This window comes from Stenotrophomonas sp. TWI1149, from assembly GCF_039673155.1.
Classification (GTDB): domain Bacteria; phylum Pseudomonadota; class Gammaproteobacteria; order Xanthomonadales; family Xanthomonadaceae; genus Stenotrophomonas; species Stenotrophomonas maltophilia_AA.
The window spans coordinates 114,159-171,054 of record NZ_JBDJLB010000007.1 but is presented as its reverse complement, the minus strand read 5'-3'; the positions used below and the strand labels follow the sequence as shown (position 1 = coordinate 171,054).

The 56,896-nt window shown below is 63.2% G+C and carries 52 protein-coding genes and 1 pseudogene (2 of these 53 only partly in view); 24 read left to right on the top strand and 29 right to left on the bottom strand.

The window, feature by feature from the left end; translation table 11 throughout:
- The 3 genes from ABE424_RS10160 to rpoH all read left to right on the top strand — a co-directional run.
- Positions 1-4,971 carry the end of an Ig-like domain-containing protein gene (locus ABE424_RS10160; protein WP_346490655.1) on the top strand. 7,347 nt of this gene lie to the left of the window's left edge, so the window shows 4,971 of its 12,318 coding nt (coding positions 7,348-12,318); its start codon lies beyond the left edge, outside the window; it ends in the stop codon at positions 4,969-4,971.
- A gap of 1 nt (position 4,972) precedes the next feature.
- Positions 4,973-8,653: a TonB-dependent receptor gene (locus ABE424_RS10155; RefSeq protein WP_346490656.1), complete on the top strand. Its 3,681-nt coding sequence runs from the start codon at positions 4,973-4,975 to the stop codon at positions 8,651-8,653.
- 444 nt (positions 8,654-9,097) lie between these two features.
- The gene (gene rpoH / locus ABE424_RS10150) at positions 9,098-9,973 is read left to right on the top strand and encodes an RNA polymerase sigma factor RpoH (RefSeq protein WP_019183519.1); all 876 of its coding nucleotides are present in this window, start codon (positions 9,098-9,100) and stop codon (positions 9,971-9,973) included.
- 85 nt (positions 9,974-10,058) lie between these two features.
- Here the strand turns inward: rpoH and purD are convergent, their stop codons facing one another.
- The 7 genes from purD to prmA all read right to left on the bottom strand — a co-directional run bounded on the left by purD (position 10,059) and on the right by prmA (position 17,158).
- Positions 10,059-11,345 (bottom strand): phosphoribosylamine--glycine ligase, encoded by a 1,287-nt coding sequence (gene purD / locus ABE424_RS10145; RefSeq protein ID WP_346490657.1) that lies wholly within the window; start codon positions 11,343-11,345, stop codon positions 10,059-10,061.
- Positions 11,346-11,438: 93 nt separating this feature from the next.
- The gene (locus tag ABE424_RS10140; RefSeq protein ID WP_346490658.1) at positions 11,439-12,254 is read right to left on the bottom strand and encodes a hypothetical protein; all 816 of its coding nucleotides are present in this window, start codon (positions 12,252-12,254) and stop codon (positions 11,439-11,441) included.
- A 92-nt stretch (positions 12,255-12,346) separates the two neighbouring features.
- On the bottom strand, positions 12,347-13,207 hold the full coding sequence (locus ABE424_RS10135) for a hypothetical protein (RefSeq protein ID WP_346490659.1): 861 nt from the start codon (positions 13,205-13,207) through the stop codon (positions 12,347-12,349).
- A gap of 17 nt (positions 13,208-13,224) precedes the next feature.
- Positions 13,225-14,808 carry a bifunctional phosphoribosylaminoimidazolecarboxamide formyltransferase/IMP cyclohydrolase gene (gene purH, locus ABE424_RS10130; protein ID WP_346490660.1) on the bottom strand — a complete coding sequence of 528 codons (1,584 nt, stop codon included), beginning with the start codon at positions 14,806-14,808 and terminating at the stop codon, positions 13,225-13,227.
- Positions 14,809-14,980: 172 nt separating this feature from the next.
- Positions 14,981-15,256 carry a DNA-binding transcriptional regulator Fis gene (gene fis, locus ABE424_RS10125; protein ID WP_123730002.1) on the bottom strand — a complete coding sequence of 92 codons (276 nt, stop codon included), beginning with the start codon at positions 15,254-15,256 and terminating at the stop codon, positions 14,981-14,983.
- Between the two features lie 114 nt (positions 15,257-15,370).
- A complete protein-coding gene (locus ABE424_RS10120; protein WP_346490661.1) occupies positions 15,371-16,207 on the bottom strand; it encodes a DUF3426 domain-containing protein in 837 nt (278 codons plus the stop codon).
- Between the two features lie 30 nt (positions 16,208-16,237).
- Positions 16,238-17,158, bottom strand: coding sequence for a 50S ribosomal protein L11 methyltransferase (prmA, locus tag ABE424_RS10115; protein WP_346490662.1), 921 nt, complete (start codon positions 17,156-17,158; stop codon positions 16,238-16,240).
- A gap of 186 nt (positions 17,159-17,344) precedes the next feature.
- Here prmA and ABE424_RS10110 point away from each other — a divergent pair, with 186 nt between their 5' ends.
- Together ABE424_RS10110 and ABE424_RS10105 are read left to right on the top strand one after the other, a co-directional pair.
- Complete coding sequence (locus tag ABE424_RS10110) at positions 17,345-18,307, top strand: hypothetical protein (protein WP_346490663.1); 963 nt, start codon at positions 17,345-17,347, stop codon at positions 18,305-18,307.
- Positions 18,304-18,678, top strand: a complete 375-nt coding sequence (locus ABE424_RS10105; protein ID WP_346490664.1) for a hypothetical protein — start codon at positions 18,304-18,306, stop codon at positions 18,676-18,678. Before ABE424_RS10110 ends, ABE424_RS10105 begins: the two co-directional genes overlap by 4 nt.
- A 178-nt stretch (positions 18,679-18,856) precedes the next feature.
- Here ABE424_RS10105 and accC read toward each other — a convergent pair whose 3' ends face one another.
- Genes accC through aroQ form a run of 4 tightly spaced genes read right to left on the bottom strand, consistent with a single transcriptional unit; the run spans position 18,857 to position 21,649 of the window.
- Entirely contained in the window at positions 18,857-20,224 is a 1,368-nt protein-coding gene (gene accC, locus ABE424_RS10100) for an acetyl-CoA carboxylase biotin carboxylase subunit (protein WP_176988012.1), read from the bottom strand.
- A 10-nt stretch (positions 20,225-20,234) separates the two neighbouring features.
- Positions 20,235-20,723, bottom strand: a complete 489-nt coding sequence (gene accB / locus ABE424_RS10095; RefSeq protein ID WP_176988013.1) for an acetyl-CoA carboxylase biotin carboxyl carrier protein — start codon at positions 20,721-20,723, stop codon at positions 20,235-20,237.
- A 54-nt stretch (positions 20,724-20,777) separates the two neighbouring features.
- The gene (locus tag ABE424_RS10090; protein WP_346490665.1) at positions 20,778-21,200 is read right to left on the bottom strand and encodes a lysozyme inhibitor LprI family protein; all 423 of its coding nucleotides are present in this window, start codon (positions 21,198-21,200) and stop codon (positions 20,778-20,780) included.
- Positions 21,200-21,649 carry a type II 3-dehydroquinate dehydratase gene (gene aroQ / locus ABE424_RS10085; RefSeq protein ID WP_346490666.1) on the bottom strand — a complete coding sequence of 150 codons (450 nt, stop codon included), beginning with the start codon at positions 21,647-21,649 and terminating at the stop codon, positions 21,200-21,202. Before aroQ ends, ABE424_RS10090 begins: the two co-directional genes overlap by 1 nt.
- A gap of 518 nt (positions 21,650-22,167) precedes the next feature.
- Here aroQ and ABE424_RS10080 point away from each other — a divergent pair.
- The 10 genes from ABE424_RS10080 to ABE424_RS10035 all read left to right on the top strand — a co-directional run bounded on the left by ABE424_RS10080 (position 22,168) and on the right by ABE424_RS10035 (position 30,370).
- A complete protein-coding gene (locus tag ABE424_RS10080; protein ID WP_346490667.1) occupies positions 22,168-23,361 on the top strand; it encodes a heparan-alpha-glucosaminide N-acetyltransferase domain-containing protein in 1,194 nt (397 codons plus the stop codon).
- A 173-nt stretch (positions 23,362-23,534) separates the two neighbouring features.
- Complete coding sequence (locus tag ABE424_RS10075) at positions 23,535-24,329, top strand: SDR family oxidoreductase (protein WP_346490668.1); 795 nt, start codon at positions 23,535-23,537, stop codon at positions 24,327-24,329.
- 23 nt (positions 24,330-24,352) lie between these two features.
- Positions 24,353-24,694, top strand: coding sequence for a carboxymuconolactone decarboxylase family protein (locus ABE424_RS10070; protein WP_346490757.1), 342 nt, complete (start codon positions 24,353-24,355; stop codon positions 24,692-24,694).
- Positions 24,695-24,789: 95 nt separating this feature from the next.
- On the top strand, positions 24,790-25,353 hold the full coding sequence (locus ABE424_RS10065) for a TetR/AcrR family transcriptional regulator (protein WP_057496159.1): 564 nt from the start codon (positions 24,790-24,792) through the stop codon (positions 25,351-25,353).
- A gap of 113 nt (positions 25,354-25,466) precedes the next feature.
- Positions 25,467-26,150 carry a DsbA family oxidoreductase gene (locus tag ABE424_RS10060; protein ID WP_346490669.1) on the top strand — a complete coding sequence of 228 codons (684 nt, stop codon included), beginning with the start codon at positions 25,467-25,469 and terminating at the stop codon, positions 26,148-26,150.
- A 117-nt stretch (positions 26,151-26,267) separates the two neighbouring features.
- Positions 26,268-26,822: an OsmC family protein gene (locus tag ABE424_RS10055; RefSeq protein WP_346490670.1), complete on the top strand. Its 555-nt coding sequence runs from the start codon at positions 26,268-26,270 to the stop codon at positions 26,820-26,822.
- 75 nt (positions 26,823-26,897) lie between these two features.
- Positions 26,898-28,019: an alkene reductase gene (locus ABE424_RS10050; RefSeq protein WP_346490671.1), complete on the top strand. Its 1,122-nt coding sequence runs from the start codon at positions 26,898-26,900 to the stop codon at positions 28,017-28,019.
- A gap of 40 nt (positions 28,020-28,059) precedes the next feature.
- Entirely contained in the window at positions 28,060-28,389 is a 330-nt protein-coding gene (trxA, locus tag ABE424_RS10045; protein ID WP_019338236.1) for a thioredoxin, read from the top strand.
- A gap of 24 nt (positions 28,390-28,413) precedes the next feature.
- Positions 28,414-28,812, top strand: coding sequence for a thioredoxin family protein (locus ABE424_RS10040; protein ID WP_346501891.1), 399 nt, complete (start codon positions 28,414-28,416; stop codon positions 28,810-28,812).
- Between the two features lie 115 nt (positions 28,813-28,927).
- The gene (locus tag ABE424_RS10035; protein ID WP_346490673.1) at positions 28,928-30,370 is read left to right on the top strand and encodes a dihydrolipoyl dehydrogenase; all 1,443 of its coding nucleotides are present in this window, start codon (positions 28,928-28,930) and stop codon (positions 30,368-30,370) included.
- Positions 30,371-30,462: 92 nt separating this feature from the next.
- Here the strand turns inward: ABE424_RS10035 and ABE424_RS10030 are convergent, their stop codons facing one another.
- The gene (locus ABE424_RS10030) at positions 30,463-31,005 is read right to left on the bottom strand and encodes a HEPN domain-containing protein (RefSeq protein WP_346490674.1); all 543 of its coding nucleotides are present in this window, start codon (positions 31,003-31,005) and stop codon (positions 30,463-30,465) included.
- 107 nt (positions 31,006-31,112) lie between these two features.
- Positions 31,113-32,273, bottom strand: a complete 1,161-nt coding sequence (locus ABE424_RS10025) for an IS30 family transposase (RefSeq protein ID WP_346490758.1) — start codon at positions 32,271-32,273, stop codon at positions 31,113-31,115.
- Positions 32,274-32,525: 252 nt separating this feature from the next.
- On the opposite strand from ABE424_RS10025, the gene ABE424_RS10020 reads away from it, so the two are divergent.
- Positions 32,526-33,386: a hypothetical protein gene (locus ABE424_RS10020; RefSeq protein ID WP_346490675.1), complete on the top strand. Its 861-nt coding sequence runs from the start codon at positions 32,526-32,528 to the stop codon at positions 33,384-33,386.
- Between the two features lie 40 nt (positions 33,387-33,426).
- The gene (locus ABE424_RS10015; protein WP_346490676.1) at positions 33,427-34,401 is read left to right on the top strand and encodes a hypothetical protein; all 975 of its coding nucleotides are present in this window, start codon (positions 33,427-33,429) and stop codon (positions 34,399-34,401) included.
- Between the two features lie 451 nt (positions 34,402-34,852).
- On the opposite strand, the gene ABE424_RS10010 is transcribed toward ABE424_RS10015, so the two are convergent.
- The 5 genes from ABE424_RS10010 to ABE424_RS09990 all read right to left on the bottom strand — a co-directional run bounded on the left by ABE424_RS10010 (position 34,853) and on the right by ABE424_RS09990 (position 37,939).
- Entirely contained in the window at positions 34,853-35,215 is a 363-nt protein-coding gene (locus tag ABE424_RS10010) for a hypothetical protein (protein WP_346490677.1), read from the bottom strand.
- Between the two features lie 48 nt (positions 35,216-35,263).
- Positions 35,264-35,821: an isochorismatase family cysteine hydrolase gene (locus ABE424_RS10005; protein WP_346490678.1), complete on the bottom strand. Its 558-nt coding sequence runs from the start codon at positions 35,819-35,821 to the stop codon at positions 35,264-35,266.
- Positions 35,822-35,836: 15 nt separating this feature from the next.
- Positions 35,837-36,475, bottom strand: a complete 639-nt coding sequence (locus ABE424_RS10000; RefSeq protein ID WP_282261714.1) for a DUF6766 family protein — start codon at positions 36,473-36,475, stop codon at positions 35,837-35,839.
- A gap of 459 nt (positions 36,476-36,934) precedes the next feature.
- Positions 36,935-37,432, bottom strand: coding sequence for a ferritin-like domain-containing protein (locus ABE424_RS09995; RefSeq protein WP_346490679.1), 498 nt, complete (start codon positions 37,430-37,432; stop codon positions 36,935-36,937).
- A gap of 84 nt (positions 37,433-37,516) precedes the next feature.
- Entirely contained in the window at positions 37,517-37,939 is a 423-nt protein-coding gene (locus tag ABE424_RS09990; protein ID WP_282261711.1) for a low affinity iron permease family protein, read from the bottom strand.
- A gap of 1,177 nt (positions 37,940-39,116) precedes the next feature.
- On the opposite strand from ABE424_RS09990, the gene ABE424_RS09985 reads away from it, so the two are divergent.
- Genes ABE424_RS09985 through ABE424_RS09975 form a run of 3 tightly spaced genes read left to right on the top strand, consistent with a single transcriptional unit; the run spans position 39,117 to position 42,754 of the window.
- Positions 39,117-39,293 carry a DUF3606 domain-containing protein gene (locus ABE424_RS09985; RefSeq protein WP_346490680.1) on the top strand — a complete coding sequence of 59 codons (177 nt, stop codon included), beginning with the start codon at positions 39,117-39,119 and terminating at the stop codon, positions 39,291-39,293.
- 12 nt (positions 39,294-39,305) lie between these two features.
- Entirely contained in the window at positions 39,306-41,903 is a 2,598-nt protein-coding gene (ligD, locus tag ABE424_RS09980; protein ID WP_346490681.1) for a DNA ligase D, read from the top strand.
- Between the two features lie 41 nt (positions 41,904-41,944).
- Positions 41,945-42,754 carry an OBAP family protein gene (locus tag ABE424_RS09975; protein ID WP_346490682.1) on the top strand — a complete coding sequence of 270 codons (810 nt, stop codon included), beginning with the start codon at positions 41,945-41,947 and terminating at the stop codon, positions 42,752-42,754.
- A gap of 537 nt (positions 42,755-43,291) precedes the next feature.
- Here the strand turns inward: ABE424_RS09975 and ABE424_RS09970 are convergent.
- From ABE424_RS09970 to ABE424_RS09945, 6 genes and pseudogenes are all read right to left on the bottom strand, one after another.
- Positions 43,292-45,084: pseudogene (locus ABE424_RS09970) on the bottom strand (glycoside hydrolase family 15 protein).
- A gap of 26 nt (positions 45,085-45,110) precedes the next feature.
- Positions 45,111-46,010, bottom strand: a complete 900-nt coding sequence (locus tag ABE424_RS09965) for an SDR family oxidoreductase (protein ID WP_346490683.1) — start codon at positions 46,008-46,010, stop codon at positions 45,111-45,113.
- A 33-nt stretch (positions 46,011-46,043) separates the two neighbouring features.
- Positions 46,044-46,910: an SDR family oxidoreductase gene (locus ABE424_RS09960; protein WP_282261701.1), complete on the bottom strand. Its 867-nt coding sequence runs from the start codon at positions 46,908-46,910 to the stop codon at positions 46,044-46,046.
- Positions 46,911-47,017: 107 nt separating this feature from the next.
- Complete coding sequence (locus ABE424_RS09955; protein ID WP_282261700.1) at positions 47,018-47,404, bottom strand: sensory rhodopsin transducer; 387 nt, start codon at positions 47,402-47,404, stop codon at positions 47,018-47,020.
- Positions 47,401-47,886 (bottom strand): DUF4126 domain-containing protein, encoded by a 486-nt coding sequence (locus ABE424_RS09950; protein ID WP_282261699.1) that lies wholly within the window; start codon positions 47,884-47,886, stop codon positions 47,401-47,403. Before ABE424_RS09950 ends, ABE424_RS09955 begins: the two co-directional genes overlap by 4 nt.
- A gap of 40 nt (positions 47,887-47,926) precedes the next feature.
- A complete protein-coding gene (locus tag ABE424_RS09945) occupies positions 47,927-48,091 on the bottom strand; it encodes a hypothetical protein (RefSeq protein WP_282261698.1) in 165 nt (54 codons plus the stop codon).
- A gap of 180 nt (positions 48,092-48,271) precedes the next feature.
- On the opposite strand from ABE424_RS09945, the gene ABE424_RS09940 reads away from it, so the two are divergent.
- Positions 48,272-48,973, top strand: a complete 702-nt coding sequence (locus tag ABE424_RS09940) for a glycosyltransferase (RefSeq protein WP_282261697.1) — start codon at positions 48,272-48,274, stop codon at positions 48,971-48,973.
- A 257-nt stretch (positions 48,974-49,230) separates the two neighbouring features.
- On the opposite strand, the gene ABE424_RS09935 is transcribed toward ABE424_RS09940, so the two are convergent.
- From ABE424_RS09935 to ABE424_RS09925, 3 genes are all read right to left on the bottom strand, one after another.
- On the bottom strand, positions 49,231-49,599 hold the full coding sequence (locus tag ABE424_RS09935; protein WP_282261695.1) for a response regulator: 369 nt from the start codon (positions 49,597-49,599) through the stop codon (positions 49,231-49,233).
- Positions 49,600-49,714: 115 nt separating this feature from the next.
- Complete coding sequence (locus ABE424_RS09930) at positions 49,715-50,071, bottom strand: response regulator (protein ID WP_282261692.1); 357 nt, start codon at positions 50,069-50,071, stop codon at positions 49,715-49,717.
- Between the two features lies 1 nt (position 50,072).
- On the bottom strand, positions 50,073-51,215 hold the full coding sequence (locus ABE424_RS09925) for an ATP-binding protein (RefSeq protein ID WP_346490684.1): 1,143 nt from the start codon (positions 51,213-51,215) through the stop codon (positions 50,073-50,075).
- Between the two features lie 183 nt (positions 51,216-51,398).
- On the opposite strand from ABE424_RS09925, the gene ABE424_RS09920 reads away from it, so the two are divergent.
- From ABE424_RS09920 to ABE424_RS09910, 3 genes are all read left to right on the top strand, one after another.
- Positions 51,399-51,752 carry a response regulator gene (locus ABE424_RS09920; protein WP_019184262.1) on the top strand — a complete coding sequence of 118 codons (354 nt, stop codon included), beginning with the start codon at positions 51,399-51,401 and terminating at the stop codon, positions 51,750-51,752.
- 100 nt (positions 51,753-51,852) lie between these two features.
- Complete coding sequence (locus ABE424_RS09915) at positions 51,853-52,362, top strand: ferritin-like domain-containing protein (RefSeq protein WP_346490685.1); 510 nt, start codon at positions 51,853-51,855, stop codon at positions 52,360-52,362.
- Between the two features lie 831 nt (positions 52,363-53,193).
- Positions 53,194-53,538: a hypothetical protein gene (locus ABE424_RS09910; RefSeq protein WP_346490686.1), complete on the top strand. Its 345-nt coding sequence runs from the start codon at positions 53,194-53,196 to the stop codon at positions 53,536-53,538.
- A 1,740-nt stretch (positions 53,539-55,278) separates the two neighbouring features.
- Here the strand turns inward: ABE424_RS09910 and ABE424_RS09905 are convergent.
- Both ABE424_RS09905 and ABE424_RS09900 read right to left on the bottom strand, forming a co-directional pair.
- Entirely contained in the window at positions 55,279-56,319 is a 1,041-nt protein-coding gene (locus ABE424_RS09905; protein ID WP_346490687.1) for an ATP-binding protein, read from the bottom strand.
- A protein-coding gene (locus ABE424_RS09900; RefSeq protein WP_346490688.1) for a DDE-type integrase/transposase/recombinase crosses the window boundary here: on the bottom strand, positions 56,319-56,896 show its final stretch. Its footprint extends 1,540 nt past the window's final position; only the last 578 of its 2,118 coding nucleotides appear in the window; its start codon lies off the right edge, out of view; it ends in the stop codon at positions 56,319-56,321. The genes ABE424_RS09905 and ABE424_RS09900 overlap by 1 nt, the downstream gene beginning before the upstream one ends.

Sequence of the window (56,896 nt, the reverse complement as noted above, 5' to 3'; positions counted from 1 at the left end):
ACGGCCGGCAGCGTGCTGGCCAACGACAGCCTCAACGGCACCTCGCCGCCGGCCGCGACGGATGTGCTGCTGAGCCTGGTCGGTGCACCGGCCGGCTTCACGATCAATCCGGACGGCACGATCAGCGTCGGTGGCGGGGTGACCGCCGGCCCGACCACGCTCACCTATCAGATCTGCGAAGCCGCTGCATCGAACAACTGCGATACCGCCAGCGTCACCGTGGTGGTGACGCCGCTGCCGCAGAACGATGCCTTCAGCGTGCAGTTGGGGCAGACGCTGGGCAACAGCGTGGCCAGCAACGACAACCTGCCGCCCGGCGCCAGCTGGACGCTGCAGGGCACGCCGCCGGCCGGCCTGACCTTCAATGCCGATGGCTCGTTCACCTATACCCCGCCGGGTGGCACCACCGGGCCGGTGAACTTTACCTACCAGGCCTGCCTGCCGGCGCCGAACACGACCCTGTGCGGCACCGCCACGGTCACCCTCAACATCACCACCGGTGCGCTGCTGGCCGGCAATGACACCTTCAGTGGCATCGCCCCCGGCACCACGTCGGCCGCCAGCGTGCTGGCCAATGACAGCCTCAACGGCGTCTCGCCGCCGGCCGCGGCCAGCGTCGTGCTGAGCCTGGTGGGCGCGCCCGCCGGCTTCGCGATCACGCCCAGCGGCACCATCAGCGTCGCCACCGGCACGATGGCAGGCGCGACCACGCTCACCTACCAGATCTGCGAAGCCGCCGCGCCAGGCAACTGCGCCACGGCCACGGTGACGGTGATCGTCAGTCCCACGCCGCAGAACGATGCCTTCTCGGTGCAGGCCGGGCAGAGTCTGGGCAACAGTGTGGCGACCAATGACAGCCTGCCGCCGGGGTCCACCTGGGCGATCCAGGGCACGCCGCCCGCCGGGCTTGCGTTCAACGCCGATGGCAGCTTCACCTATACGCCGCCGATCGGCACGCCCAGCCCGGTGACCTTCGTTTACAGCGCGTGCCTGCCAGCACCGGACAGCAGCCTGTGCGGCACGGCCACGGTCACCCTCAACGTCAACAACGGCACGCTCACCGCCGGCGATGACACGCTCACCGGCGTGCTGCCCGGTGCGACCACGGGCGGCAGCGTGCTCGCCAACGACAGCCTCAACGGTGTCTCGCCGCCGGCGCCCGCCGATGTGGTGCTGAGCCTGGTCGGCGCGCCGGGTGGCTTCACTCTCTCGCCGGACGGCACGATCAGCGTGGGCACCGGTGTGGTGTCCGGTCCGACCACGATCACCTACCAGATCTGCGAAGCGGCGGCGCCGGCCAACTGCGATACCGCCAGCGTCACCGTGGTCGTCACCCCGGCACCGCAGAACGATGGCTTCGCGGTGCAGGCCGGACAGACGTTGGGCAACACGGTCGCCGCCAACGACAACACGCCGCCGGGTGCGGTGTTCACCCTGCAGGACACTGCGCCGGCGGGCCTGGCCTTCAACCCCGACGGCACGTTCACCTATACCCCGGCCGCGGGCGTGACCGGCCCGGTCAGCGTCGCCTACCAGGTGTGCCTGCCGGCGCCGAACGGCAGCCTGTGCGGCCGCGCGATCCTTACCATCAACATCAACAACGGCCTGCTGGTGGCCGGTGATGACACGCTCACCGGCGTCGCACCGGGAACCACGTCCAGTGGCAGCGTGCTGGCCAACGACAGCCTCAATGGCGTCTCGCCGCCGGCCGCGGCGGATGTACTGCTGAGCCTGGTCGGCGCACCGGCCGGTTTCAGCATCACGCCGAGCGGCACGATCACGGTGGCCAGTGGCACGACCTCCGGTGCCACGACGATCACCTACCAGATCTGCGAAGCCGCCGCGCCGGGCAACTGCGATACCGCCAGCGTCACCGTGGTGGTCAGCCCCGCCCCGCAGAACGACGCGTTCTCGGTGCAGGTCGGGCAGACCCTGAGCAACAGCGTGGCCAGTAACGACGCCATGCCCGCCGGTGCGCTCTACACCGTGCAGGGCACGCCGCCCCCGGGCCTGACCCTGGCCAGCAATGGTGGCTTCACCTATACGCCGCCGGCAGGCACGCCGAGTCCGGTCAGCTTCACCTATCAGACCTGCCTGCCTGCGCCGTACGCCGCGACCTGCGGCACCGCTGCGGTGACGATCAACATCAACACCGGCACGCTGGTGGCCGGTGACGACGTGCTTACCGGCCTCGCACCGGGCACCACGTCCTCGCTCAGCGTACTGGCCAACGATCAGCTCAACGGCGTCAGCCCGCCGGCGGCGGCAGCGGTGCAGCTCAGCCTGATCGGCGCACCGGCCGGTGTCAGCATCAACCCGGACGGCACGATCAGCATCGGCAGCGGCGTCACCGCCGGCGCGACCGCGGTGACCTACCAGATCTGCGAAGCCGCCGCGCTGGCCAACTGCACCACTGCCACGGTCACCGTGGTGGTCACCCCGGTCCCGCAGAACGACAGCTTCACCGTGCCTGCCGGGCTTCCGCTCACGGCCAACGTCGGCGCCAATGACAATGTCGCCGCCGGTGCGCTCTACACCCTCACCAGCGGCGCGTTGCCGGGCCTGGTGTTCAATGCCGATGGCAGCTTCAGCTACACCCCGCCGTCGGGCACGCCGGGGCCGGTGAGCTTCAGCTACCGGGTCTGCCTGCCTGCGCCGTACACCGCGCAATGTGGCGACGCCACCGTGACGCTCACCCTGTCCGGCTCGGCCAACGTGGTGCTCGCGGTCAACGACGACTTCACCGGCACCCCGGTCGATCCGGCCGTGGGCGGCACCATCGCCCGCTCGGTCGTGGAGAACGACAGCTTCAACAACGTTTCGCCGCCGCCGGTGGGCAGCGTCGTGGCCAGCCTGACCGGCAGCACGCCGGGCTACACGATGAACAACCAGGGCCAGATCATGGTCGCGGCCGGTGTGCAGCCCGGCCAGGTACAGCTGGCCTACCAGCTGTGCGAGAACGGCGTGCCGACCAACTGCACCACCGCGATCGCCACGGTGCGGGTGCAGGGCCCGGTCGGTGCGCTGCTGGCGGTGGACGACAGCGGCGGCCCGATCGGTCCGTCCGGCCGCCCGCGCCTGTTCAATGTGTTCACCAACGATACGTTCAACACCGCGCCGCTGGATCCGTCCCAGGTGAGCTTCGCACCGGTCGCCACCAACGCCCTGGCCTTCAGCGCCGATGGCTGGGTGGATGTGGCTGCCGGGCTGGCGCCGGGCAGCTATGGCACCACGTACACGATCTGCCTGCTCAACCAGCCGACCGTCTGCGATACCGCAAACGTCACCGTCACCGTCATCGCCGGCGATCCAGGCGTGGATGCTGAAGACGACCGGGTGGAAATCCCGCAGGACGGCGTGATCGAGATCGACGTGCTCGGCAACGACCGCGTCAACGGCACGCCGATCGATCCGGACACCGTCACCGTGACCATCACCGCGCCGCCGCCGTATGGCACGGCCACGGTGCTGCCGCGTGCCCGCATCCGCTTCGCCGCGCTGGCCAACTTCTCCGGCGAACAGACCTTCGACTACCAGGTCTGCGAGGTGGCGAATCCGGCGATGTGTGCCGGTGCCACGGTCACGGTCATGGTCGAGCCGAACGTGCTCACCCTGGCTGACGATGCCGTCACCGCGGAGAGCAGCGCGCCGCTGGCGATCAACGTGCTGGCCAACGACAGTGCCCGTACCGCGCCACTGGATCCGGCGTCGCTGCAGGTCGCGGTGGCGCCCACGCACGGCAGCGTGCAGTGCGCCAACGGCGTCTGCACCTATACGCCGGCGGCCAACTTCGCCGGCACCGACAGCTTCCGTTACCGGGTCTGCGATGTGTCCATCCCCACACCGCTGTGCGCCGAAGCGAACGTCGCGGTCACCGTGGCCGGCCAGCAGGCCGTACTGCGCCTGACCAAGGTGGCCGGCAAGCGCAGCGCGCAGATCGGCGACCTGGTGCGCTACACCGTCACCATCGACAACGTCGGCGAGGTGGATGCCAACGGTGCCACCCTGCTCGATACGCTGCCGCCGGGCTTCACCTTCGTGCGCGGCGGATTCGCGGTGCTCGATGCCGACAACGACGCACGCACCAGCGGCGTGCAGCCGCTGCGCATCGACGGCATCGACGTGGCCGCGGGCGAGCGCGCCACGGTGGTGTACTACCTGCGCGTCGGCGCCGGGACCGGCACGGGGGTGCATACCAACCGCATCACCGCCATCGACGGCGAGAACCGCACGATCGGCAACGTGGCCTCGGCCGAGGTGGAGATCACCACCGATCCGCTGCTCGATGAGAGCCTGATCGTGGGCAGCGTATTCGACGACCGCAACGGCAACGGCATCCAGGATGACGGTGAGCGCGGCATTCCCGGCGTGCGCATCGCAGCGGTGGAAGGCCTGCTGATGGAAACCGATGCCTTCGGCCGCTATCACCTGGTCGGCATCCCGGGCGGCGAGGCGCGTGGGCGCAACTTCATCCTGAAGGTGGATCCGTCCACGTTGCCGGCCGGTGCGCGCTTCACCACGCCCAACCCGCTGGTCCGCCGCATCACCCCCGGGCTGCCGGTGCGCTTCGACTTCGGTGTGCGCATGCCCGAGGGGGCGCTGAGTACCGCACCGCCGACAGCGCCCACCGCATCGCGACCCGCGCGCATCGAGCTGGGTGAGGCCCTGTTCCCCACGGGCAGCGCGCAGCTGGGGGCCGACCGCGCACCGGTGATCGCAACGGCCGCGCAGGCCCTGGTGGCGCGTGGCGGCGGACGGCTGCAGCTCACCGCGCATACCGACCAGGCCGACCTTGCACGGCAACGTGCACAGGCGCTGCGGGTGGCCCTGCGGCCGCAGCTGCCGGCGCCGGTCGCCGCGGCGACGACGATCGAGGTGCTGGACGCCGATGGGCGCGTGCTGCAGCGCCTGCGTCTGGACGATCCCCCCGAGCCTGCCAGTCCCGGTCGCGCGACCGGGGAGGGGCGCTGACATGGACATGACCCTGATTCCGAGCCCGATCTCCCGCCGCCTCATCGTCGGCCTGGCCAGCGCCTTGCTGCTGGCAACGCCTGCGGCCGCCCAGCAGACTGCACCGGCGGCGTCCCCCGCGCCGATCCGCTGCGAAGCCGACAGCTGCCGCAGCGATGACGGGCTGCTGCTGCGCATCGGCGATGACGACGCGCCCGCGCTGCCGCTGCCGGGCCGCACCGATCTCCCCGTGGCCGGCACGGTACCGGCGTTACCGGCAGTCACCCCGGACGTGGCGGCGCGCGGCGGCCAGTTCATGGCCGAGCTGCCCAACGGCGGCGTGGTGTGGGCGACCGAAGATCCGACCATGGTGCCGCCCAGCCTGAGCGTGCAGGCCGCCGCCACCGTGCCGTTCGAGAACGGCCGGGTGATCCGTCCGCTGCGCTTCCACAGCTACAACAACTACGCCTCCTTCATCCAGAAACTGGAGGTGACGCTGTATCGCGGTACCGATACCGATCTGGTCACGCCGCTGGCCCGCATCGAGTTGCCGGCCGACTACGTTGGCGATGCCGAGTGGAGCGGTGAGCTGCCGCCGCAGATCAAGCTGCGCACCGGTGACGATCTCATCTACGTCGCACGTGCGTACGGCGCCGGTGGGGCGTTCGATGAAACCCGTCTCCAGCGCATCCAGCTGGTGACCCCGGCCGATTTCGACCGGGGCCTGCAGATCACCCGTGAGAACGTGCAGAAAACGCTGGGCCAGGCCCTGGATGGCGACAGCGCGCAGGACCTGCAGCTCAGCAACAGCATCTACGGGCAGAGCATGCTCCGCCTGCAGAACATTCCCATCCACGGCTCGCGCGTGCGTCTGTATGGCCGCAACCTGGAACCCAACAGCCGCGTGCGCATCAACGGCCAGGACTTCCCGGTCGACCTGGAGCAGAAGTTCGCCGCCGAGTTCCTCGAGCCGGTGGGCGAGCATCGCTACGACGTCAGTGTCGAATCCCGCGATGCGCCCTCCGCGCAGCGGCAGCTGGATGTGGATGTCACCGGCCGCTACCTGTTCCTGGTCGCCATCGCCGATGTCACCGTGTCCAAGAACAGCGCCAGTGGCAACCTGCAGCCCTTGGCGGCCGATGATCGCGACGACGACAGCTTCCTCAGCGAGGGCCGGCTGGCGTTTTACCTGAAGGGCAAATTGCGCGGCAAATACCTGGTCACTGCACAGGCCGACACCCAGGACCGCGAGCTGAAGTACCTGTTCCGCGATTTCACCCAGGCCGACGCGCAGGACGTGTTCCGCCGCCTGGATCCAGACCTGTATTACCCGGTGTATGGCGATGACTCCACCACCTACCGCGACGTGGATACGCAGGGCCGGCTGTATCTGCGCGTGGACTGGGATCAGAGCCAGGCCGTGTGGGGCAACTACGCCACCGGCATCACCGGCACCGAATATGGCCAGTACGTGCGCTCGCTGTATGGTGGTGCATTGAACTGGCGTTCGCTGGAGGCCACGCCGCTGGGCGAGGCGCGTTCGCAGGTCAAGGTGTTCGGTTCGGAAGCGCAGTCCGCGCCGGGCCATAGTGAATTCCTCGGCACCGGCGGCAGCCTGTACTACCTGCGCCACACCGATGTGCTGCCGGGCTCGGAGCAGGTGGTGCTGGAAGTACGTGACCGCACCACCGGCCGCACCGAAACGCGCGCCACCCTGCAGGAGGGCGTGGACTACGAGATCGACAACCTGCAGGGCCGCCTGATCCTGACCCGTCCGCTGGCGCAGCTGACCCGCGAGAACGTGCGCAGCATCACCCGCGACATGCCGCTCGACGGCTACGACCAGTTGCTGCTGGTGGATTACGAGTACGTGCCGCTCGGCTTCAGCAGCGATGACGTGACCTACGGTGCGCGCGGCCGGCAATGGATCGGCGACCACGTGGCGATCGGCGGCACCTGGATCGACGAGAACCGCAGCGGCGAGAACTACAGCCTCAAGGGCGCCGACCTCACCCTGCAGGCCGGACGTGGCACGTATCTGAAGATGGAGCAGACCCGCACCGAAGCGACCGCCGCCCCGGTGTTCTATTCGGACAACGGCGGCCTGAGCTTCATCCGTCGCAATCCCTACGAAGGTCGGCGCTCGGGCACCGCCAGCGCGGTGGAAGCGCGTGCCAACCTGCGTGAGCTGGGCTGGACCACCCAGGACTGGAGCCTGGGAGCGTGGTGGCGCGATGTCGATGCCGGTTTCTCGGTCGCGCGCCAGGACACCGGTCTGTCGATCCAGGAATACGGTGCCGAATTCCTCGGCTACCTCACCGACGACGTCAGCCTGTATGGCCGGCACACCCGCACCGAGCAGGGCGAACTGGCGCTGGAGCAGAGCCAGCTGACCGCGGAGTGGCGACTGGGCAACGACGGCCAGCTGACCGGTGAGCTGCGCCGCGTGCGCGAGGAACAGGAGCTGCAGAGCGTGGACGCCCTGCTGGCCGCGATCGGTTACCGCCAGCGCTTCGGCGCGTCGTGGGAGCTGTACGGCACCGGCCAGGTCACGCTGGATGATGACGGTGGCGCGTACGAGAAGAACGACCTGCTCACGCTGGGCGCGCGGTATCTGTTCGGCGACCGCAGCAGTGTCGGCGCGGAAGTCAGTGGCGGCAGCCGCGGGCACGGGGCCAAGGTCGATGGCGAGTACCGCATGGCGCCGGACCACAGCCTGTACGGCAGTTACAGCTACAGTACCGACCGCACCGGCACCGATCCGCTGTTCGATACCGGGCTGCAGAGTGGCTGGACGCTGGGCCAGCGCTGGCGGCTGAGCAACCAGGTCAACGTCTACAACGAGAGCCAGTATCTGAAGGATCGTCGCCAGGACAGCGCGGGCATCGTGCATACCTTCGGCATGGACTTCTATCCCGCGCAGGGCTGGAACCTGGGCTTCACGATCATGGACGGTGAGCTGGATTCCACCCTGGGCCGTGTCGATCGCCGCGCCTACAGCGTGAGCGGCGGACGTACCGATGCCGTAGCGCAGTGGAACAGCAAGCTGGAGTATCGGCGCGACAGTGGGGCCGAGCAGCGCGAGCAGTGGGTGACCACCAACCGCCTGCTCTACAAGCTCAACGAAGACTGGCGCTTCGCCCTGCGCGCGAACTATGCCGATACCGAAGACCGCATCGACCGCCTGGCCGACGCCAAGCTGGTGGAGACCAACATGGGCTTCGCCTGGCGCCCGCACGACAACACGCGCTGGGCCGGCTTCGGCAAGTTCACCTATCTCTACGATGTGGCATCGCTGGGGCAGGAGGGCGGCAACCTGTACGACCAGCGCTCGCAGATCCTCTCGCTCGAAGGGATCCGTCAGCTGGGCGCGCGCTGGGAAGTGGCCGGCAAGCTGGCCTCGCGCTGGGGCGACTACCGCACCGGCCGTGGCGAGGGTGCCTGGCTGGACAGCCGCGCCGACTTCGCCGCGCTGCAGCTGCGCTATCGCCTGTTCGCGCAATGGGAAGGGTTGGCCGAGCACCGCTGGTTGAAGGTGCGCGACGGTGGCGTGCGCAAGGGCTGGTTGGTGGGCGTGGACCGCCGGGTCGGGGAGAACTTCAAGGTCGGGGTGGGCTACAACTTCACCGAGTTCAGCGATGACATGACCGAGCTGAAGTACGACCAGAAGGGCTTCTTCCTGAACATGGCGGGGTATTACTAGGCTTCGGCGGGTTCGGGCCTGCCACGCATGGCGTCGTTTGCGGCTTCGGTGGGTTTGGGCCTGCCACGCATGGCGTGGCACTACCGGGCATCGCGGTGTTGGGGGGCGGGTTTGGGGACGATTCGGTTCGGCGCCATGGCGTGAGTGGTCCGATGGGTGATTGGGGGTAGAGCCAAGCCATGCCTGGCTGAACTGCCGACAACCTTTCCGGCATGAATGGGCGCTTCCCGGCAGCCCGTTCAGCCAGAAAACACGCCCTGGTGCCCAATTCATCACTCTATATCATTGATTTAATTAGACTTGATGCCTGATCTCCAGCCCCTCGCCACTGTCATCATTTCGCGGTACGTTAGTCGGGTGATCGGTGCCAGCATCCCATGAACAGAACGCTGGAACTTCTTTCCCCTTTAGCAGTCCAATTCCGGGACTGCTAAGATGAGTGCTATGAGCCAGAACACCTCTACTGCCCTTGTGGCAAACAATCTCCCGATTCCCAGTGCGCTCGGTTCGCTGGACGCCTACATCGGTGCCGTGCACCAGATCCCGGTGCTGTCGGTCGATGACGAGCAGGACCTGGCCCGCCGCTTCCGCGACGAGCTGGATCTGGACGCCGCGCGCGAGCTGGTCCATTCCCACCTGCGCTTCGTGGTGCACGTCGCCCGTGGTTACAACGGCTACGGCCTGGCGCTGGGCGACCTGATCCAGGAAGGCAACATCGGCCTGATGAAGGCGGTGAAGCGCTTCGACCCGGACATGGGCGTTCGCCTGGTGTCGTTCGCGGTGCACTGGATCCGTGCGGAAATGCACGAATTCATCCTCAAGAACTGGCGCATCGTCAAGGTCGCCACGACCAAGGCGCAGCGCAAGCTGTTCTTCAACCTGCGCAAGTCCAAGACCCGTCTGGGCTGGATGAATGCGGCGGAAGTCAGTGCGGTGGCCAAGGACCTGAACGTGTCCGAGCGCGAAGTGCTCGAGATGGAGTCGCGCCTGTCCGGCCGCGATATCGGTTTCGATCTCTCCAGCGATGACGATGACGATCATGCGCCACCGTCGCCGGCTGCCTATCTGCGCGCCAACGAAGAAGATCCTTCGATGGCGTATGAGCGGATGGACAGCGAAGACAATCAGCTGCAGCTGCTGCGCGAAGGCATGGCCGAGCTGGATGCGCGTTCGCGCGACATCATCCGCCGTCGCTGGCTGGACGCGGACAGCAAGGTGACGCTGCAGGAGCTGGCCGATGAGTACGGCGTGTCGGCCGAACGCATCCGCCAGGTCGAGGCGAACGCGCTGAAGAAGATGAAGGCGCTGTTTACTGCGTGATGCAGTAAGCCGCTGGAGTAAATGATAAGGCCCGGCAATGCCGGGCCTTTGCGCTGCACAGCAGCCGTGCTGCCCTTGACCTGCCTCAGCCCTGCTCGCGCGCAATCGCCCGCCAGCCGATATCGCGGCGGTGGAACTCATGGGCCCAGTGGATCGCCCCGACGCCGGCGTAAGCGTTGCGCTGTGCCTCGCCTACCGTGCCGCCCAACGCCGCCACGCACAGCACGCGGCCACCGGCGCTGAGCACCTGGCCCTGCGCGTCCAGCGTGGTGCCGGCATGGAATACCTTGGCGGTCGCGGCGACGGCCTCCAGGCCATGGATCACGTCGCCGGTGATCGGCGTTTCCGGATACGGCGAGGCGGCCATCACCACGCCCAGCGAGGGCCGCGGATCCCACTGCGCCTCCACGGTGTCCAGGCGCTCGTCGATCGCCGCTTCGACCAGGTCCACCAGGTCCGACTGCAGGCGCAGCATCACCGGCTGGGTTTCCGGGTCGCCGAAGCGCACGTTGAACTCGATCACCTTCGGCGCGCCGCTGGCATCGATCATCAGGCCGGCATAGAGGAAACCGGTGAACGGAATGCCGTCGGCGATCATGCCCTGCACGGTCGGGTTGACCACCTCGCGCATCACGCGCGCATGCACTTCGTCGGTCACCACCGGCGCGGGCGAGTACGCGCCCATGCCGCCGGTGTTCGGGCCGGTGTCGCCGTCGCCGACGCGCTTGTGATCCTGCGAGGTCGCCATCGGCAGCGCAGTCCTGCCGTCCACCATCGAGATGAAGCTGGCTTCTTCGCCGTCCAGGAATTCTTCGATCACCACGCGTGCGCCGGCATCGCCGAAGGCATTGCCGGAGAGCATGTCGCGCACTGCATCCTCGGCCTCGGCCAGGGTCATCGCCACGATCACGCCCTTGCCGGCGGCCAGGCCATCGGCCTTGACCACGATCGGCGCGCCTTTCTCCCGCAGGTAGGCCAGCGCCGGCTCGACCTCGGTGTGCACGGCATAGAACGCGGTGGGAATGCCGTGGCGGGCCAGGAAGTCTTTCGCATACGCTTTGCTGCCTTCCAGCTGCGCAGCGGCGGCGGTCGGCCCGAAGATGCGGTGGCCGGCGGCGCGGAAGCGGTCGACCACACCGGCCACCAGCGGCACTTCCGGGCCGACCACGGTCAGGCCGATGCCTTCGGTGCCGACCAGTGCCAGCAGGCCGTCCAGGTCGGTGACCTTGACGTCCACGTTGCGGCACTTGGGTTCGGTGGCAGTGCCTGCATTGCCGGGCGCGACGATGACCTCGCGGACCTTCGCGGACTGGGCCAGCTTCCAGGCCAGGGCGTGTTCGCGGCCGCCAGCGCCGATGACCAGGATCTTCAATGCAGTTCTCGCGTAAGAGGGCAGGAACGTGATTTTACGCGGTGCGGGCGGCGGGTGCATTCGGGCGGTCGGTTGCCGTGGCAACCCACGGCCTCAGCTGTCGGCGCAGCCGTCGCGCTGGAGGTCATCCGGCACGGGATACGCGCGCTGCCGGGCATCGAAGATGAGGTGGTAGTACCCGGTCGCAGGGCCCGTGCAGTCGTGGCCGCTGGCACGCACCGTCAGCGGCCAGTAGCCATCCACGGCGTTGCTGTCGCCCACCGTCGTGCTGAAGTCGACCGCGAAGACCTCGCTTCCGCAGGACGACGGCGCGCCGTCACAGTGATGCAGGGCGAGATTGTCGAGGTGGTCGCGATACCGGGCGACATCGCGCAGGCGATGGTTGTGCTCGGCGATGTAGCTGCGCCAGATGTACCGATGGCCGCGTCGGTGTTCTTCATGGGTGATCTGGAACGCGCGGCGCTGTGGGCCAAGCTGCGCGATCTGGATATTGCCGGGTGCGCCGCGGCGGCCGTACGGGCCCTGCAGGCGCTGGGCCATCACCAGGAGTGGATCCTCGGCGAGCAGTGGGGCGAACACGCCGCCTCGGTTGGCTGCTTCGTCGTCCTTGCCCACGCGCAGCACATACAGATCGACCCGGCCCGGCTCGACCGTGGCCGCGTCGTCCAGGGTCTGGCATACCGCCAGCAGGGTCTGCTCATGACCGTCGGCAGTGAACGTGTCACGCGCACACACGCTGCGGGTGACCGGGCGCAGCGCCTCGACCTCGGTGTCCTCCCACGCGTCCTTCCATGGCGCATCCAGGACGGCCTTGTCGCCATAGCGCGTGCGAAGGAAGGCCTGCAGGCGCTGGATGTGGTCGCCCCTGACCCGGACGGTGTCTTCCGGTTGCGCCGTGGTGTCGAGCACAGGGTGAGCCTTGGCGGGTCCGGAAGGCGCAGGTGTACGGTCACAGCCGGCCAGCAGCACGAGCGCCACGACTGCCAATGCGCATGAACGCATCACTCGCACTCTTCGCGCCTCAGTGTCTCGGGGAACGCATAGCTCCAGGTCGTCGGGTCCAGGGTGAAGCGGTGTTCGCGCCGCACCGGCTGCCCGCCGCAGCCCAGGCCGGTCTCCTCGATCAGCAGCGGCCACTGCCGTGCCGCCGGATCGCGGTCGTCGAAGCGCAGGGTGAAATCGAGGTTGAACAACCGCGCCTGGCAGTCCGCTTCCGCATCGGCGTCGTCGCAGTCGTAGGCCGCGGTGTTGTCGATATGGCTGCGCACGCCGCCGGCTTCCACGAGCCCGTTCGGGCCGGGCAATACCAGCGTCTGGGTGATCAGCGAATAGCCTTGGCCGAACCAGCCGTGCTCGATGCGGAAACCGTAGAAGTCGCTGCCGGCGCGGAGGATCTGCACGGTGCCGGGCTCGCCCCGGCTGCCGAAGTTCTGCCCGGTCAGCGCGGCGGCCACGGCAAAGCGGTCCGCCTCGGGGCGCAGTACGAAGAAGTCGATCGCGCCCGGGTCCGGGTGCGCACCGTCCAGCGGTGAACCGCAGACGGCCAGCAGTTGTTGCCAGCTGTCGCCGGTGACCACCGGTTGCTCGGCACACACATGCCAATCAGTGAGGCGGGTGTCGCCGTCCTGGACCCAGCTGCCACGCCATTTCCCTGAGAGCGTGGCGGCCTTGCCGTAGCGCTCGGTCAGAAAGCCCTGCAGGCGCGTGCTGCGGCTGACGTGGGCGACCGGGCCGGCAGAGGGTGCGACGGTATCGCGGGCTGGCTGCGGCGCCGCCGGTTCACTGGCCGGCGTGCAGCTGGCCAACCCCGCAGCGGTGGCGAGCGCCAGCGCTGCAAGGCATCGGGTCTGCCATGGAGACATCCGTGTCGTCCCGCGGATCAGTGACGGAAGTGACGCACGCCGGTGAACACCATCGCCAGGCCATGCTCGTCGGCGGCCGCGATCACTTCGCTGTCGCGCATCGAGCCACCCGGCTGGATGACCGCCTTGATGCCGGCGGCAGCAGCGGCATCGATGCCATCGCGGAACGGGAAGAACGCATCGGAGGCCATCACCGAGCCTTCCACCACCAGGTTCGCATCGGCCGCCTTGATGCCGGCGATGCGCGCGGAGTACACGCGGCTCATCTGGCCGGCGCCGACACCGATGGTGCGGTTGTCCTTGGCGTAGACGATGGCGTTGGATTTGACGAACTTGGCGACCTTCCAGGCGAACAGCAGGTCGGCGAACTGCTTGTCGGTCGGTGCCAGCTTGCTCACCACGGTAAGCTCATCGCGGTTCATGCCGCGGTTGTCGGCGCTCTGCATCAGCAGGCCGGAACCAATCCGCTTGGTGTCGTAGTTGTTGCGGCCGTCGCCGTGCGGAATGCGCAGCACGCGCACGTTGGCCTTCTTCTGCGCGTATTCCAGCGCGGCCGGTTCGAAGTCCGGGGCGATCAGCACTTCGACGAACTGCCGGTCCAGGATCGCCTGCGCGGTGGCGGCGTCCAGCGGTCGGTTGAAGGCGATGATGCCGCCGAAGGCGCTGGTCGGGTCGGTCGCATAGGCCAGCTCATAGGCATCGCCGTTGCCGGCGCCCACGGCCACGCCGCACGGGTTGGCGTGCTTGACGATGACGCAGGCCGGCACGTCGAACTGACGCACGCATTCCCACGCGGCATCGGCATCGGCCAGGTTGTTGTAGCTCAGTTCCTTGCCCTGCAGCTGCTGGAACGTGGCCAGCGTGCCCGGCACCGGGTACAGGTCGCGGTAGAACGCGCCGCTCTGGTGCGGGTTCTCGCCGTAGCGCAGGTCCATCACCTTCACGAAGCTGGCATTCATCTGCGCCGGGAACTCGCTGCGCAGCGGCACGGCGGTGTCGGTGGTGGTCACGGCGGAGAGGTAATTGCTGATCGCCGCGTCGTACTGGGCCACGCGGTTGAACGCGGCCACCGAGAAGGCGAAACGCTTGGCGGCCGACAGCTTGCCGTCGTGAGCGTCCAGCTCGGCCAGCAGCTCGGCGTACTGCGACGGGTCGGTCGCCACCGCCACGCGGGCGAAGTTCTTCGCGGCCGAGCGCAGCATCGCCGGGCCACCGATGTCGATGTTTTCCACGGCGTCTTCGAGCGTGCAGTCCGCCTTGGCGGTGACCGACTCGAACGGATACAGGTTCAGTACCAGCAGATCGATCGCGCCGATGCCGTGTTCGGCCATCACCGCGTCATCCAGCCCGGCGCGGCCGAGCAGGCCGCCGTGCACCATCGGGTGCAGGGTCTTGACCCGGCCGTCCATCATTTCCGGGAAACCGGTGACATCGGCAACGTCCTTCACTGCCAGGCCGGCCTCGCGGATCGCCTTGGCGGTACCGCCGGTGGAGAGCAGCTCCACGTTGCGCGCGGCAAGGGCGCGGGCCAGGTCGATCAGACCGGTTTTGTCGGAAACGGACAGCAGGGCCCGGCGCACGGGCAGCAGATCGGAACTCATGGGGGCAGGAGATCGAAGCGGAGCGGGGCCATATTGTAGGCCCTGTGACGCTGGCATGGCCGCTTCGGCGGACACTGCGCCGGCCGGGCGGACCGTAAAAACGACAAAGGCCGGCACCGAGGGCTGCTCGATCCGGCCTTCTCCCGCTGGGCACGATGTGTGCCCGCTGGCATCAGGTGGTGATGCCGTATTCCTTCAGCTTCTTGCGCAGGGTGGCGCGGTGGATGCCCAGCATCGCGGCGGCGCGGCTCTGGTTGCCTTCGCAGTGATTGAGCACTTCCACGAACAGCGGAATCTCCATCTCGCGCAGCACGATCTCGTAGACATCGTCCGCATCGCAGCCATCCAGGTCCCGCAGGTACCGCCTGACCGATTGGGCCACGTGTTCGCGCAGGGGTGGCTTGGGCGCGCCACGACTGTTGTCAGGACGAGAAAGGACAGCGTTCAAGGAGTTTCCCGGTGCAAGAGCCGGGGCGGACAACAGCCCACGGCGGAAGGGTGATGGGGTCAGTCTAGCGCGTGCGCCGGCCGCCTGCCACGCTCCGGCGGCCCCGGCGATGCCTCAGAGGAACTCAAAGGTGAATGCGACGGTAGACGCTGCAGGCTCCCGCACGCGGAAGCTGATCTGTGCGCTTTGTCCCGGTTCCAACGTGGCGGACGGGTCCATCGCGCGGTCCAGATAGTCGGCCGGCGCGAACACATTGGTGCCGATCACGCGGCCATCGGCATCGGACAGCGACAGCCGCAGCGACGGCCAGGCCTGGGCCCACCGCGCGTCGTTGCGGATGCTCGCCTGCACCTGCAGCGCACCTGCCTGGCCCGGCACCGGGCGTACATCACGGCTGAGCATGCTGAAGGCCGCCGGCTCGCGCCAGGCCGGCAATGAACAGCGCAGCACGCCGCACAGTCCGGCGATCCACGGGCGGGTACCGGCATCGGCGGCCAGCCGTGCGCGGTCGGCTACCGCGATCTGCACCAGCAGCACGGCGGCGAGCCCGGCCACCATGCCCCACTGCCAGCGCGGCGTGCGCAGGCGTGCACCGGGCAGGCGCAGGAAACTGGGTGTGGTGACCGCTTCGGCCGGGGGCAGGGCAGCGGTGGCCGGTGCGGGAGCCGGTGCAGCTTCGCCGACGTACGCAGGTTCGACATCGGCTGCGCGTTCGTCGGCGAATCCAGATCCGGATTGCGACACGGACGGCTGCGGCGCATGCACCGGCTGGGCATCGATCACCTGTTCCACCGCCAGCGGTGCGATGCGATCGTCCATGGACGTTGCCGACGCCGCAGGCGTCTGCTCGCGGGAGAGGGACACCGGCTCAGCGGGATCGGCCGGCGCCTCCACGGACGGACGCAGGAACGTGGCGATCGGGCGTCGCGGCGGCATCGGAGGCTCGGACATGGGCACGGGACCGGGCAGGAGACAGGCTATTCAAGCACGGCGGACGCCGATGATGCGCATCCAGTCGCCATCCTGCGCCACGGCCAGCTGTTCGAAGGCCGGGGCGTAGCGCTCCAGCAGTTCCCCTTCCTGCCCGTGCAGGATGCCCGACAGCGCGATGCGGCCGCCCGGGGCGACGCGCGCCGCCAGCACATCGGCCAGCGCATCCAGTGCCGAGGCGAGGATGTTCGCCACCACCACCGGATACGTCGCCTGCGGTTCGTCTTGCGGCAGATAGACCTGCACGCGGTCCTGCAGGCCGTTGCGCTCGGCGTTGTCGCCGGTGGCGAGCACCGCCTGCGGGTCGTTGTCCACGCCGACCGCGCGGGCCGCGCCCAGCTTCAGCGCGGCCAGGGCGAGGATGCCCGAGCCGCAGCCGAAATCGAGCACGGTGGTGCCGGCCAGCGCGCCCTCGGCGGCCAGGCCGTCCAGCCAGCGCAGGCACAGCGCGGTGGTCGGGTGGGTGCCCGAGCCGAACGCCAGGCCCGGATCCAGGCGGACCACGGCAGCATCGTCGGCCTGTGCGGCCTCCGGCAGCTCATGGTTCCACGGCACGATCCAGGTGCGATCCCCGAAGGCCATCGGCTGGAACTGGTCGATCCAGGCGCGTTCCCAGTCTTCGTCGGCCACGGCGCGGAAGCTGGCGTTGGCCCAGTCCAGGCCGGGATCGAAGGCGTCCAGCGCGGCCAGCAGGGCCAGCGCATTGGTATCGCCGGGGAACAGCGCGGTCAGTACCAGGTCGTTCCACAGCGGGGTCTCGCCCACGCCCGGTTCCAGGATCGCGCGCTCGTTGCTGGTATCGGCGTCGGCATCGAGCAGGGTCACCGCCAGCGCGCCCACGTCGTCCAGCGCATTCTCATAGCGCGGCTGGGTGGCTTCGGTGCAGTGCAGGGTGAGTTCCAGGAAGGGCATGGGGGCAGGGACCGGCGGAAAACCGTGCATGTTAGACCAGTGCGGAGCGATGATCCCGGCCGTGCCGCCGGACGCTCGTCTCGCCGGCCGGTAAGATCGGCCCGACGGCTGGTTCAGACACCGCTGCAGCCGCTTGCTAAACTTGAACTCCTGCTGTCCATCACGGACAGCGTGTGACTCCTGCCCATGGCGCTCGTGCCGACCCTGAAAACCTGGTTGCTGGTCGTACCGGCCCTGGCGTTGCTGGGGGTGGTGGGCTATCGCGCGGGCGATCGGGTGCTGCACGCCGATCAGGCTGCGTCGCATCTGGATGAGCCGCAGGCCGGCAGCGCGCCCACCGCGGTCCCGGCCGAAGCGCGGCAACTGGCCCGGCGCCTGCTCGGCAGCGAGCGCGGCACGGCGGTGGCCTCCGGCCTGCCGCTGGACCTGCGGGCCGATATCGAAGGCGACACCGACCTGTTCGCCTATGCGCAGCGCCTGCAGCTGCAGGCGGCCAACGGCAACGCCGAGGCCGGGTGGATGGTCAGCCGCGTCTACGACTACTGCGCGATGTATGCGATGGACCCGGGCGGCTATCAGCTCGACAACGCGCTGTTGACCGGTATGGGCATGAGCGCGTCGGCGCCGATGGTCGCTGCACGCGAGCGCGTCTCGCGGCGCTGTGCGGGCTTCGTCAGCAGCGACAACCTGGGTCGGCCCTTGATCCTGGCGCAGCGGCTGCAGTCGGCCAAGGCCGGCAACCTCGCCGCCGAGGCCTCGCTGTTCGCCGAGGGCCAGCCGCTGGAAACCGGGCCGGGCTATCGCCGCGGGCTGGTCGAGCGGGTGATGGATTCGCGTGATCCGGAAGCCTATATGGCGCTGGCGCCGGGCATGGGCCAGCGTGCCAGCGGCGACAACGCGATGAGCGGCCTGGTGGCCGGCGATCAGTTCAGCGAACTGGCCTGGCGGCTGGCCGCCTGCGAGCTGGGCATGGCCTGCGGGCCGGACAGCGTGCTGATGAATAATTTCTGCGCGAACGGAGGGATCTGTTCGCAGGACGGTGGGCAGGACTTTGCCACTTTTGTGTATGACGCTGCGGTATCGCGGCAAGGTGCGGGGAAAATGAACGTGTTGGTCGAAGAGCTGGTCAAGCAGAGGAATGGGCGATGAATTACCGTCGAATTCTGCACGGTGCCAAATTCTGGTTCTGGGTGGCGTTGTTTGTCGCGTACTCGGCCGGAGCGGTGGGCCTGGTGATGATCGACACCTATGACGATCGTTACCGAAGCCTGTCCAAAGTGCAGTTGACCTCGGTGAAGGCCGATGCCGAAGTGCGTCGCGCCGGTGCCAGTCAGGTCGCTGCGGTGTATCGCGCGCAGAGCGGCATGCCGTTCGCTTCGCTGCCCACCGGCAGCACCTTCCAGGTGGTGTGGCCGGATGGCTCCACCGAAACGATGGTGATCATGGACCCGACCTCGTCGCTGGGCGTGGAGCCGGTGAAGAACTCGCAGGTCACTGCGGCGGATACCGCCAAGCCGTAAGCACGCTGCCGTAGAGCTGCGCCCTGCGTGGCCGCAGCCTGCACGCGCCATGGCGCACGTCAGCCAACCATGGGTTGGCTCTACCGGGTTTGGGCCCTCCGGCAGCCCGGTTCGCGCAACAAAAAGGCGGGGAAATCCCCGCCTTTCTGCTGTCCAGCGTCCCGCGCGAGCGCGTCGATCAGGTCAGCGCGATCGACTTGTTCTTGCGTTCGGCCAGGCGCTTTTCCAGGTAGTGGATGTTCTGCCCACCGGCCTGGAAGCCCTTGTCGCGCATGATGCGCTGCTGCAGCGCGACGTTGGTCTTGATGCCGTCCACGACCAGTTCGCTCAGCGCCACGCGCATGCGCGCGATCGCGGTCTCGCGATCCGGGCCGTGCACGATCAGCTTGCCGATCATCGAGTCATAGTTCGGCGGCACGCGGTAACCACTGTAGATGTGGGTATCCACGCGCACGCCGGGGCCACCCGGCGGATGGAAGGCGGTGATCTGGCCCGGGCTCGGCACGAAGGTTTCCGCGTCTTCGGCGTTGATGCGGCACTCGATCGCGTGGCCGGTCAGCACCACGTCGCTCTGCTTGATGGTCAGCTTCTGGCCGGCGGCGATGCGCAGCTGCTCGCAGACCAGGTCGATGCCGGTCACCATCTCCGTCACCGGATGTTCCACCTGCACGCGGGTGTTCATTTCGATGAAGTAGAAACGGCCGTCTTCGAACAGGAACTCGAAGGTACCCGCGCCGCGGTAGCCGATGCGGATGCAGGCTTCCACGCAGACCTTGCCGATCTCATCGCGCAGCTCGGTGGTAATGCCCGGTGCCGGCGCTTCTTCCACCACCTTCTGATGGCGGCGCTGCATCGAGCAGTCGCGTTCACCGAGGTGGATGGCGTTGCCCTGGCCGTCGGCGAGCACCTGGATCTCCACGTGGCGCGGATTCTCCAGGAACTTCTCCATGTAGACCTGATCGTTGCTGAAAGCGGCCTTGGCTTCGGACTTGGTGGTCTCGATCGCCGCCTTCAACGAGGCTTCGGCATGCACCACGCGCATGCCGCGGCCGCCACCGCCACCGGAGGCCTTGATGATGACCGGGTAGCCGATCTCACGGGCGATCTTGGTGTTGGCCACGATGTCGTCGGTCAGCGGGCCGCCCGAGCCGGGCACGCACGGCACGCCGGCGGCCTTCATCGCGCGGATCGCTTCCACCTTGTCGCCCATCAGGCGGATGGTGTCGGCCTTGGGGCCGATGAAGATGAAGCCGGATTCTTCCACGCGCTCGGCGAAGTCGGCGTTCTCCGACAGGAAGCCGTAGCCCGGGTGGATGGCCTGGGCGTCGGTGACTTCCGCCGCGGCGATCAGGGCCGGGATGTTGAGGTAGCTCTCCGAGGACGGTGCCGGACCGATGCAGACCGACTCGTCGGCCATGGCCACGTGCTTGAGGTTGCGGTCGACCGTGGAATGCACAGCCACCGTGCGGATGCCCAGGGTATGGCACGCGCGCAGGATGCGCAGCGCGATCTCCCCTCGGTTGGCAATAACGACTTTGTCGAGCATGGACTAATCCTTAGCCGATCACGAACAGCGGCTGGTCGAATTCGACCGGCTGGCCGTTTTCGCCCAGGATGGCGACGATGGTGCCGGAGACATCGGCTTCGATCGGGTTGAACATCTTCATCGCTTCGATGATCGCCAGCGTTTCACCGGCCTTGACGGCCTGGCCGACCGACACGAAGGCCGGCTTGTCCGGCGAGGACGACGAGTAGAAGGTGCCGACCATCGGCGCGCGCAGCACGTGGCCATCGGGCAGCGCGTTGCCGGCCTTGGCGGTGCCACCGGTGGAGGCTTCGGTCGGCGACTGCATCGGCATCGCCGGGGCGGCGGGCTGTGCCGGGGCCGGGGCCATCATCATCTGCGGCTGGGCCTGCACCATGCCGTAGCCGGAGACGGGGGCGCGCGACAGGCGCACGGACTCTTCGCCTTCCTTGATTTCGATTTCGGCGAGGTTCGACTCTTCCAGCAGGTCGATCAGTTTCTTGATTTTGCGGAGATCCATAGGGGCCTCTTTAGCTCGTGGTGTCAGTGTGGTGGGAAGCGCGGTGCGCTCGGGTCAAAGCAATTCGTAGAAGTCGCGCAGCTGGCGGATACGGTCACGCGTGAGGGTGGTCAGGCAGCGCATCTGCGCGCCATTGCGGGCCGAGCCGTCGGAATTCAACAGGTACACCGCGTCGCAGTCGTGGTCGCGCAGTTGGACCCAGGCGCGCTGGGCCAGCACCAGCTGCTGCTCGGCGTTGCCGCACCAGCTGCAGGCACCGCCGTCGGCCGGGGCGCGCACCTGTCGGCGCGCCTGCGCGTACACGGCATTGAGTTCGACGTCGGCGGCGGCCGCCACGTCCGAGGCGCACAGGTCGCGCTCCATCGTGGTGACCGGGTGCGCGCAGTCGATGCCCTCATCCTCGCGGTCGCCGGCGACGGCGGCGCCACACAGGCAGCCCCACAGCACGACGCTGGCGAGGACACGCGGCAGTGTCATCACGCGGAGGCGGCCGCCAGCCGGGTCAGCGCCGCATCCATCGCATAGCGATAGCTGTCCGCACCGAACCCACAGATCACCCCGACCGCCTTGTCGCTGAAATAGCTGTGCTGGCGGAAGGGCTCGCGTGCATGCGGGTTGGACAGATGGATCTCGATGAAGGGCACGTCCACCGCGGCCAGCGCATCGCGCAGGGCCACCGAGGTATGGGTGAACGCCGCCGGATTGATCAGGATGAAGGCCGTACCATCGTCATGGGCCGCCTGGACCCGGTCCACCAGCACGTGCTCGGCGTTGGACTGCAGCGCCTCCACGGCGTGGCCGGTAGCCTGCGCCTGGGCCAGCAGGGCCTGGTCGATCTGCGCCAGCGTGGTGTGCCCATACACGCCCGGCTCGCGCGTACCGAGCAGGTTGAGGTTGGGGCCATGCAGGACCAGCAGTTTCGCCATGGGTGCCGAACAACAGGAAAGGGCGGAGTCTGGCGGAACTGGTGGATCGTGTCCAGTTCGACGAAGTTACGCGTGTTTCAATCGTGCGTTTGAAATTCGGCGGGGATCCTTGCGGCAGCAGGATGTCATCGTCCTGTGCGGCTCAGCATAGTTGGTGGGGATTCCCACCAACTATGACGCGCGCTCACGATAGTTAGTGGAGATAGGGCCGCTAGTGGCCGAGAGCGGACGCCTGGTCGGACGCACCATCATGCTCAGAAACTCACCAATGGCCAGCTCTCAGGCAGCAGGCAGACGTCCTGAACCAAAGCAGCCCGCGGCGTCTCGTTCCCCGGTGTCACTAGGCGGCAAACGTGGGCGCTTAGCCTCTCCATCTACACGACGAGGGAACGTCAAGAACGGCCAACGTTTGCGGCGTTTAAAGCAACGTTATAACATAGCGCTCTAGAGCACGGTGCCATCACCGTGCGCGTAGCGAAGGCTATCGGCCTGCTGGTGTGGAAATCGTTGGAGAAGAAATGCCTGTTGTGCCCAATTCCCGCCTAGAGGGTCTCCATTCTTCTGGGGGCGTTGGGCAGCGCACTTTCCGCCTACAGAGCATCGATACGCTCCGCGGCTTCGTCATGGTCGTCATGCTGCTCGATCACCTCCGAGAGACCTGGTTCCTACACGTATCGGTTGCAGATCCCATAGACGCCAACACAGCGATGCCATTGCTGTATCTGGCTCGCTTGGCCGCCAGCCTCTGTGCACCAATCTTCGTTGCGCTGACCGGCATTTCGGCCTACCTGTTCAGCACGAAGCACACACTCGCCGAGACACGGATGTACTTGGTCAAACGCGGTCTGGTGTTGATGGCGCTTGAAGTCCTTTTCATCTCCGAGCTTTACTGGGGCGTCGCTAACCCCACGTTCTGGCTCCAGGTGATCTGGTGTATCGGTGTCTGCATGATCGTCCTGGCCATGCTGATCGGCTTACCGCGGAAGCTTCTGCTATTGGCCGGGCTAACCGTGGTCTGCGGGCACAACCTGCTTGATGTCGTTCGTCTGGAACAGGGCCAGCCGTTCTTCACCTTTTGGGCGCTGATGCACCAGCGCGATGTGATCGAGCTGCCTTTCGGCTTCGTTGCCAAGACGACGTATCCGGTTCTGCCGTGGATCGGAGTCATTGTCCTAGGGTACGTGATGGGTCCCTGGTTCCATCCGAGCGTTGATACCGCAACCAGAACGCGACGCCTGCTTGCACTTGGTGGCGCGATGCTCCTCGCCTTTTTCCTGCTGCGCTCTTGGAATGGCTACGGCGACACGCCTTGGTTTGCTGTCGAGGGCGACCTCATGCGCACGACGATGAGCTACCTGGCTCTGACCAAGTATCCGCCTTCACTCCTGTTCCTGTTGCTCACCCTAGGAGTGGGGGCCTTGCTACTGGCAGGGGCTGAGCGCCTGCGCGAAGGACGCCTGACAGCCACGCTGGCGGTCTTTGGCGCTGCGCCCATGTTCTTCTATCTGGTCCACTTGACCGTGCTACGGCTGCTCTATCACTCGGCCTTGGCGATATGGGGACCCACACAGGGAAGTGTCTTCGGTGTGGAGAACTACGGTTGGGTGCTCGTTTGGTATCTGGCGCTGATCATCCCGCTCTACATCCCCACGGCCTGGTTCTCCAGATTCAAGGCGGCGCGGCGCGATATCACCTGGTTGAAGTACTTCTGAGCAGCAGCTTTCAGTTATTTCTGGACCCCAGTGACGCCGGCTTTCCCGAGCACCCAAAGCGCCCCCCCCCTTTTTAGCTGAACGACCTAAATAAAACAGGCCATGGCGCCTGTTGACTCCTCAAAGAACCCGGCGTAGCCTACCTACTAGTCGGGTGGCTAAGGGGCCATGTAATGAACACGAACGAATTCTCAGGTCGCAAGCTCTTGGTTGTAGGTGGCACCAGCGGAATCGGGCTGGAGGTTGCACAGATGGTCGCCCAGCAGGGCGGTGCCGTGGTGGTCGTGGGCAATCGCCCCGAAAAGGCGGAGGCTGCACGGCAGCAGCTTGCAGCTGTAGCCGGTAAGGACAAGGCGTCGGCGCTCGCCGCAGATCTGTCGAACCCGGAAAGCGTGCAGACGTTGCTTGCAAAGCTGGCCGCGGAACACAGTGACATTGACCTCCTCGTCAACACGGCAGGCATCTTCTATCCAAAGGCGTTCTTGGAGCACTCGATTGAGGACTACAACAACTTCCTCGATCTGAACCGCTCGCTGTTCTTCATCACCCAGCAGATTGCAGCCTCGCTGGTCGCGCAGAAGAAGCCGGGCTCCATCGTAAACGTCACTGCTGTGGCGGCACGCCAGGCGATCGAGACGGTAACAGCCCCTGCCTACTCGATGGCCAAGATGGGGTTGGATGCAATGACCAGGCACGTTGCTGCAGAGCTGGCGGAGCACGGCATCCGCGTGAACGCAGTCAGCCCCGGCATGGTGGAAACCAAGATCTTTGAGCGCTTCATCCCCGGCGAGCAACTCACTGGGGCGTTGGATGCATTCAAGAGCTTCCACCCACTGGGTCGCAATGGCACACCGCGCGACGTTGCGGAGACCGTCATCTTCCTGCTGTCTGACAAGGCTTCCTGGGTTACCGGCGCGGTCTGGGACGTGGACGGCGGCGTCATGGCTGCTCGCAAGCTCGGCAATTAAACCAACATACAAAGGTGATCGAAATGGAAAAAAAGTGGACCGAAGAGCTGAAGTCGCTCATCAAGCGTGTCAGTGGCTTCAACAAGGCAAATGCCCCCGTGGCCAGCGCCTTCCATAAGCTGGAGCTGGCCACCCGCGAGGGCAACGTTCTGGACGACAAGACCCATGAGCTGATCTCGCTCGCGGTGGCTGTGACCACTCGTTGCGATGGGTGTATCGCTGCACATGCCGGCGCGGCCAAGAAGGCCGGTGCGACCAAGGAAGAAATCGCCGCTGCCCTGGGCACTGCCATCGCACTCAATGCCGGCGCCGCCTATGTCTACTCGTCGCGTGCCCTTGAGGCGTATGACGAGATTGGTGCGTAAACCGCAGCCCAACGACGGCAGGCAGCTCGTCGTTGGGTATTGACCATCTACCATGTGGTAGGTAGAGTTCATCTAATCAAAGTGGAGGTAGCGAGATGGCCGTTGGCACACGCGACGCGCTGGTTCACACCGCTGAAAACCTGATGCGAACCCGCGGCTACAGCGCCTTCAGTTACGCGGACCTCGCTGAGGTGGTCGGCATTCGCAAGGCAAGCATCCATCACCATTTCCCGACCAAGGAAGACTTGGGCGGGGCAATCGTGGAGGACTACATTGAACGTGTCCGCACCGAGTTCGATCGTGTTGAGGTTCAGCACAGCGATGTGGTTGCCCGCCTTGAAGCCTTCTTCCAGATCTTCAAATCTGGTGACGACGGCAAGTTGCTCCCTCTATGCGGGGCGCTGGCTGCAGAGATGTCCGCGTTGCCACCGAGCATGCAGCAATTGACTCAGCGGTTCTTTGAGATGCAGCTGACTTGGCTCACCCGGATGCTGGAGCAAGGCATCAAGCTCAAGCAAATCCCCAAAGGCAGTGGCGCCAGGCAGAAAGCATTCCTGCTTCTCAGTGTTCTGGAGGGCTCCAGCTTCATCAACTGGGCCACCAAAGACGCCGACTCGTTGCAGCCAAGTGTCATCAGGCTGATCGTCGAAAACGCCTGACTTTATCGCGGTGCTGCCCTCAAGCACTGAGGGGTTCGCACGGCATTTTTTAGAGATGCTTAGCCTACCGACTGAATGGTAGTTCGCATCTACTCGGATTAATGGAGAGCTTCATGAAAACGGTCAAGGTGGACATCTGGTCGGACTACGTCTGCCCGTGGTGCTGGATTGCAAAAAAGCGCTTCGAAAGAGCGGTGGATGCGCTGGCAGGGCAGGTCCAGGTAGAGGTGACTCACAAGGCCTATCGCCTCGCGCGAGGGGTCAAGCCCATGGACTACAAGACGGCTTTGTATCAGAAGCTGGGAAGTCCTGCGGGCGCAGATCGGATGATGGCGGCCGTCAGCACGAATGGCATCCTGGAAGGCTTGGTCTACAACTTCGACACCATGCGCTTCGGTGATACGACGGTTGCGCATGCGCTGGTCAAGAGTATCCGCTCCCCGGTCGTGGCCCAGCTGCTGAGCGAGCGAATCTACAAAGCGGCTACCACCGATGGCATCGACATCTTTGACCAGGACGTGCTGGCCACGCTTGCCAAAGAGGTCGGCGTGACAGACACCTTGTTCGAATTCGACTCTGAGCGCATCGCCGCTGAGATCGGACGCGATGAAATGGATGCAAACCAGATCGCCAACGGCGTGCCGTTGTTCTTGTTCAACAACAAGGTGTTTGTCTCCGGTGCTCGAGAAGTGGACGTATTTGAGCGCGCCATCCTTGAAGCGGCCCGTGAGATGCCAGCTCCAATGATTGTCGCCGGCGAAGGCGAAAGCTGCGGTATCGATGGCTGCGCGCACTGATTCTTTGACCGTCAAAGCAACAGAACTGCTCAGCCAAATCCCAATTCGGTCATGCCCCGGCCTTTAGCGCCCGGATGACCCACCGCGCGTGAGCGCACTCAGAAAGGAACTACGAAAATGACCAACAAGCCCAATGGTATCGACGTCGCCGCTCTTCAGGAATTTGCCAAAGGCGTCGCTGAAGACGCATCCAAGCGTAACGCCCGCTTCAACGTAAAGACGAAGTGGGACGGACAGACCCGTTCTGTCGCCACGGTCAACCATTACTCGATGGCCGGTGTGAAATACGAGCGCCATTTCGAGATTGTTGCCGATGAGCCGAATGAGCTGCTCGGTCAGAACTCGGCTCCCAATCCGCAGGAGCTGCTGATGGCAGCACTCAATGCCTGCTTGACAGTGGGCTACGTGGTGAACGCTGCGGCCATGGGCATCACCGTCCACAGCCTGGAGATCGAGACGGACGGCGAACTGGACCTGCGCGGCTTCCTCGGTTTGGACGAAAGCGTCAACCCGGGCTACGACGAGGTCACCTACGTGGTTCGTCTGAACACGGACGCCTCGCGCGAGCGCTTGGAAGAACTGCACGCGGTGGTGACGAAGACCTCGGTGAACCTGGCCAACTTCTCCAAGGCGATCCGCATGGTCTCCAAACTGGAAGTCGTCGAAGGCTGAGCCTTCAACTGGTCGGACCCTGCCTAACAATCAGCAGTCCCAGCGCGGGGCTGCGCACCCATTAGAGATGCCGCTATGAACAAGCTGTTTACCTCCTTCGATCTGTCCGGCCTGCCGCTGGCAAACCGCGTCGTCATGGCACCAATGACCCGCACGCGCACCCCGGAGAACATCCCCAGCGAGCTGACTGCGCTCTACTACGGGCAGCGCGCCTCGGCCGGCCTGATCATCACCGAGGGCCTTCCCGTCTCCGACGAGGGGCGTGGATACCTATACACGCCCGGCCTCTACACCGATGAGCAGACCGAAGGCTGGCGTAAAGTCACCGCTGCGGTGCATGCCAATGGCGGCAAGATCTTTGCCCAGCTCTGGCACGTCGGTCGGCTCTCGCACGTCTCGCTGCAGCCGGGCAACGTCGCGCCGGTGTCGTCGGGCGACGTGCCGGCGACCACCACGATGGTCTATGCATGGGTCGAGCCTGGCAAGGAAGGGCCGGTGCTGCCGAGCAAGCCGCGCGCCCTGACCACCGATGAGGTCAAGCGTGTCATTCAGGACTTCGCCTCGTCTGCGCGTCGTGCGATGGATGCGGGCTTCGATGGCGTCGAACTGATGGCCGCCAACGCGTTCCTGTTCGACCAGTTCCTGAGCAGCAAGCTCAATACCCGCACCGACCAGTATGGTGGGTCGATCGAGAACCGTCAGCGTCTGCTGCTGGAAACTATCGACGCGGTCGCGGCTGAAATTGGCGGCGACAAGGTAGGTGTTCGCGTGTCCCCGTTTGGTCGCATCTACGATATGGAGGCCTTCGACGGCGAGGCTGAAGCGTGGGCAAGCATGGCCTCGGCTCTGAACGAGCGGGCCTTGGCGTTCGTGCATCTGAACTACCAGACCACGATCTCGGCAGCGGGCACGCCGGCTGGCTTCGGCGCCGCGTTCCGAAAGGCGTACCAGGGCACGCTGATCGGTGCCGGTGGTTTTACCCAGGAACTGGCCGAAGCAGAACTGGCCAAGGGTGAGCTCGACCTGATTGCGTTCGGCACCAACTTCATCTCCAACCCCGACCTGGTAGAGCGGATGAAGAACGGCTGGCCGCTGGCAAAGCCTGATCCGTCCACCTTCTACGGCGTGATCGGAGCCAAGGGTTACACGGACTATCCGACCTACGATGGCGCTAGCGCCGCCGCAGAAGTCGTCTGATCAACTATCCCGCTAATGCGGGCCACAGATGAGGTGTGACATGGCAACCCGTAGCACGACAACCTTCGACTTCGAGTCCGACGTCATTGAAAGCAAGACGCCGGTGCTGGTGGACTTCTGGGCCCCTTGGTGCCCGCCTTGCCGAGCCATCGCGCCTTCCTTGGAAGAGATATCCGATGAGCTTGAAGGCAAGCTCCACGTGGTCAAGGTCGATATCGACCAGAACCCGGAGTTGGCTCAGCGATTTGGGGTGCGGTCCATCCCTACCTTGAAAGTGTTCGTGGATGGCAAGGTCGCCAAGGAGATCGTCGGCGCGATGCCTAAGCAGGCTTTGCACGAGCAGATCGCTCCGTTCGTAAAGGGCGAGTAAGCCACAACCAAGCGGGCGCCCTCTATGGGGCGCCCGCCTAGCAAAGAAGGTGAAGCGATGAACACGTCCGTGCCTTCATGGGTTGGGAAGGTGGAAGAAGTGAACGCCATGGGATTCAACCGCATTGCGCGCTCTACAGCCGATCCTCTTCTGCTCTACATAGGGGCACCATGGTGTCCTCCCTGCAAGACGATGGAGCCTGCTTTCGCTACCGCCGCCGAGGCAATGGGCACAAAGGCCCGATTCCTCAAGGTGAATGCAGCGACGGATCCGCAGCTGTTGGACTCGTTGAGGGTCGCTGCTGTGCCGATGCTCCTGATGTATGACGACCAAGGCCGCGAAGTTGGGCGACTCTTGGGATCGTTGTCTGCAACGCGTATCGCTCTCTGGGCTCAGAAGCGACTCGATAGCGCGGGCGAATAGGCGAGAACCAGAATCTACCAACTGCTCGAATCGGCTCTCCCCAAGGGAAGGCTGGTTCAGTCTCCGTCGATCGTGCTGCAGGCATCTGCACTGCCCTGGCGAAAAGAGGTCTCAGATGACTCGTATCAAGGTTGATGTTGCCATCATTGGCGCCGGCAGTGCTGGCATGACGGCGTACCGCGCGGCCAAAGCGCATACCGACAGCATCGTGGTGATTGAAGGTGGCTTCTACGGAACCACCTGTGCCAGGGTTGGCTGCATGCCGAGCAAGCTGCTTATCAGCGCCGCAGATGCTGCCCATACGCTAAAGCTTGCACCAAACTTTGGTGTCATGCCGGTCATGGTCAAAGTTGATGGAAGGGCAGTGATGAATCGAGTGCGCAAAGAGCGCGACCGCTTCGTGGGCTTCGTCGTGGAGTCAGTCGATGCATGGCCGGAGGAACACCGGCTTCGTGGCAGGGCGAAGTTCCTTTCCCCTCATGAGCTTCTGGTCGGGTCATCTACCATCGTGGAAGCCGATCGCATCGTTGTAGCGACAGGGTCCAGTCCCTTCGTTCCGGAGGGATGGCGTGAGGCGCTGGGCGACAGGCTTCTTGTGAACGATGACGTTTTTGAGTGGACTGACCTGCCCAGCTCAGTGGCCGTTGTTGGCAGCGGGGTCATCGGCCTTGAGTTGGCACAGGCTCTGCATCGCCTTGGAGTGACGGTTCGCCTTTACGGTCGCAGTCGGTTCATCGGGCCGCTGAGCGACCCAGTGGTTGCGGCGGAGGCCACGCGCATCTTCTCCGAAGAGGTTCCTGTAAGCCTGGGCGCAAAGGTCACACCCTCGCTCACCGAGGATGGTCGAGTATTAGTGGTCTCCGAGAATTCTGTGGGTATTCGCAGTACCGAGACGTTCGACTACCTGATTGCGGCGACAGGTCGTAAGCCGAACATGCTCGGAATCGGCCTGGATACTGCCGGCATTGCTTTGGACAGCTACGGGCTGCCCATTGTCGACCGCGCTACCGGCCAGAGCACCTGCCCTCACATCTTTGTTGCCGGGGATGCCAATGGGATGGCCGATATCCTTCATGAGGCCGCCGACGACGGCCGCATCGCAGGCGACAACGCGGGCCGCTTTCCAAGCGTGCGCCCACGTCCGCGCAGGGCGCCTCTGGGGATCGTGTTTTCCACCCCCCAGATCGCGATGGCGGGCGCTACCTTCCGGCAGCTGACCGAGCGCGGTGCCGCCTTCGAAGTTGGGGAGGCATCATTCGCCGACCAGGGCCGCAGTCGGGTCATGCTGGAGAACCACGGGGTAATCCGTGTCTACGCCGACAGCGCCACAGGCGTCTTCTTGGGGGCAGAGATGGTCGGCCCATCGGCCGAGCACATTGGCCATCTACTTTCGTGGAGCGTTCAGCGACGCGATACGGTCCAGCAGATGATCGATAGCCCCTTCTATCACCCTGTTGTCGAAGAAGGCGTGCGGACAGCGTTGAGGCTGCTACACCGGAAGTTGGATCTACCCCTTCAAGCCCCAGAAATCTGCTTGGATTGCGTGCCTGGGGCGTGACCACGAACCACCGTTGCATACATCACCGCATCGTTGCCACGAGGCATCTGGATGAGTGCAGCTACGCCGCGTGTGAACGCCTTAGGGGGCCACTAAAGTTGGCGGTCCAAGACCGCGTCCGTTGCAGCCACCAGTTGCCGGATGAAGTGGATGTGCCGGCGCAGATCGTCCCGTGACACTGCATGCTTGGCAGGTGACCCGCCAGCCGGCCGGCCTGAACGGTGGGCAATGTCACCACGCTTCTTGGCCAGGGCATTTAATTCCGATCGCGCCGCGGCCACCTCGGTTTGGTTCCAGTGCCAGCCCTCCCTGATGTCCAGTCCCAGATACTTCTGGAACATGGGTCTGACTCGATCAGTGCTGGGCGTGTGAAATGTCTTGAGGTCGTTGGTCAGGCTGTTCTGCATGAACCTCGCCAAGTCTGATTCCCCTCTCCCGATCAACACATCCACCGCCTCCACAAGTCGATCCTCGAAGTAGGTTTCGAGTGCCGCCAGGGCCATGACCAGGCTAGCCCTTTTCAGGACCTCATTCTCTGGCGGTGGCGGCAAGGTGTTGAGACGATCGAAGTGGTTGACTAGGTCGACAGCGTCCTGGATCGCGTGGTCAAAGGTCAGGCTGGCTTTGGACGGCATTGGGCTACTCTTTTACTGGATTGTTGCACCTGGTTCGAGCTGTCAACAACTGCCCGGATGTGAAGAATGGCCAATGCCGCGTCATTTGCACGCTTATGGCCTTGGATTCAACCGATCGACGCAACGGTTCGTCGGTATCGCTCGACGGGTGTTTCGTAGCCTAACGTCTTGCGGGGCCGCTCGTTCAGTTGGCGGGCAACTGCATCAAGCTGAGCTTGAGAGATATTGGCAAGGCTGACGCCCTTAGGGAAGTACTGTCGCAGTAGTCCGTTGGTGTTCTCATTGGTGCCGCATTGCCAGGGATGGTGTGGGTCGCAGAAGTAGACTTGGATGTCGGTGGCGAGCGTAAAGCGGCGATGCGCCGCCATCTCTTTGCCGCGATCCCAAGTCAGAGATCGGTACAGTTCCCGAGGCAGGCGGCGGGCACTTTTGATCAGCGCATTCACCACGGTCTCAGAGTCCTTTCCGTCAACTTTGACCAGCATGACGTAACGGGTTTTGCGCTCCACGAGCGTCGCAATCTGGCTATCGCGGTCACCAAATAGCAGGTCGCCCTCCCAGTGGCCAGGTACTGCCCGGTCCTCAACCGAAGGCGGACGCTCACTGATGGAGATCGTGTCTTTGATCCTGCCGTGATCAGCTGTTTTCTGTGTGTGATGCCGTGAGCGGCGCATGGCACGAGTCCGCCGTAGGTGCGCCAACAGCTCCTGCTTCAGGGCTCCTCGGGACTGGATGTAGAGCGTTCGGTAGATTGTCTCGTGAGACACCTGGCGGCTCGTATCTTCAGGATTGGTGCGTTTCAACCAACCGGACACCTGCTGTGGTGACCATTGCTGCTTCAGCTTTGCTGCCACTCTCATCGCAAGCGCTCGATGCAAGCCGAGCTTACAGAGCTTGGGGCGTCGCGCACGCTGCCAGGCACGCTGATCAGCCAGATTCGCTCGATAGCCATTGACCCCATCGTTGCGGTGTAGCTCGCGACTTATGGTCGACGGGGCCCGTCCGAGCGAACTCGCAATGGCACGCATGGACTTCCCAACAGCCACACCCCGGGAGATTTCTTCACGCTCCGCCAAGCTTAATACGCGCTCTGATCGGCGGCGTGGGACTGGCTGGATACCTCCGGACTCGGACAGAACCGAGCGAACCGAGCTATGGTGACGGTCAAATAGAGTTGCAATCTTGTGCAGCGATTCGCCTCGTCGCCATCGCTCCCACATCAGAGCCTTCTGGGCGTCGCTGTAGTAGATCCTTGGCCTGCGCTCCATCTGCAACACTCCTGCTGCCGGTAAGCAGTCTTCAGTGTGTTGCGTCGACCGGTTGAATCCAAGGCCGGGAGCGGACATTGACGAATCAACGCGTCGGATTAGCTACCTACCAGTCAAGGAATTACATGAGCGAGCCCAAGATCCCAGATGAGGTTGAGCAACATCTCAGGCTCAACACGCTTCGGAGGGACCCGGAAGGCGCACCACTGTGCGCCATTGACCTAGCTAAGCGGTACCGTGGAACGCGGCTGCATGATTGACGTTGAAGCGCTCGTCCAGCGTCTGATGACGGCGGGGTCGTCGACGCGAGAAGACTACATGTTGGCGCTCGAATGCCTTGATAAGGCGGTGTGCGAGGCCAGCGCCGTAGGCCAAGCCCAAGCGGGGCGCATGGCCGCGCCTTGTGTGGGTTACGGGACATATCTATTCGCACGTATGTGTTCGCATGGCGTCGCTGCTGTGCGAGCAATGCCTTATTCCCGTTGGGTTAGAAGCGATCACCAGGAGTGGGGGCTCAATGTACTAGCCTGCCATGCCCGCGCTCTGCTGGAAGGCAATTTGTACTTTCATTATTTCATGCAGCCGACGGACGAGACCCTTGACGAGGGCAGGGCGCGGGTCACGCTGCTTCAACTCAACGACTGCTGCAGCCGATTGAAGATGTTTGCCGGCAGCGAACAACAGCGGTTGTGGTTCGAGCAGCAGCGCGATGAGTTGCAAGCGCGCCTGCGCTCCATCCCATTTTTCCTGAGATTGTCTCCTCCTTTACAGGCTCAGTGCCTAATCGGCAAGAAAGCCTGGTTCCTAGACCGGGCCCAGTTGGTAGAACTAGTAGGAATGGACAAGGCTGGCTTTGACATTCTCTGGGACCTATGGTCACAGCATTCCCACATCCACCCCGTTTCGTTCCTGCGCATGGAGCCCAACGGCCGAGGCACGGGCTTGGAATGCGATCCCGATCGCCTGTACCTGGCCGTTGCCATGTTGATCAGTGCCGGTATTCTAGAAGCAGCCACAGACAAGATCGTCGAGGTCTTTCCGGATGTGGCCGGCGAGCGGAAGGGGTTGGACTCGAAGTTCAGCCCCGGACCTAAACGCAATCGACGAAGGTAGCCGGACAACAGGAAATATTGCTTAAGGATAGGAAACAGGAATGGCCACTTCCGACATGGAGACGCGATTTCATACTTTCGCCTTAATGGTCGAAGGCTCGGAGGCGATCGATGATCTGCAGCTGGACACCCGCGGTGGCCAACGTGCGGACTACCTGTGGCGATCTCGATCCGTCATTGTTGAACTGAAGGTCCTGCAAGGGGACCCCCAGCACAAGATCAACAACACATTCGAGACGCTGAGAAAGCGCGACGAATTCCCAGTAATTCTTGGTCAGGCAGCTGCACACAAGGTGCTTGCCCACCTTCCAGACGGGAAGGAGCAACTGCGACGTCTTCGTCAAAAGATCATGCGATCCGTGGAGGCCGCATTTCGAGATGCCAAGGGGCAGATCGCAAACACTAAGCGGCTTCTGGAGTTGGATGATGCTCTAGGCGTCTTGGTCCTGCTGAACCCCGATGTCGAGTCGTTGGATCCAATCGACGTGGGAAATGAGATCAGTCGCCTCATGCAGCAGCGGCAAGCCGACACCTGGGCGGTGGATGCCGTTTGGATGTTGTCCGAGGCTCATCTGGTCGGCGGAGCGCAGCCGTGCATCATCATTGAAAGCGATAAAGTTGACCGCTTCTCTTGGGCTGAGGAGTTCTTGTCCTCTCTCAACCCCCAGTGGGGAATCTTTAACAACAGCCCCGTACTCACCTCAGACGCCAAGCTCTTGATGGATCTGCCGATGAGGCGAAAGTCCGAGCAACAAACTGGGCCACTGACCAACGAGCAGCGCTGGCGGTCCAACTACCGTGCTAATCCTTACCTAAGCCAGTTGGACGACGATGCTCTCCGGGTCTTCGGCGAGAAGGCCATTGCAGATCTTATGCCGTACTTCCTGGTAGGTGGCCCCAGAGAGTCGATGGCCGAATTAGAGCCGCTTATAGCGCGGTGGACGCACTTCCTCGAAGAAGCCTCCGATCGTGGTTTTAACGCTCGTGGGATGGGATTCCCTCGAGAACGCCCTTAACACTGTGCACAATGGACTATCAGGGGATGATCGAAGTCGGGAATGAAGTTGCAGACTTGGACGATCCAACAGCTGTTCCAGGATCGAAAGCAGTACAAGGTGCCGTTCTAGCAGCGGGCTTATGTCTGGACCTTGGAGAAGCAGTGGCCGTTGCTCTAGGCTGATATCAAAGACAAGGCCGAAGAACCGAGTATCGGAGGCGCTGCCCGCCGAGTCAGCCGACTGCTTGCCGCAGTTCAAGAAAGGCTGCAGCCCGACAGTGGCAATTCTCAGGAGACGGAGATGGTTACAACACGCCTCCCACCCCCATCAAACACGGGCCTGGCTGCCCGCAGCGGTGTCTGACGAAATAGGTGCGACGCTGGGCTCGCGGCCTACCCGTGCAGACGGACAGCCGAGCAAATGAACTGTTTAGCTACGTCGCGATTTCGTTCGAGGACGTGGATGGGTTTCAACGGACGTGTAACCCAGGCTGGGCTAGCCTCGTCCTCAGCATCAATGCCGATGCTGTCAATGGAGAACTGACGTGGGCAACCAGAATCAGCAGGGTCAGCAGAACCAGCAGGCCCAAAAGGGTCAGCAGGAGAGGGACAGCCAGGGTCAGCAGCAGCAACAGGATCAGGATCAGAAACGGGAGCGCTCCGGCCAGCAGGGCAGCCAGGACGAAGAGGAATAAGCAGCTGCCGATCGCCCAGACCTGAACCAGGATGGCCCGGCTCGATGTCGGGCCATCGTCATTGTTGGGGCCGTAAAGCAAAAGAGCAGCCGCGCCTCCGTTCAATGGAGGGCGCGCACGCACACGATCGCTATTCAATCTTTCGATGCCCTTCGTTCAAACCGCGTGCATTAGGCGGGAGTCATCCTAAGCCCTAAGGCGGCGCAGGTAGCTCGCAAGCTTAAGAACGGTTGCTGCCTTGGACTCTTCAAGCAATCGGAGTGCCGTGGTCTTTCGAGAGCCGATGCCGGCAACCGCTTCCTGCACCACGATCGTGTCGTATTCCCTGGCGTTGCCATCGAAACATGTGGCCGTGATACACGACTCCGCCGTCATTCCAGCAACGACGAGCTCCCTTACGCCAAGCTTGGCAAGCAGCACGGCCAGTGGGGTGGCGAGAAATGCGGAGTGCTTGGGTTTGAGCACGAAATAGTCACCGCGTTGCGGTTCCAGGATCTTCGCGATCGCCGATGACTCCCCCTCGGTGGCCAAGCACAGCCTCACCAACTCCTTGAAATCCATCTGCCAGTTGGCGAAGTTGTCGTTGGCGTAGATGACCGGATGGCCGAGCGCCCGGAAGCGCTGGGCGAGCGTCGCGATGTGCCGAGCGGCTTCCAGCGCCTTCGGCTTCACCTGGCCGGCTTCTGGGAAGTCGAACAACGTAAACATGTCGATGATCAGGAGCGCTGGGCTGGGTGTATTCATAGCTGCTCTTGCCCCTCAATCGCCCGTTTGGCTGTGAGGCGCCGCCAGCGGTTTGGACTGCGGTGAGTCCTTCTGACGAAGGAATATGGTCAGGATAACCAAGGCAAGCACGGCCAAGAACTCACTCTGCCAGTTCTGGAAGGATTCGAACCAGAAGCTGCTGCTCCACAGGTGTTCCCAGCAGGTGGGAGCGGGCAATCCCTTCGCGAGCTGCTCATCGACCTCCGCACGCCAGCTGCCAGCAAGATGCAGCGAGAAGCTCAGCAGGAACAACGCCGTGAATGCGATCGCCAAGGAGTGACCGTAAAGCATTTTCCAAATCCCGCCTCTCCGAACGGCCCAAGGCATGGGACCCGGCTCAACTCGCTCTTGCTCCTGCGCATCATCCAGTGGGCGCGATTCGGCCGAACCCTTCTGGCGGAGGCTGACGGTCAGCAGGACATACATGCCCATCTGAAGGAACTCGCTTTCCCAGTTTTCGAAGGTTGCGCTGAAGAAATGGCCGCTATGCAGGTAGTCAAATAGGCTCAGTGCAGCGCGGTGCGTTTCAGCGAGTTCCTCGTTGTGGGTCAAAAAGCCAGTCCATATCTGGCCTCCCAAGAAGACTAGGAGAAAAGCCAGAAGCACGATCGACAAACCGTTTCTCTTCCACATGCCCACACTGCCTACAGTTGAACGAACGTCTCGACAGTAGTCCTGCGACTAGCGAATTGCAGTGAAGGAGCGGCGATCCACGCCGCTCCCCGGTTTAGCCACTAAGTCCTGGCTTTTTGCCCAACGTGTTGCCTTGCCCAAAGTTGGGCTGAGTTTTTCCATCGCGCTCGCCCGCGCCTTCGGGCTCTGCCTCTCCCGCCTTACCGCCCTTTCCATGCCCATGCTGGTTGTAGCCAGCGTTCTCAGTGGCACGATTGGCGGCGCCTTCATCCGCAGCAGGCGGCTTGGCAGGAACGAATGGCGAAATCGGGTCACTCGCGGGGAACGTCTCCTCCAAGGCCTCTTCGTGGTTCCTGTCCGTCTGGGTCTTCCGGTGATGCTCCTCAGCCGGTGTTTCGCTACGGGCCTTCTCCCCGGGCACAGGGAGATCTTTCTCGTCTCTGCTCATAACCATGCGCCTCAAGCGGCCTTCGCGGCCTTGGCGTTACCACCGGACTTGGCCAAGAGCGTCAGCTTCTCGTCGGTTACCTTTTCTTCTTCCAATGTTTCCAGCAGGAGCGGGAGCGCGTCCTTGTAACCCAACTGCTTGGCGAGGGCCGCGATGGTGCCGTAGGAAGCGATTTCGTAGTGCTCGACCTTCTGTGCACCGCCAATAAGGGCGGCATCCCGCACCGGGCCTTCCTCGATACTGTCGATGGCTTCCTTACCCTCCTCAACCAACCCCTCCATGGCGGCGCACTTGATGCGCTTGAGACGGATGCCCAGCAGCTCGACAACCTGGTCGATGCGTTCGATCTGACCCTGTGTCTCTTCCAGGTGAGTTTCGAAGGCGGCGGCCAGGTCCGGATTGGAGGCGGCTCGCGCGAGGCGCGGCAGTGCCTTGGTCAGCTGCTTCTCCGCGCTGTAAATGTCCGACAGTTCGTGGATGAACAGGTCTTCAGCGGTCTTGATCGCCATGATGGTTCTCCGGGTTGGTGGTGGGTGGAGCCCTGAAGCTAAGCGCCCTCTCGTTAGGTTGGTGCGCAAATCTGTGAAGGCCTGCTACACGCCTGCAACGTCTTCTTGCGCGCACGGCATGCACAGGTCTTTTTTCGCTTTGAGATGGGCCGCAGTCTTGGCCAACTGCTCGTATCGAAGGCGGATTTCCTCCAGACGCTCCTGGTCCATCTCCTCCAGATTCAGCAACTCGTTGTTGGCGTTGCTGGTCACTCGGATCAGCTCATCCAGCTTGATGTGGATGGCGGCGGTGTCGGCATTCTGGGTGTGCTGAATCAGAAACACCATCAAGAAGGTCACGATCGTCGTTCCGGTATTGATGACCAACTGCCACGTGTCGTTGAACCTGAAGAACGGTCCGCTGCTCGCCCAGACAATAACCACACCCAAGGCCGCTACGAAGGCGCCCAACGATCCCGAGGCGCGCGAAGCAGAACAGGCAATTTTGCTAAAAAACGGTTTCGACATGGTCCACTCATGCGTGTTGAGTGGAAGAGAACCTACGACCGCGAATGTCGAGGATTGGTGACTTTCAGCATCGTAGGAAACCCGAAGTGAACGCTTTCGAGGGGACGCTACGGCAAAAGGGATGTGTGCGGGCCGTTGACAATGTCCTTTCGCCGTTTTCACGCATTTAGAACGAGGATTGCCGGCTCATGCCAGCGGAGGATCCGAGGATGATGGCCGGCGCATTGAGGCGTTTGAGTGACTGGACTGCCCAGCCTGCGTTCCGAGAGTTGACCGTGCGGGAGGCTGCCCTGCACCTGCAAGAACTTGCACCCAGCTACCCAGGTCCTTTCGATCAACCGGTGGAGATTTGTGTAAATGGGTGCCGGTGGTTTGCCGAGGAGGTCGAGGCAGTCGCGGACGCTATCCACAGGGCAGGACGGCGACCCCATCGCGCGAGGGAACTGCTCGGCGGTCCCGAATGGGGCATCTTGCGCAATGCGGCCGGCCTGTGGGCGGTGACCGGTCCAATGGCGGGGCGGAAGTCCCAGTACCGCGAGGGATCCGCGTTGGTCCAGGCTCGCGAGCCCGAGGCAGCAGTTGAAGCTTAGATCACTGCTGCGGTGGATCTGAGGACGCAGGGCCGCCGGCTGATCTTTGCGAAAATTCCATGAAACGAGCAGCCGAAATCGCCTGGCGGCTCCCGCACGCAGGGCACTCCAGCACCGCCCCGCCACCCGGTATGTTTACGAGGCTCGGCGGGGGGGTAGCATTGGTGACGCGGTGGCAGGAAAGACATTCAGCCTGAACGTTAAGCACCATAGGTTCCTCATCCGAACCCGGCCGACTTGGCTGCGCGTTGACTTCAAACAGATAGAACAGCCCAGTATTTGTAGAACAGCCCAGTATTTGGCATGCCAGAGATTTCGCGTTTAGTGGCGCAAGCGGGGGAAGCCCGGGCCTAAGTATTGCTTTCATCATAAGTACCCAAGACCGCCGTAGCCAGAGCCCGGTGGAGTCCAAATGTGCTGGCCGACGATGAGGGCCAGAAACGCTTCGAGGTCCGAGGTCGCTAAGTCATCAGCGTAGGTGATGTGTCGGAGCTGAGCCTCATCTGTGAAGGGGCGCGCGATTCCCGTTCACGGCGGGCCTACGGTGGTGGGACTAGAAACAGTCTACTTGCCTGGGAGTAGATGCCATGACTGACGACAAGAAGAAGACCGGTTCCCCGGATCGCGACCGAATCAACGTCAATGAAGATTACGAGGTCCAGTATTGGACCAAGACATTGGACATTACGGCTGCCCAGCTAAGGGAAGCGGTCAAGGCCGTCGGCCCCACCTCGGCGGCGGTTCGTAAGCACCTGGGCAAGTGACGGGCGCGAGGCATGTCCCTCACCGAATATCGCCGCAAGCGCAGCTTTAGCAAGACCAAAGAGCCCGAACCCGGCAAGGCACTACCCGCCGGGCAGCGGGCCATCTTTGTCGTTCAGTTGCATCATGCCAGCCGTCGTCACTACGACTTCCGCCTCCAGCTTGGTGACGCGCTGAAGAGCTGGGCCGTGCCCAAAGGGCCAAGCTACGACCCGAAGGTCAAGCGGATGGCTGTTGAGGTGGAAGACCATCCCGTCGACTACGCCAGCTTCGAAGGCGAGATTCCCAAGGGCGAATATGGTGGGGGCCACGTCGCCCAGTTTGATCACGGGGTCTGGGCCACCGAAGGGGATCCCGAGGCCCAACTCGCCAAAGGACATCTGCGCTTCGAACTGTTCGGATCCAAGCTCAAAGGCGGATGGCACCTGGTCCGCTCCGGCAAGCCGGCGCGCCAGCCGCAGTGGCTCCTCTTCAAGGAGGACGATGCCTACGCCAGCCATGTCGAGGCCGATGACCTGTTGGGCAATGTCGCCGCGCCCTCCGCCGCAGACCTCAAACGGGCCGGCAGCGGGAAGCCGGACAAGAAACGGCTCAATGCGATCCCCGTCGCAAAATCCGCTCGACGCGTGGATTGGGCCAAGAGGGCGTTGGCGCTGACCGGTGGTAAAAGGGCCGAGGCCCCCCAGGGCCCGTTCGAACCCCAGTTGGCCAAGCTGGGCGACTCGCCACCCAAGGGCGATCAGTGGGTTCATGAGATCAAATGGGACGGCTACCGGATCCTGGCCACGGCGGCGGAAGGCGAGGTTCGCTTGTGGTCGCGAAACGCGTTGGAATGGACCAACAAGATTCCCGAGATACGTGATGCCGTCGCTGCACTCGGTTTGAAATCCGCCGCCTTGGACGGGGAGTTGATCGCGGGGCGCGGGACGAAGGAGGACTTCAACCTACTTCAAGCCACCCTATCTGGTGAACGTCAGGGGGCGCTGTCGTATGCGCTCTTTGACCTTCTGCGTATCAACGGCGTGGACATCGCGGATGCGCCGCTGTTGGAACGAAAGGCGCTTTTGGAAGACGTCCTGAAGGGCGCCCCGACCCATTTGGCCATGAGCTCGCACATCGCCGGCGATGGGGAGGCGGCCTACCGTTTGGCGGGTGAGCAGCATTTCGAGGGCATCATCTCCAAGCGCGCAGATCGCGGCTACCACGGCGGCCGAGGCGAGGATTGGAAGAAGACCAAGCAGTTGGCCAGCGACGAATTTGCCGTGGTCGGCTACACGGCACCCAAAGGAAGCCGCACCGGTTTCGGATCGTTGCTGCTGGCCAAGCCCGACCCCAAGCATGGGTGGCTCTACGTGGGGCGCGTCGGTTCGGGGTTTTCGGACACCCTGATCGGGGAGCTGACGGCGCTGATCGGCACCGCCGGCGGGAAGAAGCCCACCGCACATGTCCCAACGACAGAGACCGACTTGCGGGCCGCCACCTGGTTTGCGCCCCGGTTTGTCGTCGAGGTCTTCTACCGAGGCATTGGCGGGCAACAATTGCTGCGCCAAGCGTCGCTGAAAGCGGTGCGGCCCGATAAAGACGTGGCCGATCTGAATGACTCGGATCGGAGCAACGATTCCGGCGGGGGTGCTACATCTGCCAAGCCGAACAAACATGGGACGCAAACCGTCACCAAACCCGAGCGCGGTGTTGCCGTCAAACCCACGAACAGAAAGGGCAGGGCGGATGCCGGAGAGCGGGTTCCCCCAAAGCTCTCCAGCCCGTCCAAGGTGATCTTCCCCGACATCAAGGCCACCAAGCAGGATGTGTGGGACTACTACAGCGCGGTCATGGACCATCTGCTGCCTGAGATCGTTGGGCGTCCACTGTCGATCATCCGCTGCCCAGCTGGGACCGGCCGGCCGTGCTTCTTCCAAAAACACCACACTGCGGGTCTGGAGTTGGTCAGTTCGGTGAAGCTCAAGGAAGACAGTGGGATCAATGCCTACTACCTGGTGGTTGAAGACGCTGCCAGTCTCTTGGAGCTTGTGCAGTTCAACGCCTTGGAGTTCCACCCTTGGGGCAGCCACGCTGATTCCCCCGACCGGGCCGATCGCGTGGTGTTCGATCTAGACCCCGGCCCGGACGTGCCATTCTCGGAGGTCAAGAAGGCCGCGACCGACATCCGAAAGCTGCTTCAGCAACTCGAGTTGGAATCCTTCTTGCGGGTGTCCGGTGGCAAGGGTCTGCACGTGGTGGTGCCGTTGAATCCCGGGTGCGATTGGGATCTGACCAAGCGGTTCGCCCATGGGTTCGCAGACGCTTTGGCACAGTCCGAGCCGCAGCGATTCTTGGCTACGTCGACCAAAAGCCTGCGCAACAAACGCATCTTCGTCGACTACCTGCGCAACGGCCGAGGGGCTACTGCCGTGGCGTCCTATTCCTTGCGAGGCAGGCCCGGCGCGCCGGTGGCAATGCCCATCGCGTGGAGCGAGCTGTCGAAGCTCACCCGGGCCGATAGCTTCACCATGAAGGACGTGCCCGCCAAGCTCAAACGCAGGCGCAAGGATCCTTGGGAAGGTATCGAATCAATCCAACAGAACTTGGCACGGTGGGCACAGGACGACTGATCCCACTCACCAGCTGCCGTCGCTTTTCAGGAGGAATCACTATGCGTCGATCCATCGTTTGCGTCGCCGTCGCGCTTGCCCTGTCTGCGTGTGGGGGCGGGAACACAGAGTCCAGCGTCCAAGCGCCCGGGGCCGAAGAAACCGCGAAGACCAAAGCGCTCGAGACCGGGGCGGCCGTGCTGCAGGACCGGCCTCCGGTCGACGCCATCAACGCCTATCTGGACGGGTTCCATTTCTACAACGGCCAGATGAAGGTCCAAATGGAGGCTCACCACTACTGCTCCATCCTCAACGAGGATGTCATCCAGTGCACGATCTACGACGGCAATGTGAAAGACGCCAAGCTGATGGGTGTGGAATACATCATCAGTGAGAAGCTGTTTGCTGGCCTCCCTGAGCAGGAAAAGGCGCTGTGGCACAGCCATGTTCAAGAGGTGAAATCGGGTCAGCTCATTGCGCCGGGGATTCCCGAGGTCGCCGAGCATGAACTGATGGAGAAGCTCATCCACACGTATGGCAAGACCTGGCACACCTGGCACACAGACCTGGACAAGGACCTGCCCCGAGGCATGCCGCAGCTGATGATGGGGTTCACCGCAGACGGCCAAGCGGATCCAGCCATGGTCGCTGCCCGTGACGCCCGGCTCGGGGTCAGTAGTGAGGACAAGCGGAAGCGTCGTGCCGATATCGCCGCGCCCCCCATCGATGCAGGGGCGGATGCGTGGCAGAAGGGGAAGGTCATCCAGATCGAGGACCCGACCGGTGGGCATGCTCACGCAGGGAAAGAAGAACCCGACGCGCCGTCCGACGGGGACAAGAACGCGACGTCCAAGGGCAGCTCAGAAATGTGAGGGCGGGCGTCGAGGTCAAGACCAAGACGTCCGTGGGCTGTTATCTGGTTTCGATGACGAGAGCCCGATGGAACACCGGCAGCATTGGGCTGAGCGGTATTCTCGGTGCTAAAGGGTGCTGCGCCGAACGCTTGGAAGGCTCCCCAAAAGCCGAGAGCCGCGCGTTGCTGACGGCGTGATGCGAGCCACACTGGCCGCAGCGGAAAAGCGCGCCGCCCGGAAGCTCTATCAGGGAGCCACGGGTTGACGCGGTGGTCGTGCTGCAATGGCTGCATTCGACGGTAAGCGCCAGGATTCGCTCTACGTCGCCAGTAGAGGCATAGCTCGCGTCAAAGGAGCGAATGACAAAAGATGCTGAGGTGGGCATCGTTGCTCCTGAACAGGGGGGCCGACCAGAGCATCTCCGGAAACCTGTGACGGGGTTGTCGTGAAGGGACGCAGCGTTGTTCCGTCAACGCTGCACCGCCCCTTGGGATAGGGATGCCGATGACGGGCTCGGACCCCTCAGACCGCATTTCGAGACGTCCGCCGTCCGCCTTAGTCGCCATCTACCGCATAAGCGGCGTGCACCAAAGCCAAGTGACTCAGGCCCTGCGGCGTATTGCCCAGCCCTTCATCGGCTTGGGGATCCCACATCTCTGGCATAAGGCCCACGTCGTTCTGGACGCGGGCCAGCAACGATCCGAACAAGCGATCCGCTTCTTCTGCCTCCCCCAGCAGACCGTAGGCTTCCACCATCCAAAACGCGCAACTGATGAACGTGCCTTCGCAGTCCTGCATGCCGCTGTAGCGCCACAGCAGATCGCCGCTCTCATCTGATAGTTCGCGCCGCATGGCCTCCCGAGTAGCGATGAAACGCTCCCGGCGCACTTCGCCCAAGCCGAAGCGCGACGCCAGCATCAGGCTCGCGTCCAGCCGGTCGCTGCCGGCATGCATCACGTAGCTCTGCTTTGCCTCATTCCAGCAGTGCTCGTCGATCCAGTCCAGGATGCGCTCTTTCTCGCGCTGCCAGCGCGGCAGACGGGCAGTGGTGATGTGGCCAGCTTCGGCGAGCTCGCAGGCTCGGCGGAGCGCCATCCAGCATTCCACCTTCGACATCGTGTAGTGCTGCGCGTCGCCCAGTTCCCAGAAGCCGCTGTCCTTGCGCATCCAGTTGTCGGCGCATTCGTCAGCCAGTTCGAATAAGAGCCGGGCGGTGGTGGGGTCGAGGATGTGGCCGGCTTCGATCATCCGGCTCGCCATTTCCAAAACGTCACCATAGGCGCAGGTCTGCAACTGCTCAGAGGCCGCATTACCCACGCGCACCGGTTGACTGTTGCGGTAGCCCGGCACGTCGATGCAGCGTTCCTTTTCGACCCGCTCGCCGCGAAGGGTGTAGCACGGCGCAAGCCCGGGACGGTGGCGACCGATGGTGGTCATCAGCCAGCTGAAGCCGGCCTTGGCGTCGGGCAGCGCACCCACGCGCAGGAAGGTCTTGATGACGTATGCGGCATCGCGAACCCAAGCGTAGCGGTAGTCCCAGTTCTTGTCGCCGCCGATGCGCTCGGGCAGCGAAGCGCTCACCGCCGCGGCGATGGCCCCGGTGGGCGCGAACCAAAGGAATTTGAGCGCCAGCGCCGATCGGATGACTTCAGCGCGGCGGCTTGCGTCGCAGTGCAGGTCGTCCACCCACTGGCGCCACTCCCGATCGGAGCGGTCGATGCGGGTATCGATATCCACTAAAGGCGGAACCGGGAGCACTTCGTCCTGAGAGGCGAGCAGCGCGATGATCTCCCGGTCGCCGGGCCGAAGGGTCACGGTGCCGCGGAGTTCCCGGTCATCGCAATTGCCGATCTGCACGCGTTCGGAATAGCGCAGCATCGTCATCACGGGGCCGGCGTGATGGACGCATCCGTTTGGGTATCGCTCATCCAGGGCGTGCAGGCCCCAGCCCGGGTGCCCGGCTGGTAGAGCAGATCGATGGTGACCTCTCCCTCCAAGCCTTCCAACCGGCGGGCCAGCTCGGACCAAGGCAGCCGCCCGGCCGGGCCGCTGTTGAGCGACTCGGTCACCCGGGCCAGGCCGGTGGCAGTGCGGATGTGAGTCTCCAGAACGTTGCTATTGTGGCGGTAGCACCGCTGCACCTCCTGAACGTCGCGGGCTTGGAGCACAAAGCGACCGCCCGCCGGGGCATCGAGCAGGCGGTCGAGCAAGGGCGGTGCGTCCATGCAGGGGGCGCACCACCAGTCGATGCTGCCGTCCGGCGCGATGAGCGCGCTGGAGCGCCCATCGCCAATGGCGGCGTAGGAGTGGATGGGCGCATACCCGTCCGCGTCGCGCTCGGCAGGCACGCTATCGGCATCGCTGGAGCCAGCGGTCACGGCAGCAGCATGCCGCCGGTGGCACCGATCACCTCGCCGGTGATGTAGCTCGACTCCTGGGTGGCCAGCAGGACGTAGGCCGACGCCATTTCCACCGGCTGGCCCGCACGCTTCAGCGGCGTCTGCGAGCCGAACTCCGGAATGGCCTCAGGCGGTTGACCGCCGGCCGGCTGCAAGGGCGTCCAGATCGGACCCGGAGCAACCGCGTTCACGCGGATGCCGCGCTCGGCCACCTGCTGGGCCAGGGCCTTGGTGAAGTTCACGATCGCCGCCTTGGTGGGGGCGTAGTCCAGCAGGTTGGGCGATGGCTGATAGGCCTGGATGGACGCGGTGTTGATGATGGTCGCACCGGCGGGCAAATGCGGCAGGGCAGCCTTGCACACCCAGAACAGCGCGTGCACGTTGGTGCGGAAGGTGGCGTCGAATTGCTCGGTGGTGAGGTCTTCGATCTTTTCCACGGCCAACTGTTTGCCGGCGATGTTGGCCACCACGTCCAGCCCGCCCAGCGCCTTGACCGCCTGCGCCACCAAGTCGCCGCAGAACTGCTCGTCCTGGAGGTCACCCGGGATGGCGACCGCCTTGCGGCCTTCGGCTTCAATCAGCGCCACCACTTCGGCAGCGTCGTCTTCTTCTTCGGGTAGGTAGTTCAGCGCCACGTCGGCGCCCTCGCGCGCGAAGGCAATGGCCACTGCGCGGCCGATGCCGGAATCGGCGCCGGTCACCAGCGCCTTGCGACCCTTCATGCGCCCTAGGCCCACGTAGCTTTTCTCGCCATGGTCAGCCGCGGGCTTGAGCTCATGAACAGTGCCGGGCGGGGTTTGAACCTGGGCCGGGTAGGTCGGCTGTGGGAACTGGGTCAGCGGGTTCTGCATGTCGTATTGGTTGCGGGAAGTCATTGGAATCCTTGGGGGGAGGAGGGAGAACAGGCCTTACAGGGTGACCGCGCCGCCGGAGACGGTAAGCAGTGCGCCGGAGGTGTAGCTCGCGCTGTCGGCAGCGAGCATCACGTAGGCCGAGGCGAGCTCGGCCGGCTGGCCGGGACGACCGAACGGGGTCTGGCTGCCGAACTGCTCAACTTCCTCTGCGGCCATGCCGGCGGGAATGAAAGGCGTCCAGATCGGGCCGGGCAATACTGCGTTGACACGGATGCCCTTCTCGGCGAGAAGACCGGCCAGGCCGATGGTGAGGTTGGCCACCGCGCCCTTGGTGGCCGAGTAAGGCAGGATGTTGGGCGTGGGCTTCTTGGAGTTCACGGAGGCGGTATTGATGACCGAGCCGCCGTCCTGCAGGTGCGGCACGCACAAACGGGTCAGGTTGAAGACGGCATGCACATTGGTATCGAACGTCTTTCGCCAGTCGTCCAACGTGATGTCATCAAAGGATTCGTAGTAGCGCTGATACGCGGCGTTGTTGACCAGAATGTCCAGGCCCCCAAGTTCGCGAGTGACCTGCTCGATGAGCGCTTCAGCCTGGGCGTCGTCGCTGATGTCGCAGGGGCACAGGACGGCCTTCTGGCCCGCCTCTTCTATGAGGACCCCAATGCTGGCGGCATCCTTCTCCTCGCCCTCAAGGAACGCGATCGCCACATCGGCGCCTTCCCGGGCGTAGGCAATGGCTACTGCCGCACCAATACCGCTGTCGCCGCCGGTAATCAGCGCTTTCTTGCCTTTCAGCATGCCGTGACCAACGTAGCTTTCCTCACCGTGGTCTGGCCGAGGATCGAGCTTGTCGGTCTTGCCGGGAAACGACTGCTGCTGCGCCTTGAACGGCGGCCGGGGATAGTTGGGCACGGGCATTTGCTGAGCCTCTATTGGGTTGAGGAAGGTCAGTGTGCGGACGCCTTGGTAAACGTCGCGGCCCAGTGGTGTCGATGCGATGTGCAGGGGTCGGATCGACCGGAGGGTCAGAGCGGGTAGGCGATGGTCGTCATGATGCTGTTCTCGGCTTGGCGTGAATCAAGCCGGGTGTGCTGGACGACGACCGGAACATCGGATTCGATGACGCACGAAAAACCCACGCCACGGGGCACCGGGGCAGGCACCTCGAGATCGTTGAAGCGCTTGTGACACGTGCGCCGGGCGGGGACGGTGAAGCGGTAAGGGCCCTGCGGGTCGCGATCCTCGAAATACAGCGTCAGGGTGATCGCCGCATCGGTGGAACCGGTGTTGAGGATGCAGCAGGTCTCGTGGCTTTGCAGCTCTGGTTCCGGCCCGTTGCTCCACGCAGGGATGTAGCCCTCGGCGATAGCCCAGCACCGCCGACCGAGGGACGTCGGCTCATTGAGGTTCATCCGCGACGTCCCCTTGGCTTGGCGCCCCCGGCAGCCCATTGTGTGATGAGGGCAGCACTGCCGACGGCAATGGCGTCTTCCACGGCGCCGGTGCTGCTTTGACCGTAGCGGGCGATCGCCCGCATGCGCAGGTTGAAGGTCACGTAGGCCATACCAACGGCGGCGCCTGCACCCAGAAGCGCGCCCAGCTTTCGCTGCCGATGGGGAGCGAGCGCTGCGCCTGCAATCATCCCGGTAGCGACGCGCGCAACCATGCCTGCCGGAACGATGCGGTCGGGGGCCGTTTTCATCTTGTCACCAACGAGCTCACCGCCTGCCAACGCGAGCATCCCTGCGGAAGCGAGCTTGTTGGCCAGAAGGCGAGGGGCACCGTTATCGGCCGGCAAGTTGCCGCTCCGCGCGGCGTTGGTCACCGCGGCCAAGGGGGTCATCGCGCGCATTCCTGCGACGGCTCCCATCAAAATCGAATGGATCAAGGCCATCTGGCTCTCCTGAATAGGGTGGAATCGCCGGAGCCGGCCCTCAGGGCTTTGCCGGACGCTCGTAATCTTCCGGTTTGGCGGTGTGCTCCGCCTCAGGCATGTCCTTGTCTTTCCACGTGGCGTCATCGTTCCGGAGCTTGTCCGGGGTGTGCGCTTTATCCTGGTCATCCACGTCGGCGCCGGGATTAAGGGGCAGTTTGCTCATGGGTCGCTCCGTGTTGGTGTCAACCTCTATGCTGCTCCCGCCGCCATGAGAACGGCGTTTGGGCGGACTCCACATTTTCACGACGCCGCGGTCACCGTCTGGCTACGTTGACGCGGGTATCTGTTCGTCGCAACGGGCGGAGGACCTTACGATGCATGGACCGACCAGGGAGGGCCTGCGGTGATCGCAGTGATAGTTCCGGCCCACAATGAGGCAGCAGACATTGGCCGCTGCCTGGAATCAATCACCGTGGCCGCCAGGCATCCTGGACTTCGAGGCGAGCCCGTAGTGGCAGTCGTGGCGCTCGATGCCTGCACCGATAAAACGCCAGACGTATGTTTGCACCACGGTGCCGTGGCCATCTCGATTGAGGCACGGTGCGTGGGCGTGGCACGTGCGGCGGCTGCCAGCCATGCCCTTGGCTTGGGTGCGCGCTGGATAGCCAGCACTGACGCCGATACGCACGTCCCGTTTGACTGGCTCTGGAAACAAGCAAGCTGTGGGGCCGATGCGTTTTGCGGCGTAGTGGAGGTGCGTGACTGGCTTGATTACCCGGCTGCCGTGCGCCAAGCATTCGCTAGGCGCGAGCATGCGCGCGAAGGCCATCGCCATATCCACGGTGCCAACATGGGTGTCAGTGCTGCGGCCTATCGGGAGGTGGGCGGCTTCTCACCGCTGTTCACGGGGGAGGATGTGGCGCTGGCTCAGGCGCTTCAGCGCTCGGGGGCCAGCATCGCTTGGCGAGCTCGACCAGTCGTCACCACGAGTGCCCGCCGGTCAGCCAGGGCACCTCACGGGTTCAGTGGCTTCCTGCGTGCCTTGGAACGCGAAGTGCTCGAAGCGGGTGGGGCGTTGTTACCATCGCGGGAACTGGTGCGATGACGCTGAGGCCAGAGGAAGTCCAGACCCCAGGTGGATGGCTCCGCTGCCCGGTCTCCGTATGCGGGGGCAATGTCCGGTGCTTTCCAAGCTCCCGGCAGTCCGGGGGTGCATGGTCTCGCGTGACCATCTTGGGCGAGGGGCATTCGTCCACAAGGTGGAAAAGCGGGACGAGGGCAAAGTTGGAGCATCTACGAATAGCCCCAAGTTGCACGTGGGAGCAGGGATGCTCATGTGCGCCCTGAATCGCCATAGCTGCACTAGGGCCTGAGCCTACTCACCAGGTGCAGAAGCTCTTTGACACTGAACGGTTTGGTGACAAATGGCGCGCCCTGATGCCGCTTCGGAACCGCTTGAAAGTAGACAGCGGAAGCGAATAAGAACGGGATTCCACGAGCCGCCATTTGATCTGCAACAGGGAACACCGGCCCGTCTCGCAGCTCAACGTCCAAAATGGCCGCATCAACGGTGTGGCTGGCAAGGGAGCTTAGCGCATCGGCAACAGAATACGCAGGCACGACCCGAAATCCCGCATCGCCTAAAGCCTCGACAAAAAGCCTGGAGAGCTCGATCTCGTCCTCGACTACCAAAATGACACTGCCTGATTCAGATTCAGCCGGACGGGTCATGAACTAATGAAGTTGCGGAGAGAATCGAATCGTCCTCTTCGACGTGTCAACGTCGAGCCAAGGGCTTTTGGCTCTGCGTTGACATGCACGCGCCGATAGGCGATGGATTCGTGGCTCAATTCAATTGTTCGTGGATCGCAGTGATGAGCTGTTTGAAGCGGTAAGGCTTCGGCAGAAAACGCACGGACGCAGGAATGGGGGGGAGCTGGGAGCGCTGGAGCCCGGACACCACCAACACACGGGCGCCGGGCTGCGTTTCGGCGACCGCAGCCGCCACCTCAAGGCCTGAAACACCACCCGGCATGCTGACATCCGTAACCACCACGGCGTATTGCGTTTCACCCCTCAACTGGGCGATCGCTTCTATTCCATCGGATGCGGGGGTGACCGCGAAACCCTGATCGGACAACGCTTGGGTCACCACCGAGCGCAAATCGGCTTCGTCTTCAACGAACAGCAAATTAATGGGCATATCAAGGCTCGTGGATAGGAAAGCAAAGCACAATGCGGGTCCCTTTTCCCGGAACGCTGCTCAGTTGGGGAAAGCCGCCTGATTGTTTCGTGAAACCAAACACCTGGCTAAGCCCTAGACCGCTGCCCCGTCCCACGGGCTTTGTGGTGAAAAATGGTTCGAACACGCGTGCCTGCTGGGCGATTGGAATGCCCTCACCATCATCCGCAACGGTCACGCAGACGTGAGGCGCAGGGGCGTGACCCTCTGAGGCAGGATCGAGGGTCTCCTTGGCGCTGGCTGAGATGGTGATAGTGCCGCCGTCGGGCATCGCATCGCGGCTGTTGCACACGAGGTTTAGGACCGCTGCCTCAAGCTGTGCCTTGTCGACGAATACCAAGGGGAGATGCTGGTCGAGGTCGAAGGTCACCTCGACCCCGTCTCCCGCCGAACGCTGCAAGAGTTCATGGGATTCTCGCAGCGCGGCGGCGACATTCAAGGGTTCGGGAGACAGCTTCTGGCCTCGGCCAAACGTCAGTAGTTGTCGCGAGAGCAGCGCCCCACGCTCCGCCGCCCGTAGGGCCGTCTCTATCAGCTTCGACGCAGGGCCGTCCTTAACCCTCAAGCTGATGAGGTCAAGGCAGTTGACAATGATGGTCAGGAGGTTATTGAAGTCATGGGCCAATCCAAGGGTCAGCTTGCCGATGGCTTCCATTTTCTGTGCTTGCAGCAGGCTGTGCTGGACCTTTTCTAGCCGCTCTTGAGCGTCATGACGCTCAGTGATGTCTCTGGTCACTTTGGCGTATCCCACCAACGCGCCGTCGACCCAGATGGGATCGATCACTACGCTTGCCAAGAAGCGTGAACCGTCTTGCCGGACCCGCCACCCCTCCTCGATACACCGTCCCTCCGCGGCTGCTGTCCGCAGGTTGCGCTGAGGCACGCCCGCAGCGGCATCCTCGGGGAGGTAGAACCGGGAGAAATTTGTTCCAATGACATCCTGGGCGGTGTAGCCCTTGATCCGCTGCCCGCCAGGGTTCCAAGTTCGAATTACGCCATGCTCGTCAAGCATGTAAATTGCATAGTCGGTGACGGAGTTGACCAAGAGGGCGAACTGTCGGGACTCGTCATTTAACGCGTCTTTGGGGTGTTCCAGCTGTGTCACGTCTATCCTCCCCGGATCGCATAACCCTAAGGAATGGTCTGTAAAGAAACCGTAAAAATGTGTGTTCCTGTGCTCGCTTTGATGTGGGCTTTACACAATGATGCCACGCCGCCCTCACACTGTTCTTGCACTGATAAACGCGAAGCGCGGGAGGGTGGCCGTATGGCAGACGGAATTGGAGCAGTGAGTGTGTTCTTGGTCGAGGATGAGCCGAGCTTGATGTATGTGCTCGAGGAATCGATCAAGACCCTTGGTTACGCAGTCGTTGAGAAGGCGGAGTATTTGCCAGACGCTCTAGAGCGTGCGAAAAGCGTCGCGTTCGATGTGGCAATGCTGGATGTCAATTTGCATGGGCAAGAGTCCTTCCCCGTTGCAGACGTTCTGATGGAGCGCGGAATTCCGTTTGTCTTTACAACGGGGTTTGGTAAAACCACTTTGCCTGAGCGCTTTAAGCGCGCCCCCGTAATGGAGAAGCCGTTCCGTCTGAAAGACATCCATCGCGCGATCACTGAGCTTCAAGGGGAGCTATCGGCCTGACCGGGTCTTATGACTTCGCCTGGTCTTCACCCAACCATCGCCTCCCGGCGATGCCTCGCTGGATAGGGTGCGTTCTCCCTTGTCCAACCAGGAGATTTCCATGGCCGAACCCAAAGAGAACCTGCTTGACTGGCTGCGCGACGCCCATGCAATGGAGCAGCAGGCGGAGACGATGTTGAAGGGGCAGGCGTCCCGTATTGAGCACTATCCCGTGCTGAAGGCGCGGATCGAAGAGCACATCCAAGAGACGATCGGACAACGAGAGCTGCTCGAGGGCTGCATCAAGCGCCTCGGCGGCTCTCCATCCACCATCAAAGACGTGATGGGAAAAATGGCCGCATTCGGCCAGGCGCTGAGTGGGATGACCGCATCCGACGAAATCGTGAAAGGCGCGATGGCCGGCTACGTGTTCGAGCATTTTGAAATTGCCTCCTATACCGCGTTGATCGCGGCAGCCAAGACCGCCGGTGACCCGGAAACGGCACGCGTGTGTGAGGAAATTTTGGTCCAGGAAGAGGCGATGGCCGACTGGCTTGGAACGCATTTGCCGGAAGTTACCGAGGAATTCCTGGTGCGCGATGCTGCCCCCGGTGTTGAGGCGAAGAAGTAAAGTCCCGCTCATCATCGCCGACGCCCCGTCGGAGGGGCTTCCACTCTCCGACAGGGCGTCGGGGCGCCCGGCTTATCTTGTCCGTCGATAGCTAAAGCATCGACGGAGTTCACCCAGAGCCGGCAAGACCACCAGAAGGATTGCGGGCACAAGTGCAAAGGCCCATATGCCGGCTGGGGCAGGGTCAAATGCCAAGACTGGTCCGACATGGGCGCTAGGCAGTGACCAGTAAACGGCACCTGTCGCGACCCACGGCGCTAAGTCCAGAACACTGTGGACGTGCTGCTCCAACGGGCGAATCGCGCGCTTGGAATAGGCCACCCGCGTGTCCCAGTAGCCTGTTATTGCGTGCAGGCAAACCAGTGCCAAGAGGATGGCGAAAAGCCCATGCGAGGCTCGGAATCCCAGCCAAAGAACCGTCGCCAACCCGAGGATCGCAATCTGAGCCAAGTGCAGCCTTGACTCTGGAATGCCCGAGGTGGATTCGATACTGCTGGCGCTGTGCAGCCAGAAGTCCATGGCGCCCGCGGCCAACCAGAGCACGTACAGGACATGCCAGACCGTCACGTCCATGGTGAGGTCGAACTTTCGATTTTGAAGGGCCGGCTGCGTCTATAGCTCATAGCGATTCCTCCTGACAGGTCAAGCATCGGTTGGTCCGGAAATTCTAGAAAAGCCGCTCGCACGACGATGTGTTTTCGGCACGGGTGACTTACCCGTTCGCTTGACGGGCTCGAGATTCCCTCGGTTTGACGGACCCTTGACGCCACGCTGACACCCCGTGCGGTCCGTGGAGCGGATATTCGTCTTCAACCTTGTCAGGAGAAACGTATGAGCGCTTATCCACAATTTACGGCAGCAACGCCGCGTGTAACTCGGATGGAGATGGCGGACCTTTACGTGGGCGATGGCACCACCGTGGTCCAGCTGGACGCGCTCCCCTGCGAGGCTTGGATCCAGAACCTCCGAGAATTGGTGGGTCAGTGCCCAGAGCTCGCTGGAGCAAAGGTGGAGGTGGAGGGCTCGTGGGTCCACTTCATCGGCGTGCGGAAGGCTGTTGGCCCTGTTGCGCCCCGCCTGTTGGAAGTCATCGCAGCAGCAGGCGAGATGGCCTATGTCCCCGACACCGTTCGGCCGTCCGTGTTTACCTCGGCCGCGGACTTAGCGATGCAGTGACCCGGTACCAGTGACGCCGGCCGCCCAGATGCTTCAACGAAGAGTGATGAGATCGCCATGGCTGACGACAAGAAGAATGGACAGGGCATCGACTCTGCACGGTGTTGTCCAACCGGAAGAACTCAGCTACGTCCTGGTACCCCCCCTGGGCAAGATTGCGAAGGCGCAGAGGGCTAAGATAAGCGAGCATGACGCTGGGCTACACCGCCCATGCCACCCAATGCGATGGTGCTCTACACGGGCAGCCAGTTCCCGGCGGACTACCGGGGGAATTGTGTTCGTCACCAAGCATAGCTCAAGGTACCGAATGCCTACTTCTGGTTAAGACGTAGTTGGGCCGCTTCCGCAACCTTCAGCGGACGGCCTTTTAGCCGTTCTTGACCGGGTTCATGTTCGGAAAAGGCATCAGTCCCTGTTGTTCTGGCGATGAGCAAGCCAAACCGCTGCCGCCGTAAGCAAGACAATTAAGAGCACGATCACCCCGGCAACGATGCTCATCTGTTGAAGGAGCGTCAGGTTGTTCATCATCAAGTCGCCTGAATGGGTAGTGGAAAACGTGGCGCGATATGGGAATCAGGCCATCATTGATTTTGCTCTAAGGGAAGCTATTGGCGCGAAAATCACGTATTTCATTAGTTGAAAGTCTACCGTTGGAAGTCTCAAACACGCAACGATGCGGCTGGTGTGGCTACAACTTGCGGGCTGCATGGCTGCATGGCTGCATTGCCAGGGCGCTATCTGCCGCGTGAGTTCCGGCAAACTGCTGCGAGCACGCGAAGATGACTGCCTACAAAACCCCTGGGTCACTCACCCGGGTTGAGCATGGGGTTGAATCAGAGGGAAGGAAGAGCATGCTCGGGGAGAAAGAAGTCTCTGGTGTAAGGCCCCCATGGATGCAGGAGGCTATCGATCGGAAGTCCGAGGCGAGCTGACGTTCGTCTGACCATGGAAAGGGTCGGCGGGTGCTCTCGACGTAGGTATGTCATGAACTCATGACGTGGCAGCCCTTCGAACCGGTAGCGCTCTCTTTTTTCAAGCCAGACGTAGCAGACGAGTCGATGGATGAAGCTCTTGATCGCTCCCACTTGGTAGTCACCAGTTCGGAACATGGAGCTGTCGACTAGTTCGACTAGATCTAGCGCGTACTCCTCGTGGGAAACTGCTACGCGCGCAGAAGGATGAACCTGATCAAAGCGCGTCCCGCAGGCTCGACAAGAATCAGCATAGGCTGGGCCCCCAATCGGCCTTGCGCCGCACTCTAGGCACCGATTGGTGAGTCCCATCCGGTGGACGTGGCAGGCCTTGACGGCTGAGAAGGACCACACAAGCTTGTGGTGAGTCGGAATGCCCTCTAAAGACTGATCCGCGACGCACCCGGGACACCATTTGCTGAACCGGGAATAGCAAGTCACGGTACGACTTAGCGCTTTGGATAGGAACATGAAGGTTGAGTTCTTCAGAGCAACTTCGCACTCCGATGCCATTGTTGTGAGAAGCGGAACAACCGAGTGTTCGACCGGGCGCGGTCTGTCCAGCTGGGGGCCTACCACTGCCGTTATCCTGTCTCCAGGACGATGCTCCGAGTGCCGGCCTGCCCTTCTTGCAATCACCTCGAAAAGGTAGGCAGGAGTCACACTGTGTAGACGTGCAAGCCGGAGCACGTATGAGTGCAGTGCCTCGACATCGCCAGTGTTTTTTCCGATGATTTCCAAGGGGAGCAGGCGTGGAGTAGTCTCGTCATCAGATTTCATTGCGGCGTGTTTTCCTCTTGAATGGAGCTGGTTTCTTGCTCGCTCGCAATGCCAACGTCGGCCCTGCTTCGGGCATGGCGACGTCCTTTTTTTCTGAAAAGTGGAGTTCTCCACGCCGGATCTCAGCGCTAACCGAGGCAAGCGCTGAGCTAAGCTGCCTAGTCCGAGTCCAATCACCCTGTCCGGGTATCGAGCGGCCTTCAGATCGGCAGGAAGCTAAGGCATTCCGGATCCATCGTGAAAGCGCACCTATGCAGCCCCATGAGCCGTCATGAAGTGCCCCGATGTACTCGTCCATTGCATACTCGTCTTCATGGATGAGGCTCGAGTAGTGGCGCACTATCCTTGTCCATTCGACCATGTCCCTCTCTGACTCCCTGTAGCGGGGGAATTCGATGGTTTGAGATCGGCCGATCAGATGAGGAGCCAGGTTGACCGCGGTCAGAAGATCGTAAGACCCGACTAGAACAAGGCGAACTCCTGTCCTGGCAGCCAGCACCTTGAATGAATCCAAGATTGCACCGGCGGACCTCTCCCCACCTTTTGCGTTCAACACATGGTGGGCTTCGTCTATGACCAAGAACTGCGTACGCCTTGCCACGAGGCATCTCTCGAAAGCCGAACGCATCGCGCCCTCTGTGGTTCGGCTAAGAAAAGAGTCGCCGAGTCGCCCCTCACGTGCAGCGACGTCGGTGCTCAACAGCGGATGGCGGATCGAGTTCAAGCACGCGCTTAGGAAAGCCTTCGTTGAGAAGGCCCCGGCTGTTGAGTCGTTTCCAGCCGGGACGTAAACAGAGTGCATATGATCCTGCTCATCAGGGGCCTGCTTGGAGTGGGCTCCAAAGACTTGTCGGCTAACACTAGACTTGCCAACCCTGGGCGGTCCGACCAGAATCACTACCTCCTCCGTCAAGACTGCGGTCCGAGCTGCTTCCAGATAGCGTCGTGTCTCGTCATAGATTCTGTGGCCAAGGCGCTTGGCGACGACGAGGTCAATCTGCTCGGCCAGAGATTTCTCTTGCTCAGCCACTACCAATCCTCGACGGACATTGGTTCAGTGCTAATCGCCTTGAAGCTTCCAAGGGGCAGGGGACAGCTGGTCGGATGTTCCGTTATCAGTTGAGCTCCGTTGGGCTCTGGCGCATGGGGTGACTTACGAGACCTCTCGCGTCTTTCCATCTCGGCAATGAGCTGCCTATCGGAGTCAGCCTTCATCAAATCTCTCAATGATGAGCCATCTCTCGCCCACACCGCATACGCCATCGCTTCGGCGTGTGACTGCTGCCCTGCTTGAAGCGCAGCGTATGCTTTGCAAACAACCCACTGATCATTGAGCAGTGCATAGAGGATTCGCGGATCCTGGCCGTCGATCCGCGTCGGGACGCGTCTCCCCGCGAAAGCTGCGAGGTCGTCGTGCCACATGTGAAAGTCGCCAGCATGGATTCCCGTGTTCCCCGAGACCTTCAAGGGCTTCTGAGTCATTGCAGTTGTGACCAAGAAACTGAGATCGGCCTGAGCTCGTATCCCACTAAACGGAAACTTTCGTAGCCCACTTAGCATCTTTGCATCAGGGCATTCGCTGCTTCCGCCTGACGGACGCCTCCCGA

Excerpts from the sequence above, each read along its gene's own strand:
- ABE424_RS10155 (WP_346490656.1), top strand. The coding sequence starts at position 4,973 with ATGGACATGACCCTGATTCCGAGCCCGATCTCCCGCCGCCTCATCGTC.
- rpoH (WP_019183519.1), top strand. The coding sequence starts at position 9,098 with ATGAGCCAGAACACCTCTACTGCCCTTGTGGCAAACAATCTCCCGATT.
- ABE424_RS10135 (WP_346490659.1), bottom strand. The coding sequence starts at position 13,207 with ATGTCTCCATGGCAGACCCGATGCCTTGCAGCGCTGGCGCTCGCCACC.
- purH (WP_346490660.1), bottom strand. The coding sequence starts at position 14,808 with ATGAGTTCCGATCTGCTGCCCGTGCGCCGGGCCCTGCTGTCCGTTTCC.
- ABE424_RS10120 (WP_346490661.1), bottom strand. The coding sequence starts at position 16,207 with ATGTCCGAGCCTCCGATGCCGCCGCGACGCCCGATCGCCACGTTCCTG.
- prmA (WP_346490662.1), bottom strand. The coding sequence starts at position 17,158 with ATGCCCTTCCTGGAACTCACCCTGCACTGCACCGAAGCCACCCAGCCG.
- ABE424_RS10110 (WP_346490663.1), top strand. The coding sequence starts at position 17,345 with ATGGCGCTCGTGCCGACCCTGAAAACCTGGTTGCTGGTCGTACCGGCC.
- ABE424_RS10105 (WP_346490664.1), top strand. The coding sequence starts at position 18,304 with ATGAATTACCGTCGAATTCTGCACGGTGCCAAATTCTGGTTCTGGGTG.
- accC (WP_176988012.1), bottom strand. The coding sequence starts at position 20,224 with ATGCTCGACAAAGTCGTTATTGCCAACCGAGGGGAGATCGCGCTGCGC.
- accB (WP_176988013.1), bottom strand. The coding sequence starts at position 20,723 with ATGGATCTCCGCAAAATCAAGAAACTGATCGACCTGCTGGAAGAGTCG.
- ABE424_RS10090 (WP_346490665.1), bottom strand. The coding sequence starts at position 21,200 with ATGACACTGCCGCGTGTCCTCGCCAGCGTCGTGCTGTGGGGCTGCCTG.
- aroQ (WP_346490666.1), bottom strand. The coding sequence starts at position 21,649 with ATGGCGAAACTGCTGGTCCTGCATGGCCCCAACCTCAACCTGCTCGGT.
- ABE424_RS10080 (WP_346490667.1), top strand. The coding sequence starts at position 22,168 with ATGCCTGTTGTGCCCAATTCCCGCCTAGAGGGTCTCCATTCTTCTGGG.
- ABE424_RS10075 (WP_346490668.1), top strand. The coding sequence starts at position 23,535 with ATGAACACGAACGAATTCTCAGGTCGCAAGCTCTTGGTTGTAGGTGGC.
- ABE424_RS10070 (WP_346490757.1), top strand. The coding sequence starts at position 24,353 with ATGGAAAAAAAGTGGACCGAAGAGCTGAAGTCGCTCATCAAGCGTGTC.
- ABE424_RS10065 (WP_057496159.1), top strand. The coding sequence starts at position 24,790 with ATGGCCGTTGGCACACGCGACGCGCTGGTTCACACCGCTGAAAACCTG.
- ABE424_RS10060 (WP_346490669.1), top strand. The coding sequence starts at position 25,467 with ATGAAAACGGTCAAGGTGGACATCTGGTCGGACTACGTCTGCCCGTGG.
- ABE424_RS10055 (WP_346490670.1), top strand. The coding sequence starts at position 26,268 with ATGACCAACAAGCCCAATGGTATCGACGTCGCCGCTCTTCAGGAATTT.
- ABE424_RS10050 (WP_346490671.1), top strand. The coding sequence starts at position 26,898 with ATGAACAAGCTGTTTACCTCCTTCGATCTGTCCGGCCTGCCGCTGGCA.
- trxA (WP_019338236.1), top strand. The coding sequence starts at position 28,060 with ATGGCAACCCGTAGCACGACAACCTTCGACTTCGAGTCCGACGTCATT.
- ABE424_RS10040 (WP_346501891.1), top strand. The coding sequence starts at position 28,414 with ATGGGGCGCCCGCCTAGCAAAGAAGGTGAAGCGATGAACACGTCCGTG.
- ABE424_RS10035 (WP_346490673.1), top strand. The coding sequence starts at position 28,928 with ATGACTCGTATCAAGGTTGATGTTGCCATCATTGGCGCCGGCAGTGCT.
- ABE424_RS10030 (WP_346490674.1), bottom strand. The coding sequence starts at position 31,005 with ATGCCGTCCAAAGCCAGCCTGACCTTTGACCACGCGATCCAGGACGCT.
- ABE424_RS10025 (WP_346490758.1), bottom strand. The coding sequence starts at position 32,273 with ATGGAGCGCAGGCCAAGGATCTACTACAGCGACGCCCAGAAGGCTCTG.
- ABE424_RS10020 (WP_346490675.1), top strand. The coding sequence starts at position 32,526 with ATGATTGACGTTGAAGCGCTCGTCCAGCGTCTGATGACGGCGGGGTCG.
- ABE424_RS10015 (WP_346490676.1), top strand. The coding sequence starts at position 33,427 with ATGGCCACTTCCGACATGGAGACGCGATTTCATACTTTCGCCTTAATG.
- ABE424_RS10005 (WP_346490678.1), bottom strand. The coding sequence starts at position 35,821 with ATGAATACACCCAGCCCAGCGCTCCTGATCATCGACATGTTTACGTTG.
- ABE424_RS10000 (WP_282261714.1), bottom strand. The coding sequence starts at position 36,475 with ATGTGGAAGAGAAACGGTTTGTCGATCGTGCTTCTGGCTTTTCTCCTA.
- ABE424_RS09995 (WP_346490679.1), bottom strand. The coding sequence starts at position 37,432 with ATGGCGATCAAGACCGCTGAAGACCTGTTCATCCACGAACTGTCGGAC.
- ABE424_RS09990 (WP_282261711.1), bottom strand. The coding sequence starts at position 37,939 with ATGTCGAAACCGTTTTTTAGCAAAATTGCCTGTTCTGCTTCGCGCGCC.
- ABE424_RS09985 (WP_346490680.1), top strand. The coding sequence starts at position 39,117 with ATGACTGACGACAAGAAGAAGACCGGTTCCCCGGATCGCGACCGAATC.
- ligD (WP_346490681.1), top strand. The coding sequence starts at position 39,306 with ATGTCCCTCACCGAATATCGCCGCAAGCGCAGCTTTAGCAAGACCAAA.
- ABE424_RS09975 (WP_346490682.1), top strand. The coding sequence starts at position 41,945 with ATGCGTCGATCCATCGTTTGCGTCGCCGTCGCGCTTGCCCTGTCTGCG.
- ABE424_RS09965 (WP_346490683.1), bottom strand. The coding sequence starts at position 46,010 with ATGACTTCCCGCAACCAATACGACATGCAGAACCCGCTGACCCAGTTC.
- ABE424_RS09960 (WP_282261701.1), bottom strand. The coding sequence starts at position 46,910 with ATGCCCGTGCCCAACTATCCCCGGCCGCCGTTCAAGGCGCAGCAGCAG.
- ABE424_RS09955 (WP_282261700.1), bottom strand. The coding sequence starts at position 47,404 with ATGAACCTCAATGAGCCGACGTCCCTCGGTCGGCGGTGCTGGGCTATC.
- ABE424_RS09950 (WP_282261699.1), bottom strand. The coding sequence starts at position 47,886 with ATGGCCTTGATCCATTCGATTTTGATGGGAGCCGTCGCAGGAATGCGC.
- ABE424_RS09945 (WP_282261698.1), bottom strand. The coding sequence starts at position 48,091 with ATGAGCAAACTGCCCCTTAATCCCGGCGCCGACGTGGATGACCAGGAT.
- ABE424_RS09935 (WP_282261695.1), bottom strand. The coding sequence starts at position 49,599 with ATGACCCGTCCGGCTGAATCTGAATCAGGCAGTGTCATTTTGGTAGTC.
- ABE424_RS09930 (WP_282261692.1), bottom strand. The coding sequence starts at position 50,071 with ATGCCCATTAATTTGCTGTTCGTTGAAGACGAAGCCGATTTGCGCTCG.
- ABE424_RS09915 (WP_346490685.1), top strand. The coding sequence starts at position 51,853 with ATGGCCGAACCCAAAGAGAACCTGCTTGACTGGCTGCGCGACGCCCAT.
- ABE424_RS09910 (WP_346490686.1), top strand. The coding sequence starts at position 53,194 with ATGAGCGCTTATCCACAATTTACGGCAGCAACGCCGCGTGTAACTCGG.